We start from the raw sequence: 47,425 nt of genomic DNA, 5'->3' as shown, positions 1-47,425 counted from the left end.
CTTCTCGACATCGCAGAAGCTCGCCCGCTGCTCAATACCGACGCCTATGTCTTTGAGGGCAACGACATCGTGTATTGCACGATCGCGTGTCAGTCCGCTCATTATGAGCGGGTCGCCTACCATGACGTGAAGGCCGAAACTCTGGTCGAGCGTGCTCAGGAACGTTGGCCCGATGCTGTTGAGGTAAAGTGCAAGGGTTGGCCTTATCTGGAGCAGCAGGTGGAGATCAAGCTACCCGGTTTCAGTAATTTTGCCGGTTGGGACCACGATACCGACGAAGTTCGTATCACGGCGGGTGATGTAGCCGCGTGGGAAGCCTACCAGTCGGTCGCCAATTCCACCGTGTGCGAGCCCTGCGCCGGAACTGGTTGGAGCGAGGACGGACTGGGTTGTCCGCCCTGCAATGGTGGTGGGATCATCTACGACAGTGATGCCTCTGCCAGCTAGGCAGAGGCAAGCTGGTGCCACTCGTCGCGATTGAGGTTGTGTCCTGCGCAGACGTAGAGGAAAGCGTGGAGATAGGTCCGGCCGATTTCGCTCTTGATTTTATCCCATGCCGCCATGGCATTGTCGCGATGCTCGATCATCGACGTGCTGTCGGAGGGATAGCGGCCCACGTTAGCCGTGTTCTCATATCCCTGCATGTCGATGGTCGTGGCATAGTATCGCGGATGATAGATGATTTCGTCGTCGGTCATGATGGCTACCTTGTGATTAGCGTTGACGCTGATTGCGGCGGGTCTCCCGCAGCGAACGGGGATGATCGTTGAACGGCCGAGGCTCCCGAACCACCACGGGTTCGATGCACTTCAGTTCGTGATCATCGAGACTGTAGATCGAGAGTTTCTGTTGCTCACGCTGGCTGAGTAGTTCGAGTTCATCGATCAGCCGGATGTCAGCGTCGGGCAGGATCGTTTTGATCGCTTCCTCCACCGGCGCAACATCCTCTTCGGTGAACCCACCGGGAAGGGGAAATGCCCCACAGGCATCATCCCTGCGATACAGGACGAAGCGATCATTTCCACTCACAACGAGAATACCCGACATCTGAAATCTCCCTAATAAAAAGTGGTATAGGGATGAAGTGGCAACAGTGCAAGTAATTTGATTCCCAGCCCGTATTTCAGTTATCTGGAAAGCGATTTGAAAGGATAGATTTGATGGAGATGTTTCTGCTCTGGTGGGTCATCGCTGGGACCGCCACCACGCTGCTATACGTAATAGCACTTCCTTGGGTATATGCTCACGAAGAGCATAATTTCGTTCAGGATGCGCTGTTTTGTTACGCCGTGCCGCCTTTGTTTTTCACCGCGATTATCCTCGACATAGTCGATTATATGAGGAAGAAGTAATGCGGTTCGCTATTCTCTATCTCGTTATTGGGATCGTGACGGCGATCGCCTATTCGATTTTCGATGCGATTTTTGAAGAGGACAATCCCAGTCACGATGCGTCGCATATCGGTGTCATGGCGCTGGCTGTGATCATGTGGTTCCTCATCATCCCAAGCATGATCCACGACTTTTTGAGCGCGATACGCAAGCGTCGTAGGCGCATGCGTGATGCCGCTCCAGAAAAGCGCGTCACCGGCCTGATCTACGATCGATACGTGGAATTGTGTCAGCTTCACGACGTGAAGGTGAAGCCGCGATCGTCCGACTGGTTCGATCACTATGAACTCATCCTGATGCTCGACGAGGTTAAGAAATGAGTTGGACGACATTTTTCATATGTTGGCTCAGTGTGGGTGCAGTGCTGGCGATGATCTACGCGATGACCAACCGGATAATCGACCCCGCCACCTCTGAAGCTGATCTTTTCTGGGGGCATGTCATCATGCTCTTCCTCCCTCCGATTGGGTTCTTAGTTCTTCTGAACTTGACCGCCACGTATGTCGTGTCGAACAAAACCAAGGACCGAGCCCATGAGCGTGCTATCGTCGATCAGCTTTATGCTCGCTATTCCAACCTGTGCGGGGAAATGAAGGTCGAGCCGTGGAAACGGGATGGCAAATGGCCCGACCACTGGGACCTCGTCCTCCGCCTGCAATCCGCCGAAAACAAGAAAGCCCAGATCAATGGATGATTGGTTCACCCCCACGAGTAGTGTAGTTGGCCTCGACCGCGTCGGCGAGAGTGGCGACCGCATTCGCATCATAACGAAATTCGCCGAAAACTTTGTCTATCGAAACGGGCGTGGTGAGCAGTTCGTTGAAATCGACCTCAGTGCAAATGACGTCGAGGTGATGCGCAACAAATTCCCTGCAATGGCGAGGCTCATCAAGGTCCCGTCAAAGGAAGATGTCAGCGAGCTTATCCTAAACTTGGGGGCCGCCGTCAGCCGCTATGCCATGTTCGAAGAAATGCCGCCGGTCATGCCGCAAGCCGAACATGAGCGCAGTCTCCACCGGCTGGAAAAGAATGCACTCGATGCACGAGAATCCATTGTGGCTGCATTCGATGCCCTCCGCGCAGAGAACGACGCTTTGCGTGCTCAAATTCAGGCCAGCCTGCGCGGTACCCCGATCGGTGCTATCGACCGCCATGGAAACCAAATCTGTATCGGCGACCGCCTCCGGTTCGATGAACGGGAATGGGGAGGCCCACATGAGTTCACGATCGAACTCAAGGATGGGGAACTCCAATTTAGTGGTGGGGGTAAGAATGATTTCGAGGATTGGTGCGAGATCATCGAACCGGCTAGCTTGACGCCTACTCTTAAGGAGCCTGATCTATGACGTCAGGTGATATGGTGACCTTTCGTAGGTCTAATGAGTATCAATATAGATTACATCGAAATAAGCATCGCGAGGATGAGTTCCACATCGCAATTAGTGATGGCGAAACTATGGTTGAAATGACGCAGAAAACAGCGGACCGGGGCTTGATTTTTGCCCTATTTGGCGGCCGTTGTTTCAAAGGTACGGCTGAGCCCCGTATCGATCGTTGGGAAGCAGATCGATACGACAACCGCTTTCTAATTGAAACGGATAACCGGCCTGATTAGACAGTCCCCGAAAGGGCGCTAAGCGTGGCAGAACCACCCTGCACAAACCACGAAGCCAAATCCGAACGCTGGTGTGTGACGTTCAAAATTGCGTCGCATACCAGCAGTTTGTCTTCAGCCGTTTCGCACGATCCCATCAACATGGCGTAGCGGACCAGCTTGTCGATCCCATAATCGCTGATACGCCAGCCGTCGGGCCAGTCGATAGCCCAACTGACGAATGCCTCGACCTCATCAGGTTCGAACCACTCCTCCAACACGTCTTCCGGCGGCATCGTATCATGGCCGGAAATCTCGTTGTTGATCAGTAGCTGAACGATATTTTGATAAAAGGTCTCTGCGATACGGTCCAAGCCCTTCTCGTTGCGCACGAAGCCGTCGCGCGCATGCGCTTTCCAGATCGCAGACAAAGGCGCTGCTGGAACTACCGGCCAAGGGCAGGGCTTCCCCTGACGATACAACGAAACCAGATCGCCCAACCGTTCCTCCTTGCGCTCGTAAAAGCTATATGAGTCATCGCCGTGGGGTTGCTGCACCAAGATCGATGACGCAGTGTGCTCAGATAGAGCCGGAGTGGAAATGATGTCAGAGTATCGCATGTGATATTTATCGACGATGGGTCAACGCTGGATGATGATCGACGTCACATAATCGGTCGCAACCGATATGGCGTTCTCGATATCGGATAGCATCGCGATATAGGTTCGGCCATCCCGGTTGATCAACTGGGCCGGTCCATCGCCCGTCTCAAAGCCCTTATACATCAGGACGATGCGGTCTTTGGTGAACTCAGGACGCGTGAACACACGTATCGAGACGCATGATGGCCCCAGACGGAATACCCCAGCGAAATCCCAAAGGCCTACACGCTCGATTTCATCATCGGTTTTCAGTTTGAAACCGTGATGCGCACGGAGATACGGGATGTTGTCCGGATGGAGGAATATGTTGTTGGCCGGGCCACGGCGTGATCGTGTCGAGACGAGATTGGCCGATTGGGTGATGAGAACGTGAAGCGGAGTTGTTCCATCTCCGCATAAAGTGGACGTTGCCGATCGTGGTATAAATGTTTGCGATGTTTGCTTGAGCGCGAGTTCAAGGACCATCGTCTCGGCTTCCTCGATTGACGAAATTTCCTTCGTGGGAACGGCGTCAACGCCCACTAGACGCGCTCTGGGTGCAGGCGGAGGAGGGGCCACGATGTAACGGCTTGAGTAATAATTCGATATGTCCGTAGGACTGACCGGTTCCGAAGGTTCGCGCCGCAAGGTGAGGTTCTGATACGGCTCCGGTAGCTTTGGATTTGATACCGGGATCGTCCTAACAACTCGAAATTCTTTCGCGTCGCCATCAGCAATGGCGGAAAATATTGGTGAAAACATGCCAGCGATAATAGGCTCTCACATGGCACGATTGCTATATTTATCGAATAAATAGGCGATGCGGAATTTCATCAATCTCATGGAAAGCGTGACGCCCACTCTATACCACGGCTCCCGGAAAAATTTCCCCATTGGCTTTGTCCTCAAGCCTCAGAGCGATGGTTATGTGACCGGGTCCGGGGCAGGGGAGGAGGAATTCGAACGGGAGGCTCATTTCCTGTGCGAGGAGATAATCGAACGCCATCGCCCGGCTGGTGCACCCAATCGCCGTAACAGCGTCTTCATGGTCGCGACGCCATCCGAGATCGATTATGCGGGTGGCTACGATGACTACGTCTATGCAGTGATACCAGAAGGCCCGGTATGGAAGGCCAACCTCCACTGGTATTCCCAGCTTTATCTCGAATGCTTCGACGAACCCGACGAGACCACGGTGGAAAAGCTCGCGCAGGCCTATTGGAACGCCGAGTCATCAGGTGATCAAACGCTGTTCGAATATCTCTGCGCCAGCGCGACCGTGACAGAAAAGGTGATCTGGTGATGCGACATTGGATGAACCTTCTGGAGCAGGCGTTCGGAACCACCCAAACGCTATTTCACGGTACCGATCTCGACAGCCTGTTGGGGATTTGGAAAAGCGGCGTAATCGACCCTGATCATGAGGGTAGAGAATATGCAGGACCAGTAGGCGTCAGCATGACGCGGTCGTTCAAAGTGGCCAAAGAATTTGCTGAACAGCGCACGCGGGATAATTTCCTCGAACAGGTGATCGAATGGTTCGATCTCGACGATATCGCAAACCTGACCGGATGCGTGTTCGAGTTCGATCGCAGTCATATCACCAATGAGATAGTCGCCTTTGACGATTTCTCTGACCACGAGGATGACGCCCTCGGGGGAGAGGGGAGAGAGGAGGAAGAGCGGGCGATCGGAAAAATGACACTCGCGGGTTTGGTTGCCATATATTGTGACCGGCAGAACCTCATCTACCTGAAAGATCAGATCAACCAGCGCCTCGATAACGATGACGTCGCCCAGTTCGCACGGGACTATTTTCCCGTGATCGACAGTATCCTCGCCAGCGGTTTGGTTCGACCGATCGGTGGGTAAATAAGGTATGAGAAACTGGATTGATCTATTTGAAAACGAAATCACCCGCCCCATCAATGACGCAGAGCGGGCCGATCGCTTGCGCAAATGGTTCACAGGCTCAAAGGTCGTAGACGAGAAAGGCGACCCGTTGGTTTGCTATCACGGCACGGAAGCAAGTTTCAGCGTGTTTGATAAACGCGATCTGGGATATCATTTCGGAACGAAAAACGCTGCACGGGATCGCCTTACGCAACGGGGCGTAAGTGGCGGGATCATGGAAGTATATCTGCGGATCACCAACCCGCTTCATATGTACGACCACCCAGACTGGACGCCGGAATGGTTGTTCGATTCAATTGATCCATCCAGTGTAACTTGCCGAGAGCCATTCCTCACACAGGATGAATACGAGGCATTCTGTGATCAATACATAGAAAATGCCACAGTCGATGATTTTCGCAATCTCTACATCGCACACGGCTATGATGGCATCACGTATGAAAACGCCGAAGAAGATGCAGGGTCGACTTCATGGATAGTATTCTATCCAAACCAGATCAAAAGCGTTCATGCGCGCGAGTTTGGGCCTTCGAATGACATCTTCGAGAGCGCCAACGAGCCCACGCTCGAATTCAACGCCAGCGAAGACGCATGGGAATTCCACGGTTTCGATGTCCACGCTCTCCTGTTGGGCGATCCAGCAGAGACGCTGGGTGTGACCGAAATAAGTTCGATGACGATGGGGCAGGGGAACGCTGAGCGCGCCCTACAGTGGCTCAAAACCCAGACCCCACGCTTGGGTGCCTATGATCCCGGACAGCCCGGAGAAACCTCCTACGCGTTCTGGGAGCGCATGGTAGAAAAGGGACTGGTGGATTGGATGGTCGACGAGGACGGTGATCTGATTTACGAACGCCCCTGATCAAAAGGGATAAATCGTGTGAGTGAAATTTCGATCGATCTGGAAAAACTGAAGGCCGATATGACTGCGGCCGTCAGCCAAACCTCCGGCCGGGAATTTTCTCTCCGCGTTACTAACGGCCGTAATGCGTCCTTCTACCGCAATTTCATCGACGGTAAGGACAAGAGGATCAGCGCCGATGTTTTCATGGGAGTGGTTACTGCGCTGGGGCGCGATCCCATCGATTACGTGATCGGGATGAAACCTGTTGAGACATCCTTCAATTCCACCGTGCTGACCTCGACATTCGCTCTGCTGCTAGATTCAATCGGCGTCGACCCATACGAGAACGATCGGGCACAAACGCTCGCATCGAAATTCCCGGAAGTCCTGAAAACGATGATGGCTATGCGGGATGGTTGATGGTTGCGATAAATAGGGCATGAGACAATGGATTTCCCTTTTCGAAGCCGCCCAGCTTTCTCCCAACATCGTAGAGGATGACGGGGACGTCCCTCACGCGCTGTGGGCAACGTTCGATGAAGAAGGCGAAGCCCATATACGCTATTGGGCCACCGACAATGGCTATATCGCAATCCAGACGATGCACAGCAGCCCTACCGTAAGAGGGCGTGATATGTTGATTTGGTTGGACCGCAAGTATGGTCGGCCGATCGCTGTGGTGGAAGCCATTCCCGAAGCGTTGGGTTTCTGGGAACGCATGCAGAAAGAAGGCTTGGTCTACAGCGTCGATGGAGCCGATGGACAAGCGTCCGACCTTGAACGCCGCAGTATCCCAATCGATCAAGAGCCGAATGATCAAGGCGAAGAGGAAGCCGATGACCGTCCAGAGGGCGGTTGGTATTTCACTCTGGAGCAGATCATCGGTGATCATGATCTCGATCGAGCGAAGGCAGAGATGGTCGCAAAGACATTCCCACATGCATATCGTGTCGGGGATAGTTTCTCGGTCGACTATGACTATGTGGATGAGTTCGTCGACGCGGTAGATATGGCCTAACGCCTCCGTTTATGCGATCTCTACGTCAGACCATTAACGAGGATCGAATGACACGGACCGTAGCTGAAACGAAACTAGCGATATTCCAACAGGCCAATCCGGGCGTCAAAGCATGGATTGCATACGATCAGCAGATGGGCTGGCAATTATTTGCGGAGTGATTTTTCTAATTGACTTCTAAAAATAGCGTTCTGTATAAATAAAAGCATGAAGAGCCCGCCACGGGTTCAGGGAGTAAGAAACGTGTTCAAGACTGTCGCCATGATCATCGCAGGAAACGCCGCTGGCGTTATCGCTGCTATGTCTGCGGCATTCGTGGCCGCGCGTCCTCTGCCACTGCTGCCGACCTTGCCCCTGCTTAGGGGCTGGGCGCGTTGTGCTGCGGAGGACGTTCCGGGAGGATAATACCACCCGACTCTTCTAAGGGATTACACAACCCGCCCGGCGCAAGCTTGGCGGGTTTTTCTTTGTCCGCAGTTCCGAAGACCTCAGCAATCCGGCAACCCACTGGTGCCAACAGCAGAGTGATCGAACCAAGGCAATGTCCGCAAATGTCCGCAAATGTCCGAATATGACCGGATTTGGCCGGATACGAGGACAAGACTACCAGAAAACGGCGGAAAACCGGCGTTTTCGAGATTGAAATAATGGCCGGATTTGGCCGGATAATGTCCGCAAATGTCCGAATAGGACAAGAGCGGCGGTTTATGATTGAGGGAAAGGGTTCGTCTACAGCGAACTCATTTCCGATTTGGTAAACCGGGCTATTTGACATCGTTGGTGAAGTTGAAAGTGAATGGCGGGGCCTGCGGGTCCCGCCGAGTTCACGGTTCTGTCGGGATGTGGACCAATTGGATAGGTCGTCTCATCTGGAGTGAGGACATCGTCGGGGTTCGAGTCCCCGCGTCCCGACAGAGCCGTGAGCAGTTCACGGTTACGTCGCGCATTAGAGGAGTCAGGTCGTCCTCGCCTGTCTGGGAGACAGGAGATTTCACTGGTTCGAATCCAGTATGCGCGACCTAGCCGTGAGCATTGTCCGGAGGTGGAGGAGTCAGGTCGTCCTCGCTCGTTTCGGTAACGAGAGATTTTCGTGGGTTCGAATCCCACCCTCCGGACCAATTATTTCTTCTCGTCTGTGATGGATAGAGAAGGATTGAGCCATTCGGCATAGAGACGTTTCATCTCATAGCGATGCGCCTTGCCTTTCTGCGGGGTCCAATCCTCGGGAAGGAACGTCACGATGTTACGGGTCTTTCGGTCATAGACCGCTATGACCGTGCGTGGCTCATGTTCGGGGTCAACGATCGAGAGATCGATCGAATAGACCACGAAACGTTTCCCTTGACGTTCAAGGACAGTTCCTTTTCCATTGCGGAATGCCTCGGCAAGACGAATGGCAAAGGCCGGTGACAATGCGAGATTGTAGCGCTGACGCGCTCTGTTCTTCGCATGAATTTTTTGACTATAGGAACGGGAGAATGCGTAACGATTAGTGGCCATGCTTGACTTTATCTGGATGGTCGATCTAATGTCTATTTCATAAGCTGATCTGGGATCAGCCTTATCTTGAAGTTGTGCGGTTCGTGGCGGAATTGGTATACGCGCAGGAGGAAAGCTCCTGTGGTGGAAACACATTGCAGGTTCGAGCCCTGCCGAACGCACCCTTTCATTAACCTCAAAACACACGGGCGTGTGGCGAAACTGGAAGAAACGCACGGAATTTAGGATTCCGCACGGATTAACGATCACACTGTCGGTTCGATCCCGACCACGCCCACCACTTTCTTTAATTGTTTCCGGATCGCATTGTCGCTTACGCCTAGTTCACGGGAAAGTTGCAGAAAGTTCTTTGTCTTCAATTCCTCAATGAGGTCAACGGCATCCCAATCTATTTTGCGGGAGGCTTTGCTGGCGCACTCATAGGAGCAATACTTTGCAGTCTTATTTTTAGGGGAACCACAACCCAAGCAACTACCTTCTATCCGCTTACGTTTACTTTTCGATGTTTGATCGTTGGACGAGCGCGTTTTTGAATGTTGCTTTGATACGCACGCTCTTGAGCCACATGTGACCTGTCGGTTAGTCTTTACGGGTTCATCACACTGTGTGCACTTATTTCGCGGTTTGCGACGGTTTTTACCTGAAAAAGTTTCGGTCTGGGCATGACAATTTGGACAAAGTATACGTAGATTGAAGATTCTATTATCATGGTGGTTGCCATTGATGTGGTCCAAGCAAATTGGGGTTGGTCGTCCCATCCACTCAGTCACCCCGCATATCTCACATTGATGGACTTTGATTCCTTCTTTAATCAATCTTATTTTTAGATCGTGGCTTCCGATAACAAAGCAGTTTTCGGTAAGGTAGTCTTGAATATCACGTCTTATGCGCGGAGTTCTTTTGGCAACCTGTTTGGCGTTCATGTGATCTATTGAAAGACCAAGGCGCTTAATCCTGACGTGGATCATGTTGTACGATCCACCTGCCATTTTCCATCCGCCCGATATTATGACTTCGCGAATGGAATTTGAGTTCTTAACAAGCTCAGAAAATTCATCATCGGTGAATTTTCCGGTGTTGCGATAGCGATTAAGATGGCAATTTGGAAAGCGTGCACGAACATCGGCTTGGACCGCTTTACATGCTGAGCTATTTCTAGGATTGATTCCGAGATTTTTATAAAGTTCGGTCCAAGTCTTGGAATGGTTGATTTGCTCATCTGTAGGGAATATCATCCAGTATTTATTCTGGTGATATGAGTGTTTACTTTTTTCGCTAAAAACTAACTGAAGATCAGTATGCAAGTTTTCGCTTAGGTCCGCTGCCTGCTAGCAGCACCAAATCAAATTGAGATTTACAGGCTCCACAACGGCCGTGTCCGGTAAGCTTTTAAGAGCCCTTCATAATGGTGTGACACCGGGAGAGACTGGACATTACTGCTTTAATGATGCCAGCGTGACGAAACTGGCAGCACGCACCGCGATCAGAATGCGGCGATCGAAAGATCATGGAGGTTCAAGTCCTCTCGCTGGCACCATTAAAGCAGATCAGTCATGCATCTATGGCGAAATTGGCAGCACGCGCGAGCATGAGAGGCTCGTGGGATAACTCCCGTCCCGGTTCGAGTCCGGGTAGATGCACCATATTTTTGTGCCCCAGTGACCCTATGGCAAACTGGAACAGTCGGCCGCCTCAAGAGCGGTGGTTTTTATGGGTTCGACTCCCATCTGGGGCACCAAAAATATCGACTTAATTTTAAGCTATTGAGTTAAATGCGGTATAACTTTTTAAGAAGCGCATGATGTCAGAAGAAAACGTAGAACTTGCTGACTGACCGGATCGGTGATCACTGGCGTTCCATCACTTCGTTGCATTGTGTTGTCGGCCCGCAGGTCGAGCATGAAGCGGCCGAGTAGGTGTTCCTCGATCAGATCGAGGGCAATTTTCAGATCGGGATATTGGGTGAGCAGAGCGCGGAGTTCGCCATATGTATCGAGCGACACTTCATCGCCGCGTTTCATAGCGAAATAGGGCGACAGGTGTGAGAGGGTGCCGTCTCGGTGCTCCAGTTTCTCCATTCGGATTGCTGAGAACGCATCGTTGATTTCCATGGGTTGTCCCCGAAATCTGGGCCAGTGCGGATTGGGAAATCGTTTCGTCAGCTTGACGAACTCGGCGTATCCGGCGTCATCGACCTCGAAGGTTTTCAGGACATAATCCACGCCTTCTTTTGCGAAGATGGTAGCGTAGCTTCCTTCGTCGATGGGATGCCATCCTCCGCGCGCCAGTCGGGTGGTGATCTCCAGCATGTCGTTGGGTCGGCTTGCTTCATTCAGGTTGAAGAGGTCATGGATGCGCATGGGATATTTAGTCCATGTGCCTTTGTATAAATTGACCGCTGGTGGTCCGTCCAGATAGTCGGTCTCCAATTCGATGGAGCGATATGATGGACGTGAAATTATACGACGATGGTCTGTGCAAAGTGGTGTTGCGGGAAACGTCTGATGCGGCGGCTGTGGCGCGCATCGATGAGATCAACGACTATTTGGCTGCTGTGGCCGAGTCCTATCCTGTTGGCGAAACATGGGTCTCTCCTCATTTTATTCTCGGCAGACAGGCAGTTTATTCCGCGTTGATGCTACAGAGCGATGCTGTGGCATTCTTCAAGCATTTCGATCTCATTGACACTTCATTGACGCCCGCTGAGAAGAAATTCAGCGATCGTTTCGCACACCGTTTCACCAGTTCGTGGGGTCATCCGTTCACGGAAGAGGAAATCCGCGAGAATGAGCGCATGTGGGCAGAGGAAGCGTCGCCTCCCAAGGAACCTGTGCGCATGGGTCTGCGGGAGCAGTTGGCAGAAGCGATCGATCCCTATGCTTTCCGTCCAGATGCGTTTCTTCCTGAGGCTGAGCCTACGCATATGCGCCGTGCGATTGCCTACCAGATGGCAGATCGCGTTGCTGCGGTGCTGGCCGATAGCGCCGGGCGCACGCCCACTTATGGTCAGTGGCAAATGGAGCACATCATGCTCCTCGATCTCATCAATGCCATCCATCGCGATGGTGGGGAGAAGACGCAGACGGTCGGGCTCGCACTGGCTTATCAGCACGCTATGATGAAGGTTCGCGAACGGAAACTTTGATTTCTCGTTGATGATGAGCAAAGGCTGAACAAGCCCTGCTAAATAGGGTATGCGCATCATAGACATCGACCCTGCAATGGGAACAATTCTTGAAAATTCTGACTTTATCAGCTACGATGCGGTGAAGCAGAAGGAGGCTGTCATGGCGGAAGCAACACGCGCGCAAGACGTCGACGATGAGCCTGCTTCGGGTGAGCAGGCATATGAGATGCATTTGTCGAAAGTTCGTAGGAGCCTTGCAAAGGCGGGTGCGGCAGCGGATGCGAACCCCAAAGGGGGTGTGCGGCTGACCGGGATGAACCGTAAGGACACGATGAAGTTTTTTGCTTCGATCCCGGTTATTTCGGAGTAGACGTCGAATAGTAACTCGCCGGAATAAGTAAGCGCATGAGAATGCGCTTAGAAACAATAGAGCCTGTCCCTAAGGAAGTTTTCGCCGAAGGGATGACGAGTAGCATCCGTTTGACGCCGCAACATGTGGTTTCCCTGACGTTCCTCAAGGAATGTATCGAAAAGGGGGAGACCATCCCACGCCGATATTATCGTAGTAAACTTGGTCAGAATGTCGACCAGTTACTTCAAGACGATGGTTATATGCACTTCCATCTCGACAGTCCGCGATCACGCGTCGTGCTTTTTGCTGCTCAGTATGAAGAGGCCGTCGTCTTTCTCGGGGTTCGCGACCATTACGATTTCGAAAAGGTGAAGCCACCCGGCAAAGTTCTAAACCCCTTGTTCAAAACGCGCGTGTCGAGAATTGAGGCTGAGTTGACCACAAAACGGGAAGAAGAGGCATCCAAAAAGCCAGAGCCGGGCGACCAGTCACAGTCGTAAAATATTGACCCCGCAATATCGAGTTCCTCATGGTCTCTCTGACATTTGAAAGAGACCATATGAGCGACAAGAAATACATCCACGGCACTACTGAATCTGGTGACCTCTATGCTGCCACGGCCGAAAAGTGGGCGGAATATCGTCAGGCATGGTCGGATGGCGACATGGACCTCGTGATGCACTTCGAAACTGGTCAGGACCCGGATTTCTATTACGATCCGGAGGGCGAATGACATGAAAATCCAAGTGAACCTTTCCGATCTACCCGGCGGTGCTGCGGTAGGCGCGGTGATCGACACCGATGACATGCTGGTCGTGCGCGAGCATATCCTTCACCTTGAAGGGAGGCTCCTCCGGGTAGAGTTTCGTAAGCGTGACGGTGGCCAGCCGCGCTATGCCTATATCCACGATATGAGCATCGACGAATATGCCACCATGGCGTGCGGCTAGGAGTGAAGCTGCGTGAAGCGTGATATGAATGAAGTGATGATGTGGGTCTGCGGGATTTTGTTCGCAGTCTGCATCATCCTTGATGCCGTGTTGTCGGCGGTAGCACCTTGCTCCGACGATCAGAGCAGGTGCTCACAAGAGAAGGTCGTGCGGGAGGTTTTGCGCGAAGAGGGTGTGATCAAGTAGCGGGCTTGATCCAACATATTGGGCTCCCCACATTGGCGTCTAACGTCATGACAAGGGAGGTTTTATGTTGAATGATGACCTGAATGCCAAGCGCGAAGCTTTTCTGGCGAAGTCGAGCCAAGACCGTCTTGCGGCACTCAATTTCCTGAATTCCGTGGTCGCTGAGCTTAAGACCAAGCACGGCGTGGTGGCGAAGATTTTGACCGAGCCGAACTATCGACCGAATGCGCTGGTTGATTTCTACGCTGAGCTTCAGTTCGAAGATCACGGTCTCGGCAGCCGGATCAACTTCCGTGATGATGCCGAGGGCAGGGGGCTGGCCGTCAATCTTACGGGCAGCGCAAAGTGGACCCTCATCACTGGAGTGGATGCGTTCGTCGAAATTCTTCGCGATCATCTTGACGGCCTCTACGACTAATATTGACGTCGAGCCGTGGAGGGGTTAGTTGCTCCCTCACGGCTACGGCCGCTGCGGATTGGGTGGTAAGCCGTTGATCAGCCTACTGGTCAGAACACCACCTCTGATTTTCCGGTAGAACCGGATATGCTATTCTTCGGTCGTGTGGCGGAATCGGAAGACGCTACTGACCCAAATTGGTTGCTTGTGGGTGAACCCATAGGTGCGTCCTTGTGACGTGGAATAATTCCGTGCGGGTTCGAGTCCCGTCACGGCCGAAGAACTCGCAATTATTGATTTCCATGATCGGTATTCCGTAGAAATCACAACATGAGCTACAAGACCTACCGGCAGAAACTGGCGACCGAACAGGAACTCAAGGCTTCGATCAGTGCTCTCACCGATGACGCAGAGGCTGCCGACCGGCTATTCAATCTGATTGTTGAATTTGTCGATGACCGCATCAGTGATGTGGTTGACCGTTTGACCGAGTGCGGTCCTTACGCAGATTAATTTGGGCGCGTGGCGAAGAGGCTGAAACGCGGGGCACTTAAAACGCTCTACTGACTAACGATCACACCGTGGGTTCGATCCCCACCGCGCCCACCATCAATCTCTATATTCGGACCAGTCCGGCGATGAACTTGTTCACGTCGGCGTGCATCCACTCCTCGCCTTCATTCCAGAATTTGAGAAGAGCCTGCTGGTTGATCCGGACCCATTCGATAACCTGTGGCGCATATTCGCGGACGGTTTTGGCGGGGAGGCTATTCGCCACTACCTGAGGATCGTCCGCGATCGCGACTGAAAAGCTGGGCTGGTTTCGGCCGGTTTTGACGAAGAATTTCACGCGCGGTCCGTGTGATGCCATCGCGGTCGATATGAAAATCACGCCTTTGATACCGGTCTGGTCGGGCGCAAGGTTGGCCATTTCAAAAATGACATCCCCATGCTGAGCGATCTCTTCCTCAAGAGTGAGATCACGACGCCAAGTGAGGGTGTCATCAAGAATTTCATGGATACGCATATGGCGTATTTATCATTCAACTGAAACGCGAGGAAGTCATTTCTCGCCTTCGTCCCAATCCCGAATGGCACATGGTGCCGGTTTAACCCCACCGACTTGCACCTTACTGACCCAGTAACGGGTCCAGCACACGCTTCACAGCTTCCCAACCTTCTGGCCTGAACTGCCATGGCAGATTGTGCTCATAGTCAATCCGCAGGTGGTGCCAGCTATCCGGCGTCATACCGCTTGCCCGGATGAGGATACGTAGGACCGTATCGGGGATAGGGCGCGCTCCCTGTGACCGCGTCTCCTCTGAGGCGATGAACATGAGCAGGGTGTCGGGGCTGATCACGATTTTCCCCTGAGCGTTCAACACCTTCATCCGATCAGCCTCGCGATAGTTCAGGCTATCGATCCACTTCTTCACCGTGCGCTCAGGCGTGGTCATCGTGGGGCTCACCGTGTCGACCGGGCCACCGATCAGCTTAGCCAACTTCGTCGCATATTCGCGGCGATAGAGATTGGGATCAGAGGCGATATGGATCATCTGGACGAACAGACCGATGTGCTGGAAAATCTGGTCGATCTTGGTTTCGTAACCTGCGTTGCCGATCGGCCGGAACTCGACATATCCCCGGTTGATCAGCGTGAGGAAATTGATCGCGAAGCTCTTCTCATTGAGGTTCTCGATGAACGTGCGGGCGATCGCGCTGGCGTCCTCGATCGAGCGAGGAAGGCCCTGAGCGTTCAGCTTGGGCAGCAGTTCATCAGTGTAACCGTTGCCCTCATCGCGCCAATGCTTGGTGATCCATTTCTCACCCGAAAAAAGCAGCAGCTTGAGCGGATCGATTTTATTTGCCGCATCGGGCATCCCGATGTTGATGTGAAGGCCGGTCGTGCGGTTGGTATAAATGCCGGTTCCATAGTGCTCTGGGAACCACTCCAGCCACTGGCGGAGTGTCATGGCGAACTCATCGTAGGAATGGAACACTGGGGAAATGAGTTCGAAGGCGAGATCGTTTAGCTCACCATGAACGCTGCCATCGGATTCGAGGTGCCAGTTCGAGTAATCCTTATTCTCGATCGGCTGTTCTTCCTCATATGAGTAACGAATGCGCGGTATATCCAACCCCTCTTGAATGTCTTCGACAAAGAAATCGACGGCCTGACTCCATGGGAGACGCCGTTTGATCTCGCCATCGGACAGGACATATTCATAGCCGCCATCCGCGCGAACCAGTTCCCACCACGCGGCTGCGCCGATATCATCGATCCAATCCCGAACCGATCCATCCTCATGGCCATCTTTCTGCCATTCCTGATATTCAGTATTGAAAATCTCGTGATCGACGTCGAATGCATCGGGGATGTTTTCATCGTCTAAGTCCCACCAGTCCACCTCTTCAGTGAACGTGCTGCTCCTCGCGATGATCTCGGACTCGAATCCGAAGGTCATGCCGGTCATATCGTTGGTGCGCCCGTAGGGCATGGAGGCTTCGATGATCTGATGATAACGCATGCAATATTTATTCGATCTGGAGGTTCGGTACCATATTGTCAGGTCATAAAAAGTAGTATAAAGAGGTAGGGAATTTGATAGAGGAAACTGTCATGAAGGTCGAGAACGTGCGGATCGAGGGCACCACTGGTGCGAATATGAAGCCGCGCAGTGGCGAGGCAGTCTTTTCCGATGGAAAGCGCTACGACTGGATGTTTTTGCCCGAGGGCGACGTCCGCTTCTTCTTCTACCGGTCGACCCACGATGGCACCGCACGATCGCTGGTTTCGTTCGCCAGCAAGGCACGCGCCAAGGCTCTGAAAGAGCATCTGGGTATTTCCTGATCGGAATAGTTGACGCCTAATAAAAAGTGGTATAGAGACTTTTTAACCACGGAGAAAATAATGACGACCGAAGATATCGAACAAGCGCAGGAAGCACGCGAAACGCTCAAGGATGTGCTTCCGCGCGAATTCGCCAGTTACGTCGATACCCCCGCATATCGCTTGCGCGACGTCGAGGTTGTTGCTCGCCATGATGTGTATGAGGGCGGAAAGCGGTGGCCCGGCACGCATCGCAATGTCGTGTTCTGGTATGAGCTTGCCAATGGCAATGCAGTGGGCTGGAACGAAAATGTGGCGGTCGGCTGGAGCTTTCCGGTTCTGTCGAAGGCTGCGCTGGCGAAAAGTAAGGCTGCGTAAACCTCCCTCCAATTTATGGGTATTCGCGTTATGTCCGACGGTGCCAACCGCATGATCAGTGACCGTAAGGCGGCGTTCTACGCCAGCATGAAGAACCATCAGATCGCCGGTGCGGGGATTTCGTGGTTCTCGATGCTGGTCACTCTGGAGTCGTCGGATAACAGGCATATCGCCTATCCGGTCGTGGGCGTCATCCGCTTCGTCGAACAGAAGACCGATCTCGGTGTCAGGACCGCTGTTTTTCACGCTCTGCGCGACGATGGCAGCCAAGGCACAGATGCCCGGCGTGGGTAGCCTGCACAGTCAGTGGGAAGATTGGTCACATCAGGGCGAGGTGTTCGTGCGGATCACGAAGCCTCTCCCATGCGTGGTTCAGGTGCTTCAAGCCACCTGAGGTCGGATTTCAGGCTCTCTGCCTTCTTCAACCGCACTCGCCCATGCCGCGCCATCATGGGTCAGATCATCATTGTGCTCAATGGTCTTGAAGTCCCGCTTGGCCATCGTGATGAGGGCGAAGGCGAGATGACGGCGGCGCGCTTCCGGCACCGTATAGACGTTGGCGATCACGCCATGCTCGCCATCACGGCTCATGATCTGGAGAACGCTCAGGGGTTTCCCATTCTCGCTGAACACATAGCGGGTCGATCCATAGGCGCTGACCAGCCTCGATATGCCATTGGGCTTGATTTCGCCTTTCTCCTGCCCGATCGCCGCGCTTTTCCCGGCAGGGGCGAGGAGATCGATAAGGGCAGCGTCGTTGGCCGCTCCAGTGGTAGGGAGATATTTCTCCGAGACGATGTTGATAAAGTTGCGCATTAGTCGCTCACCTGATTGCTATTGGCCTTACTGTCATCGAACTTGGCGAAGACACTGCGAACCTGATTGGGCCGGAACAGGATCGTGACATTATGCGACACCTTTGCCGCGCCGGGATTATACCCGTCGACATGGACAATGGAATCATACCCCAGTTCCTCCAACCATTCGTTGGCGAAGGTCTTGAACTGGAACACCTCCGTTTCGCCGCCGATCAGGCTGCTCTCTGCTTTCCAGTCATGATATTCGGAGGTGTTCGTCCACATGGCCTTGTAGATATCGCGCCCATAAGCTCCACCGATACGGCCGCTTTCGAGACCCTTTTTATGGATTGCTTCTTCCTCTTCGCGGCGCTGGCGAACAAAGCCAAGCTGACGAGTGATCTGCTTGATTTCCAGATCGATTGAATGGCGGACATCTTCCAGATATTCGGGGTCGTCCTCACCTTCTTCATAATCATCCGGGTCAACGTCAGAGATGCTGTCGGCAGTGGATAGTTCCTCCAACTTCCACTCCAGTTCCTGCTCTTCATCCGGTTCGTAGTTATCATCGTCGTCATCATCGTCTAGGCGATGTCCCATATCCTGCATAAGCTCGCGCCACAGAGGGAGGTGGTTGATCCCTTCTCCAAAACAATGAAAGAGGATGCGCTTCACCTCAGCGTTGGGATAAAGTTTATCGAGATCGAAGGGGTGTTGAGAGCGTATGAAGACCGGATAGACCGTGGGCTGGGCATCGTCGGTATCGTTACCCCACGAGGCTCCGGGGCGGCTATAGCCGCTTGCTGCAACGGGATCAGCACTGACATAGACTCCCTTGCCATAGGCAAGGCGTTCATCTGGGGTTCGCGACGGGTCGAATTCGGCGATCTCGCCTGCGGGCGTGCCATGATACCATACCCGGCTGGTGTCGAAACCCATCTGGGCAGCGCGTGCGGCGCGCTCTGGATCAATGGGGGCTTCCATCAGGCTCTCGGCATAATGATGGCTTCGGACGATGTCGATGAAGTTGCGCATCTCATATTTATGCCAAAGGCGATCGGAGATAAATATACCATGCGTCTCCATCATCTTCTCGAAGCCACCATCAATTCAGACCTGCTTGGTGAACTCGCCGATTACATCATCAGAAAATTACCCACTGTGCGTTCTGGAACGTCCGCGACTGTTTCATTCTCATGGGATGATGATGAGCGCTTTGTCGAAATGGGCAAACGCTTCCCGGAGAAATATCGCGATGCTTTTCGTTTCCTGAAGGACATGAAGATCGTCGTGGACAACGAGACGATCACTAGCGCAGCAGGTGCCTTCAGCGCACAGAACCGCAACATGACCTCTGCGATCTATCTCTTCCTGAAGACCATAACGGGTAGTGATGAGGGCGATTATACCAATCCACAAAATATGGCGCGCCGCCCGGATGGCAGCATTCGGAGCGTCAAGTCGACATTGGTTCACGAACTCCGCCATTATTTGCAGCGCACGACATTCTCGAAATATTATTTCAACCGCGACGACAGTGACTATCACACCGACCCGATGGAAATCGATGCCGCGTGGTTCCATCATATCGAAGAGCACAATCCGACTGATTTTGATTCCGCGAAGGAATATGCCGATGAAGTGATGAAGCGCTTCGCCGCTTACAAAAGGCTCACCCCGGAGCAGGTTCGGCATTATTATCGCAAGGCGGCGACATATTGGCTTGAACGCATGTCTGGCCCGGTCACGCCTATGGGCGACCCGAAGAGCCGCGCAGCCGAACGTAAAGCCGCAATGTTCAATGCAGCGGCCAACCTCATCAACGGCGACGCGAGCAACATGAGAGACGCGGTGCCGGGCTACTCTATGGACGCAGTGAGTTTCTACATCCCGGATAATTGGAGGCCGGTCCTGCGCAAGGCAATTTCAGGCGGAAAGCCACTCACGCACGGAAACGAGAGTATCGCCTATCTCCTGATGGCACTGGGCAACTCCGCCGATCTGTCAGTGGGCAGGAAGGCGCTTGAAACCCTGTCCGGTCATTCGTTTGACGAGACACTGTCGTCATTGCCGTTTCCGGCGGACAAATTCGATGTCGCGGCGATCGAGCGGCTCATCCGTAACCGCTTCGCCTGATTACCAGTCATCTCCCGGTGACCATTCACCGTCGTCGTCTTCATCTTCTGGCGCGTGATATGAAGTAGCATCGCCGACATAGGCCAATATGGTTTCGTCGCCGCGAGCAACGGCCGCTTCCAGCCTGTGGTTGCCGTCGATGAGGTAGCCATGGGTTGGATCGAAAATTACTGGCGGAGCACCCAGAGGGTCGCGGGCGGCATAATCAGAGACCAGATTGTCATGGATGGTGAAAATGCCGCGCTTGATTGACGCAACGGAAATTTCCTGAAGGTCATAGCGATCGAATGCGGCAATGTTAGCATAAATGTCCCCGTGAGAAAAATCCTCCGGGGTGTGATGGATGTCTTCTCTGGAAATGCGCTGGGCCAGTTCCCAACCAGCGATGACCTTAGGCCAACTTTCGGCCTGCTCCATGATGTTGATCAACTCTCTCATCCGTTATTTAGACTGGGAATATGGCTGGAAACGCCCGGTCGGCCCCACGAAAAATCTCACAAAAATTATATTGCACCCGAATCGCCAACGCCGGTAGGCAGGGATCACCGGACGGCGCGAATCGTCGGGCAGATTTGATAGCGAAGATTTTACTGGAGTTAATTCAATGGGTTGGTCGATCAACGAAATCTCGAACACCGTCGTGGTCCCGCAGGAATATGCGGAAAAGCTGTTCGCCGCCGGTCAGGATGAGCATTTCTTCGGCGACGCCGACGAAGTCCTGTGTGGCGACGGAACCCTCTACTTCGAGCCCGATGCCATGGAGCACATGGACTATCTGTGGGACGAAGATATCCTCGCGGTTCTGGCCGAAGCCAAGGTGAATGGCAAGGTCGTGTTCTCGTCCACCGAGGGCGACAATCGCGGCACTTGGTGGTCCTACACCTTCGTCGACGGCGTCTGCACGCAGGACGATGGCAAGCTCAAGGACCTCATCGCAGCCTGAGCCAAATGGGGCAGGGCCTTCCTGCCCCTCACCTGCGGGTATGGCGAAACTGGTAGCCGCGAGAGACTCAAAATCTCTTGACCGAAAGGTCGTCCCGATTCGAGTTCGGGTACCCGCACCACAGGTGCATTTGAGCGAGAAATTTGATGGACACTGCCCCGGTCCTCGAAATGACGAGGACGACCTATCCCGCGCGCTTGCATGCGCGCCTTGAGGAAGCGGTCGAGTATCTTGCCGCCCACCCGGAAGTGCAATCGTCGGAATGGCTATTCCGCACGGCGCAGTTCTTCATGGCTCCGTCCGTGGTCCTTATGGCGGCCGATGATGAGTTCATCGATATTCCTGTCGATATCATCGTCGATGAAGTGGCAACGCTTGTCCTTCTGTTGTTCGCTGATCATTCCGAATATGGCACGCAGTCATTCCGGTTCCTCTTCCCAAAAGATTTCGTCAGAGATCACCGGCTGGAGGGGCAGGATAGCAACACCATCTTGAGCGTATATCTTTTGGTGAATGCGCGAAATGTGATCCGCGAGATGGTGCGGTTCCATTAAATATTGCACCATATATTTCGAAGGCGGTATTATCCCAAAATGATTTCTCCACTTTTCTTTGATGTCCATGAGGACAATGCTCCGTTCAATCGCGTTTGTTTCGTTGAAGCCACGCAGGAAGAATATGATGACGCGGTTGAGGCCGCTGCGCAGGGCAGGCCGGTTCCCTACTTCACCATGAAGGCAGGCGTCCGCGTCCGCTTTGATCTGGCGGCCGAAACCGTTGAGGGCACCGATGACGTTGCCTCGGTTGAGGATGCCGAGGACAAGCTGCTGGCTCTGGTCGGCCCGACTGGTAACTATCGCTCCAATCCCGGTTCCGAAGCCGAAAACGCCGGAGCGCTGGCGATTATGATTGGTCGAGAGGCCAACACGATCGCTCGCCGCACGCGCCGTGGCGCTGGTAATGTCGTCCTGTGCCACCCTGACGTCGTGACGATGCTGGGCGGCACCTATGTCAGCGCCAAAAAGCCTGCAAAGGTTGGTCGCTGGACTGCGGCTGGTAATATCGGCGATACCTATGCCGTTTACACCAGCGATCACATGTCCAAGGATCGCGTCTATATCGCATATGTGGGTTCGGCGAGCGATCTCCCCGCCCATGTGATCCAGACCGAAGATGGTCTGAAGCTGGCCGTTCGCGGCAGCAACTCCGATGGCTACGGCGCGTCGGTTGATTTCATCAACTGCCTCAGCATCAGCTACCCGGCGGCCTGATATGGAAATGGACGACGACTGCGGATACGATTTGGCTGACGCCATGCTCGATGCATGGATGGACTTTCTCAAACGGAACCCGGCCGTCGTCCACGCTGGTATCACCGCCGAAAAATTATCGATCCCATTTGATGGGACGGCACCACACGGCCAAAACATAACGGCCGGATCGATCAGCGGTAAGGAAATTGTGGAGGCGTCCATCTGTGCGCCTAAACTCACATGCGCACAATTTGACCAGAAAGAAATTTGATGCCCGGATATGAGCACAAGTCGATCGAACCCACAGTCGGGATCAAGAAGTCACATGCGGTATTTTATGCGGTTCTCGCCGCGATCGCATGCGGTGCCGCGACCATGGGCGTTACCGCTTTCCTTTCAACAACGGTAACGCCACCGGTCTCAGTCGCGGCGGAAGCACCGGCCAATCAACAGTGCATCGCGGTAGGAACGACCGTGGTGGTAGAGGGCGTCACCTCTTCCAAGGTGTCGGAGGACCGTAAGGAAGAGCCCGATGCTTTCTCTATGCAGAGTCTCGTCAGCTACCGCCTTGAAGATGATACGGCCGTCGTCTGCCGCCACTCATATGTCGATCTCGTGGGTGTTCTGAAGCCGGGGCAGCGCATCAAAATCGGCGCGGCGGATCGAAGCATTACGCGGGTTCTGTAATGAAGCTATTCTGCTCACATAAGTTCGAATATGTGGAACGATTGGCGCTCTCGTGCGGTTTCCTCTGGTTCGATGTGCGCTATGCATATCGCTTTCGCTGCCGCGCATGCTCGAAAGAGAAATTACTGCCGATCTCGTTTCAGCAATATCACGAGGTTGAGTCACTGGTGACCACGCCGAAGCCATCGAAGGCAGATCGTCTCCGCCGTCCAGTTCGCATTCATCCGCCGTTCAATCCGCAATAACAAGCGTAGAGAGCCACATTGAAACCATATCGCGTGCAGCGTCTACCAGATGGCTGGATCGTTCGCGGACCCGGTGATGCGATCGTCTTCGGCGACGACTGGCGCTGGAACAGCCGATCAACGGCTCGTGAGGTAGCACGGGAATATAATTCTACCCACGAGGCTCAGCACTCGCCTCCGATGGCAGTTTCGAGCCGTGCGGCCAGATCAGCGAAGCATAGGGGTGTTGCCCCATAACCGGCCGCCTGCCGCGCTTGGACGCGTTCCATAGCCTCCCGGCCAATTTCTCGCAGGACCCGGTTGTTGATCAACCCCTTGTGACTGGCCCAGTGGCGAACGAATGCAGAGAATGTGATCATGTCAGTAGGCCAGTTCGCGATCGAGGGCGACCTTGGCGATCCCGGTCTGGGGCGTCCACGACACATTTCGTCCGCCTTCGATCCAGATGCTGTGAAGCTTTCCGTCCACGACGCGGACGAGCACGTTACCGCAAAGGTCGCCATCGTCACGATGATAGCGGTTGTAGATGTAGAAATCGAACAGACCACGACCGTCTTCGGTCAGATCAGCGCCTTCGCGAAACATATCGGTGTGATGCTTGGAGCGATCATAGACATCGAGATCGCTACAGTGGGGCCACTGATCCGACACCAGCGCGCGGTTGATGTTGGTGTCCCCGGTGTAGCTGAGACTGATATTGTCCCGACATTCCAGCCGCACACCAGCCACGGATTTGATCGACCGTCCGGTCGTATAATGGCCGCGAAACGCGACATCGTTGATCAGTTTCCATTCGGCGGTGGTGGGCTTGAACTTCATGTCGATCTCCATCTGATGAGACGCTTATACCACTTTTTATGAGGTGGGTCAATCCCTCATCAATATGCCGAATTGCTCCAGCCAGTCTGACAGGCCCATTTTCTCCGGCCAATCTTCCGGGTCGCGTTTCTGGTTGATCGTCCATGTGTCGACGAATTGCTCCAGATTGCGCTCGATGAAGTCAGCAAACTCGCTCACTGTCATCGCGGTGAGTTTGCCGCCCGCCATCAGATCGCAACCTTGATCGTGCGGCTGTCCACGCCGCGCTCGGTCAGCAGATTGCCGATCGCAGCCTGAAGCCGATCGGGCTTCGTCACGTCTCCATAAACATTGTAGACGCGGAATTCATTCCGCTCAGGGAAATCCTTAGCGCTGATCGTGACGGTGAAATCGTCGCCATCACTGATGCGGTAATCTGCGGTGCCAGCGACGAACGGGGTGGTGCGTGCATTCTTGCGCATGTTGTCCTCCTGAAGTGACATTTTTCTATACCACCATTTGTGAAATGACAAGCGGAAAAATGGCGGAAATGCTGAACTTTTTAATAACCTCCCATGGGATATTTGTAAAACATCCCATGGAGTATTCGATATAGAAATATTGTGTTGTGAAACGATGATAGCCTATTCTCGATCAAACAATTTGGGCTGCATGATGAGCGCACGAGTTTCACTTCTTGGATCGGGTTATGTCGAACGTATTGCCGATGATGGTGTTCTTTGGGGGACGCTCGATACGGGAGCCACCTTCGATCTGCCCGCAGAATTCCATGAGATCGGCGATGAAGTTCGCTTCTCCGCAGGGATCGACTGCGACTATGTCGTAATGGTAATTGGTTCACACCAAGCAACCATTCTCTGGTGTGACGATAATCCACCAGAAGGCATCGAAATCCTTGAGCGCGAGGTTCTGAGGAAAACGAACTGAGAAAAATAGTGCAACGGGTCGTTGCACCATTTTATAGCGATAGCGGATTTTATGGAGTTTATTTTCATGGCTGTAATTTGGGCGGGCATTCTTGCTCTTCCTTTCGCATTCTGGCTGCTGGCTTTCTGCACGCTGGTCGTGACTGGCTTGTTCATGGATCGCAACCGCGAGGGCTGGGGCACCCTGTCATTCATCGCGGGCGCTGTGGCCTGTTACTGGGTTTATTCCCACGGGGCATTCGACGTCATCGGCTGGGTCAAGGCTCACTATGTCGAGTTTCTGGTCGGCTTCGCGGTCTATCTCGTTTTCGGTGCCGCATATGGCGTACTCCGCTACGTTCTGACCGTTCACGACATCGCCGACAAGTTGAAGCGGTGGGCAGGCAATCGCAAATATGATCTCGGTGCCCTGACGAAAACGCAGGCAAGAAATTTCGCCTACGATCATGGACTTGCGCGCTATCCCATTCAGTTGGTCGACTATCGCTCGCGCATCCTCAACCACATGATGGGCTGGCCGATTTCTGCCCCGTGGTGGCTGTTGCACGATCCGGTCGCGCGCTTCTTCCGCACGGTCTATAATCGCCTTGCTGGCGTGCTTCAGTCCTATACCGATCGGGTGTTCCAGAATGTCACGATCGTCGAGGACGAACCGGCCAAGCCCAAGAGCGACAAGCGCCCCCTTCAGGCTGGCGAGTTCTGATGCGACGGTCCGACTTCATCGCTGAGGTCACCCGTGAGGTGGGGAATTTCATCAAGAGGTTCCCCACCGCATGCGGTCAGGTCATCCCGTTGCTGGAGCAATTGTCCACCGACACAGGCGATCTCAATGATCGCAAGAATATGATGGGGCATATCACGGCCAGCGCATTCGTCGTCGACAGTTGTTGCGAGCGGATTTTGGTGATCCACCATCTGGCCTATGACCGTCTCATCCCTCCGGGTGGACATGTTGATCCGGGCGAGAAACCGTGGCGGGCTGCCAAGCGCGAAGCCAAGGAAGAAACAGGATTGGCGCTGCCTTTCCTGATGTTCGATTATCCAGTCGATATCGACACTCACCCTATCGCGGCCCGCGAGGACAAGGGGGAGGGCGATCATCGTCATCACGACTTCATGTATGTGTTCGGCGCTGGTATGTCCGAAGAACTGGTCGCACAGGCTGAGGAAGTGGCTGAGGCCAAATGGATGCCTGTGGCAACTGCCTCTCAATGGGCCGATGCGCGAACCTTGCGAGTGATCGAACGCCTCGCCTTCATGTTCGATTGGGAGGACCATCATGGCTGAATATTATATCGACGAAGATGGCAAACAGGCCGTCGATCCCGCGACGATCGCGGTCGGGGATGTCCTGCACAGTGTGGATTGGAAAAGGACCGACTATTACGGCCTCGGAGACGTTACGATTCACGAATACGCTCTGTTGAGGCAGACTGTCAGCGAAGCCAAGCGAGTGTCATATTCCGAAAACTCATGGGGTGTTAATGAGCATTATTCCATCGTCTTCGACGATGGTGCGTTCATCACTCTATACAAGGGTGAGCAGTATAGGGATTTCAATGGAACATACTACCTCACGCGAGAAGAGGCACAGGAGGAAATGAACGAAAACTGTCGCCTCGAACTGGAATATGGCGAGGAGTCGTTGTTGAAGGCGCTGGCCGCAATTGAATTTCTTCGTTCCCGTGTGAAAAATCCGTCGGCGTGATTTTTTGTTCTTGACCTTCGTCTGCTCTACCACTAATTCATAAGCGTCATGCGGATGATCCATTATTGGAACCCCACCGCTGAGATGTTCGCGACGATCGCCAGAGATGGCAGCGTCTTCCTCCACCCCGAAGATGGGAAGTGGAAGGATCGCACCCGGAATTTGACCGTTGCTGATTTGAAGAAGGAATTGACCAATGCCACTACAGTTCTCTGATGGCGATTTTGTAATCGTCAGCCATCCTCTGTCCGATTACGTCCATCTTGTGGGCAGGGTGGTCGGTGTCCCGTCGAAGTCGATGTTCAACGTGTCCTATTTCAACGACCGTGAGGGCTTCAAGAAGGAGGTCAAGCTTCGGAAGAGCACGGCCGTCACCTGCGTCCTGCCGATCGGCACCGACTATTATGCAGTGGCAGCGGCGCTCATGCACGCGGCCGAAACGCACCGGAACGCGATCCGTGATGCCAACGTCGCCTATATGAAGGTCGTCCGCAATGGTGGCGATTTGTGAATAGGCCCTTGCGCGCTTCATAAAAAGTGGTATAAGGGTCGTCATCTGATGGAGACCATGTGATGACGACCCTGAGCCCGCTTTCGCCCGTTGATACCATTCTGGTCAAAATGATCGAGGCCTATCCGACGCTGCGCCATACGCGTTGGGACGCTCTCCACGATATCGCCACTCAGCCGGGCGAGTATGAGACACACTGGAATGAGGACGGAACGCTGACCGTCTATGTCGAACCGGGCTCGACCGATGATGCAGATGAAACCACCGACAAGGAACTGGTCCACCGTCGCGAAGCCTACGAGAGTGCGCCGGTCGCTTCGGCTCGTCGCGCATACAAAGAAAGCGACTTTGCTGATAGCGTGATGTGGCATCGGACAAAGAAAATGCAGGAAGCGTTCGTCCGCGACAATGCGGAAATGATCGTCCGCGCTGGTGAGAACTACCGGAACCGTATCGAGAATACCCATTCCGGAATTGGTTTCGGCACGACGATCCCGCGCGCGGGGCTGTATCTCATTCACAAAATGCCCGCCAATGCCGACCCGATGTGGGTCGAAGCCTTCACTGGTCTCCTCGAAGGAATTGTCCGGTTCAATTACGGCAAGGGTAAATTCCTCAGCATGGCGGCCGATTATGCCGCTGGCTATGAACGTGACCTCGAAGCCGCCAAGGACGAAGCCCGCAAGCTGCTGATCAAGATTAAGGGTAGCGATAAGGAGAAGGTCGCTCTGGAAAAGGCGACGTTCGCGGAAAAGCTCGCTAAGCTGATCACCGAAGCCGCCCAAAAGGGCGTCACCATCGAAGGGAATGTGGCATGATCAGCACCCTGCGCGATATCATCGAGAGCCAGTGGCTCAACCCCGACGTCGCTCATGAAGTGGCGAAGACGTCGCGGAACGTCTGGCGCAATGAAGCCCTGTTCGGCGACACCTATGTGGCATCGACCCTGACGGTGGACAAATTCGTCAAGGAAGTGTGTGCGGCCGATCCCGACCCTGCTGCCTCCCGTCAGGCACACATCGATCGCCTCATGGCATCGCGGGCTGCATTTCAGGGCTAGTAACTGGGGCTGCGTCATAGTAGCCCTGTCGTGATTTGAACTGCTGATTTGAGAGAGTGATATGAGCTATATTCACGAGAAAGTCGCCTGCAAGGGTGATTGCGGCCTGCTCTTTGACGCCGATCTCCTCAATGAAGAGGGGGAATGCCGCGACTGCAAGATAGATCGGTCCTTCATGGAAGAACTCTACGAGGTCGAGTTAGCCGAGAACTCGATGTTCGACGAGCCATTCTATTATGAAGATGATCATCACCCGCCGCTCGGTTACGGATATTGAACAATCAGTCACGGCCGGGTAGTATCAGGGCCTATTTTATAAAGGCTATTTCATGAGTGTATCGGACTTTTCCGCTGATGTGCGCAGGCGCGTCAGCCGCATCATCATCACTGCTTTGGAAGTCGATGCGCACGGTGATGCGCTCGATCCAGAGACGGATATAATCCACGATCTAGGTGCGGACAGTCTCGACATCGTCGAAATCGTCATGGCGTTGGAAGAAGAATTCGACGTTGTGATCGATGAAATCAACATGGAGCACCTGACCGAAGTCGGTGCCATCTACGCTCATATCGATCGCGACAACCGAGCCTATGAGAAGTGGCGGCCCAATTCCACGGCTGACGTCCAACTGACCGATGATGAAAAGCTTCTTCGGCTGCGCGACCAGATGTTCGATCTCGATTTCATGCGCAAACTGGTCGCAGATGGTAAAGTGATCGGGTTGATCTGAAGTGAATTGACCGTGTTCATAAAAGGTAGTATAGGCGTCTTATAGTTTACGCTTTAGAGGCAGAAACCGATGAGCATGACCAATTGCATTGGCCGCGATCGCAACCGCAAAGAATTCAGCCACGTCGCGTATATCGATCGGTTTCCCGATAGTGATGTCGCGGTCGTCAAAATCTATCCGCGCGTTGGTCGCTACGAGATCGACTTCAGCAAGCGGCTCGCCTGCTACGAGACACTTAATCGCGGCGCAGCGGAGTCGGCGCGCAAGGAATTGCGCAGGCTGGAGAAGGCAAAGTCCACTGAAGGAAAGGAAAACGCATGAGCCGTGTCTACAAGGAACCGTTCCTGTTCGAGGCTGCTGGTCTGGCGATCGAGGGGCAGCTTCTCGTGACCTATTCGATCACACCGGCGTTCGCCGGATCGAGGATCGATCCTCCCCACGATGCAGGAATCGAGTTCGAGGGGTTCGAACTCCTGCTCGAAGACGGCACGAAGCGTCCTCTGCCGGATTGGATCGAGGAAATGCTTCAGGACAGCGACGACCTCAAGAACAGTCTGTTCGAGGATGAGGCTGACTATCGCGAGGCGGTATTGGAAGCGCGGGCTGAAGCGATGCGCGAGGAGCGCATGCTGGAAAAGTTCTTCGGTTAGTGATCCGACGGCCGACAGGTCCACCACCATACTTCATCGCGACGTTTAGACCAGTCGCCGGGCCACCCCGGCGGCTGTTCCCATTTCTGGCGCAGGCGCGCGATCTCGGCAAGTAATTGCGCAATGTCTTTCCGACTATCCATCGGCTATTTAGAAATTAATATTGAGTGGTGTTTGTCCGATTGGATAATATCTCGGACATGTATGAAAACCTTTACCTGAAGACCCGGACCGCAATGGTCGCGGTCAATGAAATTACCGCATGGATTCCCAATCCTGCGCCGCGATCTTCCACTATGGAAGTCGTGACGACCGATGGCACCCACTATCTGGTCGAGGATCGCACCAAGCTCCGTTTTGTGACGCTCGGTGAATTCGTGGATGCGCTCAGCGCCGACATTAACGCACCCATCCCGAAGTCAATCTGACCATGCCGTCGACCTTTCAGATCGCGTCGATGATTGGTGATCCCTGTGCGGTTTCGCATCTGCCTGATGGCCGTTTGGTTCGGGCGGTTCCCCGGCCGTTCTATCATGGCCTATGGGGACGCCTGAAGGGCGCGTGGAAAGTGATCTGCGGCAAAGCCTTCCCGGTGATCTGGCCGTTGGCTGGTGAGCTTGAGGAGGCTCTGGGGAGCCCAAAGCCGGTGGATCGCCCGCGTCGAGCAGAGGTTGGCGACGAAGTGCGCTTTCACATGCCGGTAAACGACGAGGGAATGATGATCGATCGCGGTGTGCTCGCCCGGAGCGATGGTCTCTATCGCTACATCACAGTTTATCTGCTGACGCAGGAAGAGCCGATCGAAATTGAACGTTATGAAAATGAGGTAACCGTAATATGAATATCAACGAATGGTTCACCGGCGGTGAGCCCAAGGAAATCGATCTCGGCTTCATCAAGGTGAGCTTCACGCCCACCCCGGAGAAGCTTACTGGCCTGCCCACGGGTTTTGCCGAAGCGCAAGCGGCATTCAAGGAGAGCCTCGAAACTTTCAAGGAACAGGCGGCTCAGCGCCAGAAGGAAGCCGTTGCGGCGTCCTATCAGTTTCTCAAGGATGGTCTCGAAATCTTCAAGAAGGCCGCTGAAGACAAGGGTATCGAACTTTGATCCCACACCGGTCGCGAGGCAACTCGCGGCCGGTTTGCTTTTGGTCGCGGGATGGACCAGAGGCATAAATAGGCCATGGCACGCGCAATCAAACAAGAAAGCCCTCTCACGATAGAGGAGTTGACCGCATATTACCGCGAGATAAACCAGACGTATCTGGGAGGTGAACTCCCCAATGATATGAAAATAACGTTCACTGGCAAGAGGGACACGGGTGGGATATGCCACGCAAGGGTGAATCAACCCAATGCTAAGCGCCGCTGGGGTAAATGGGTGGATGCGTTCACCATTCCGGGCTCGGTTTGGATCGAGATCAGTTTGACGCAGAAACGTTCGGCTGAAAATATGAAAGCGATTTTGCTTCATGAGATGATTCATGCCGTGATGTATCTGCGAAACGAATTCGAAGATGGCCAGCAGCACGGTCCTATTTTTGAACGTATGAGAAAATCATGGTCAGCCATGATGGGTGTGGAAATTCCCACGGTGGATAATTTTGGCGGTGAACGAGCGGCCACCGATACCCCAATTGCTGTAATTGTTCAGCATTTTCGCGGCAAATTTGGTTACGCGCTTCTTACTATCAAAGCGGCCGAAGCTGCTATGCCGGAAATTCTACGGAGATGGGCGTCCTCCAACGTCGAAGTATTCTCCATATCGGACCCTGATTGGAAGCTGAGGGTCCTGAAGCAACCGGTAAGTCGCAAGCTTAACATTGGTCATCAGTTTTACCAGCCCCGGACGGACGCTGAGCAATGGTACGCCGACTTGAAAAAACATGGAACTCTGATGGGGAGGGCTGACTGATGCGTATAACCAATTTTGTTACCGAGGCGATCATCAATCCTCCCACAAACCTGCGTCACTTCGTCACCAGTCGTCTGGGCCGCCTGCGAGCAGCACAGAGCGCGATCGTTGCGGCCGGGCAATCGATGTCCACAACCGAGGAGGGAGAGCGTCTCCTCGACCAGATGGGCAACTATATGGGGCTATCGTTCTACGACTACGCCTACTGGCTCGAACGCTACAGCCGGGCAGGGGGCAGTGATCGCCTCGGTAACATGATCCATTCCGTGGAGAGTTACGCCCAGTATGGCCCGACGTTCCTGCATTATGTCCTGTCCGCAGCCGAAGAGTTCCGGGACATGCCGTTGGGAGCGGACGATCTCGCTCGTTTCGCAGAGTTTGATCAGAGGATGATCGATTATGGTTTCGAGACCGCTGCGGACGAGAACAGTGAGAGCCGCGCCTGCCGGGCAAGGTTTGCCGCCATCAATTCGGGGATGCACTCGCTACGTGATTTTTATGCAATCGCGCAGGAATTGGAACTGAAGCTTGCCCCGATCGCATCACGCGCGGCAGCCGCCATGGGCGGGGAAAACTGGCGACCGGAGCATGATGAGGTTGAAACCCTCTACCATGCCACCGCCTATACCAGCGAGATCGTTGAGCATGGCTTCCTGCCTACGAAACCGTCTGAGAGGCGCGGGCTGGGCCTGTATGGCACACAAGCTGGTATTTCGATGACCCATAGTCTGAACATCGCGATGCAAATTAGTCGTTGCTTGAAGGAACTCTGCCTCATCGCGCATGGTCAGCTTGGCCGGAAACAAATCATGTCGTGGATCGAGCAAGAGGGCCTCGTCGACGATGTGACCCGCGCTGCTGGTGGGCAGAGCATCATGGCAACGCCGGACTCGATCGAGTGGACCGCTACGCTCTACAATCACTATCTCTGGTTCACCAAAATCAGACAGAACCCGGTGTTCACGCACATCGAAAGAGTGGTGAATGATCTCAAGACACGATCAGTCGCCGACATTGGTGTACTTGCCTGTCAGGTTCGTCTCGATGGTACAGAGGAATATAAGGCGGGGGAGTCAGAGTTTATCGTGAGGCCCGATCAGGTGGAGGCCATCCGCCGCACCGCGCATTAATTTCCGTATGCATAGAAAAAACGATTGCATCCTATATTTTCTATGCATATAGAAAATCCCAAGAGCGTAATGGCTAATGGGAATGGTGATGGAAGCGATTGATCAGCGGGGTCGCCCACGTAAGGTGCGAGGGGAGAAATCGGTGCGGTTCTGCATCACTCTGACGCCAAAGGCCGTCGCCATTCTCGATGAGCGTGGCAACGGCCGGTCGCAGGAAATCGAACGTTTGATTATCGCAAGCGGTTAGGCGGGAACCGGCTCCTGCTTTTCCGTGAGGGACTTGCTTGCCGGAATGAGCTTGTCCTGCTTGTTGAGCCACCAGATCGCGAGTTCCATGCGGGTCTTGAGGCCAGACTGACGGCGAAGACGGCTCACGCACACACGAAATTCGTCAGGGGTGATGCTTCCCGGCGCGCGTTCGTTGATCTGCTTGGCTGCATATTCATCGGTCCATCCGGCCGAGATCATATCGAGAGCCAGACTGTCGGATGCATCGAACTCTTCGCGCTTGGACACCGGAATACGGACGGGTCGGAAAAACCGGAGCAGCGCGATGCGGTTGTGGATACCCAGTTTTATGAAAGCGTCGCGAAGATAGAGCTTCACCGTTTCGTGACTGAGGCCGATCTTCGCCGCGATCTCTCGGTTCTGTAAGCCGTTTGCGGCGTGATAGCAGCACTCTTGCTCTCGTGGGATGAGAGCATCGCCCAGTTTTGGGCGAGGAATCTTGTAGGTGGTGCTGGTCATGGCGATGAAAATCCTATACGCGTGGTAATGGCTGATTTTGGTTCTACCACCTATGATGAGATTGGTAAAGGGGAAAAGTTCCCCCTCTACTATCATGCATCATTTGCTGGTCGGTCGTCGCATTGGAACATAGCTAGTCCCGCTACGGTTACGATCCCATACCATCCATGAGCAGTCCATGGTGGGAGCACCCTTGTTCATGAAATCAGGCCTCCACGTCAGTGGATAGACTACCGAAGGTGGACAGTCAGTGAACAAAGCATAGCGGCTCGCTGCATGCCAATAGGTCGATTTCAGAAGGAGTGCGAGATAAGGCGCTTCGCAATCACCAAGTGCGCGCTCGATAAACTTTTGCGCGAGATTGAATGGCGGGTTGGTGATGATGGGAAGGCCAGTATGGAGGGGATCGCCTGCGAGGAAATCTACGCCGCTCAGGTCAACATCACCAAAGCCGCGATACACCAGATCGGTGCCTATGACAGGAAACCCATATTGGTCGATGACCGCGCACATCGCACCGTCGCCACAGGCGGGTTCCCAAATTGCCGGGAAATCATGCTTGCGGATATGTTCGGCTTCATGCTCCAGTAAGCCGATCGTGCATTCGCGCGGAGTTGGATAATAATCATTTGCTTCGCGGCCGTTCTTGGGATTTCCCCCGGCCATCGCTGCACCAATCTTCGTCTTCATCAAAATGGGGTCTCTAAAATGAGACCAATGCTAGAATGATCGAATTGGTGATCTCAATATTTAAGGATCGGTTTTGCTGCCCCAATTTCTGTGAGCCAATTTGTGGCACGGGCGACATAGCGCCACACCATTTAGTAATTCGTGATCCAATATTTCATCACGAGTAAGCATCCATTTAGCGCAATTGACGTTGTCATCGGCGCACGGGCAAAATGGTAGAGCATTTTTGATAAGTTTTACGATAGGAATGATATGGTGTGCATCGACCGCTGTATTGCCGCATTGCTGGCATATGCGCCGATCTCGCTCTAATACCCGCGTGAACCACTGATGTCTGGCTTGCAACGCCCTCTTCACTATCTTGGTGACGCTGTTATTTCCTCCTTTCCACGCGGTCGCTTGTGCTCCCATTCTGCCGGTCCGCTGGGCGGACATAGTTGCTCGCTGCTCCAGAGACCACTTCTTGCCATATTGAGGGTTATTTTCGCCTGAGTTGTCTGGTCTGGCTTTAATAGATGCATAATACGCTTCGCTAGATTTGATTGCGCGGGAGTGGCGTTCCTTGATCTCTGGTTCAGCCCAATATGCTTTATTGTTTTGAGGGCGGTTTTCCGCTCTAATTTTATGACTACATGCTTTGCAGTAAATTCCGCGTCCCGCCTTTTGCGCAGCAACCAAATTACGTTTAGTGCGAAAGAACTCGACGTCGCATGCTTCGCAATTCAATAAAAGTTTATCACCCGCTTTTGCGTTGACTATATCATCAATGGTCACTAGAATTTCTCGTATTTGATATAGCTATTTAGGAATTACGATGAGCGCTTTCGATGAATTTGGTAATCGTATAAAGGAGTATGAACGCAGGGAAACCGGTGACGCGTTTCTGCCCATGATCCCCATCTATGCTCGTATCGATGGCCGGGGCTTCTCGAAGTTCACCAAGGGGATGAACCGCCCCTACGACCAGCGTATGTCCGATGCCATGGTCCGGACGACCAAAATGCTGGTCGAACACACCCATGCGAAGATCGGATATACCCAGAGCGACGAAATCTCGCTTGTCTGGTTCACCGATGACTATGACAGTGACGTGTTCTTCGCTGGCAAAAAGCAGAAGATGGTGAGCGTGCTGGCGGCGATGGCCACGGCCTATTTCACCCGCGCCGTCATGGAGAGCGAATACGAGTTCGCCAAATTCGCCGATCGCATGCCGCACTTCGACGCGCGGGTGTTCCAGCTTCCCACGCTGGAGGAAGCGGCCAATGCCGTTCTGTGGCGCGAGCGTGATGCAACCAAGAACGCCATTTCGATGGCTGCGCGGGCATATTATTCCCATCGCGAACTGCACGGTAAGAATGGCGGCGAAATGCAGGAAATGCTCTTCCAGAAGGGCGTTAATTTCAACGACTATCCTGCATTCTTCAAGCGTGGCACGTTCGTTCGCCGCGTGACCGAAGAGCGGACGCTCAGCGAAGCCGAACGCCAGCGCATCCCGGAAAATCGACGACCGCCGGAAGGCCAGACTTTCACGCGCACGTCGGTGCAGTCGATCGACATGCCTCCCTTCAACAAGGTGGCGAACCGTGCGGACGTGATTTTCTCCGCAGCCAGTCCACAATCTTATCCACAGGTTGTCCACATCGATGATGCCCTGAGCCAGAGGAGCGCATGATGGCGCAGTATGAAGTGCAGATAACCGAGAGCCGCGATCTCCTGTTCATTGTCGAAGCCGATGATGAGCATGAGGCGCGGGAGATCGCGATGGACATGGATGCGAGCGAGGCGACCCGTGAGCAGTTCCGTGAGCGGCAGCATGACTGGGTGGAGGCTTTGTGAAGATCGTCCCCACCCGTCAGGACATCGACGTCACGATGAAGGTCTACATCCCCGCTGATTTCCCTCAGTTCCACGACCCGGAGATCGGCGAGGATATAGAGAAATATGATGCTCTCCTTCTGGAGAGGGTCAACGCGCAGATGCCCGGTGCGATCGATGTCCTCGACCTCGATGATGACGCCGAGGGTGATTATGCCATCATCCTGTTCCGCCGCAAATTCCGTATCGGTAGTGGCTGGACGTTCCGCGTCGCATCCGATCAGAGCTAGGCATTGTCTCTCAGATCGAAAGCGACGCTAGGGCAAGCCCATTCGGTGTATGAATGGACCTATATGCTCGACGACGGGGTGATCCGGACGCTCGATCATTGGCGAGGTGTTGTCGAGGCTATTTGGCGCAGATATCGTTCGACAACACCCCCGCAAGTAAAAGATGGACGGGGTCATCCTTTCGCGAGAGCGAGCAGGCATATCATACATCTTCCGCGAGACGCCCGCAGCGTGGGGTTGGTGTTGCATGAAGTGGCGCACGCGCTCACGATCTCCGAAGACGGTTATGCGTTTGTGTCGCCAGATTGCGCGGGGCACGGTCCCGGCTACGCCAAAGTGTTCGCACAGTTGTTGGTCGAGTGGGGGACATTAGACGAAAAATCGGTGTGGGCCGCTGCTAAAAATTGTGGAGTGGTAATCGCAGATTGAAATAGCTTTGGGGATAGTGTCCGCGTTACGAATGAGGCGAACTTAAGAAAGCCTTATTTGAGATGGTTTCCATTCGACAGACCGATACCCATGTTTTCTTCTGGGGTAGCTACCTCAGCAATTTCTATCAGATTCCTGCTGACATACGCCATTCCACTCCGCTGTTCCGCGCGGCCCTCTGGGAAGGCGGTCCACTCGTAGACTTCAACAGCAGCGAGCAATATCTCATGGCCAGCAAAGCCATGTTGTTCGGAAACGTGTTCGGCTTCTATGACGAACGCGGTATCTACAACCCGAGCATCCTTGAGCAGATCATGGCGTCGTCCTCTCCCAAGGAGCAGAAGGCGTTGGGTCGGCGCGTCACCGGGTTCGATCCGAAGCTTTGGGATTTTCATGCACGGCGCATCATGTTTCGCGCGCTGTGGGCCAAGTTCACGCAGAACACCGATCTGACCTACAAGCTCCTCGAAACCGAAGGACGTATCCTCGTCGAGGGTTCCCCGCTGGACAGTATCTGGGGCGTCGGCCTGTCGTGGGACGACCTTGCCATTGATGATCCGCAGAATTGGCGCGGAACCAACTGGCTGGGAGAAGTGCTCATGCAGGTTCGCGAACTTCTGATCCTGCGGTGGGAGGATCGTGCCGACGTGAACTCCTTCATCATGCCTGACGCGATCGCGGCCTGATCTCGCCATGTCACCGCTGCTGATCGTCCAGAACAACTATGTCGAGCACCTCACTGGTCCTCTGGCGATCGCGGCGCGTGCGCGGGGGATCGAGGTGTTCGACGTCTCATTCCACTCCGGTATCGATATTGCGTTTCCTGACGTTGGGGAGCGGCCTGTTCTCATTTATGGTTCGGTCGGTTTCATCCGCTTCTGCAAGGAGCGGTTTCCCCAATGGATATTTTGGGAGGAGGATCGCATGTTGGCGTCGCGATGGGACCGCGAGCTTGGTCATTACATGCTGAACCATGACGGCCAAGAATTGACCGTAGAGCAGTTCTCAGCGCTCTATGACATCCAAATGCACGTCCGCCCCCTTGAGATGGACAAATGGCTCACAGGAGGTCTTTACCGGCCTCCTGAGGTGATTACTCGCACCAACTCACTTGATCGGAAAATATGGGTCGCAAAGCCAAAGGATATTTTGGCTGAAATTCGCATCTGGTGGATTGATCGCAAGGCAGTCGCGCAGAGCATGTATCGTTGCAATGGAGAGCACCGGCGCACAGCAGATCACGAATATGTGGTTGAGGCTGTAGAATATGCCCAGACGATCGCATCGCACTTCATGCCGATGCACCATTGCGTGATGGACGTGTGTCTGACGCTCAAGGGGTGGTATGTCGTGGAGTTCAATCCACTTCATTCGTCGGGTTGGTATGCGGCCGATCCCGGACTGGTGATGGATCGTTATTTCGAAGCCGTTATGCCCCGGTGATCCGCTCTACCATCTCGCCCTTCCAGTTGTCGTCCACGGGCTTCCATATTTCCGGACCAAGGATGATATCCCCCTCGAACGGCTTCACGCCACGGGGGATATCTCCATAGGTGATGGTGATATGGGGTTTGTATTCGGAGAATTTGTTGGTCGCACCCAGATCGAGAAATTGCTGCCAACGATCGCCCAGATCGGCGCTCTCGATCTTTAGGACGCATGCACCACCTTGGAAATTCTGCATCGATCGATGGCCACCCGAGATGACCAAATTTTCCAGATCGGGCTGTGTTGATGCCCAATCGAACTTCGTTTTCGAATAGCAGATGGTGACGTGATAGTCGGTGGGGGCGAGGGTGGTTTTGAACCCGCTGCGATAGGCCCAGTTGAGCAGTTCGGGGAAGTTTACAACCTTGCGGCTGACGTAGAGCGTCTTTAGCGCGGTTGAATCTGCGAACAACTCATTCAGGAACATCAAGTGGCACCAATAAAATGCGGAGGGGACTATCCCGATCCGCCTTTATTTAGGCGCGGCGACGCTGCTTTGAGACAGCTTTACAGACGCAAATCCCGAATGCTGAAGTCCAGAGGTTGCAACCGCTCATCGTCCATGAGGAGAAGCAAGGTTGCTGCCTGATAAGCTACGCTCCCGTAGCCAATCACATTATTGTTCACCGGCTCGATGAACGAATAAACCATACCCTTGTGGACCAGTTTGGGCGTGTATCCGAGTTTGTCCAAATCTTCAGGCGTCAGGTATCGATCGGACATTTTATTATCTCAAAGGGTAGAATTTGTGTTATGCTCAGGCATGAATATAATCATGCGATCGCGCAAACGTCTTGGGTTTTCGGATAAGCAGTTCGATGCCCTTATGTCAGCACTGACTGCGGCGGACCGCCCCTATCATGGGTTGGGTCACATCGGCTATATGTTGAGGTTGTTCGAGCGATTTGTTCTTCCCCGGTTGGACGCGTCGGATGCCAAAATCGTCGAACTGGCGATTTGGTTTCATGATTATATCTACGATACGAGGAAAAAAGACAATGAACTCCAGAGCGCAAATGCCGCATTGGAGATGCTCGATCTTACGGCGGAAGAAGGCGATCGCCTTCACGCCATGATCATGGCCACTCTGCACGTCGATATCGCTGGCCTCGATTACGCCACTAGACTGCTGGTCGGTCTCGACCTTGCTATTCTGGCGGCCTCATGGGGGCGTTATTGCTGGTATGTCAGAGGTGTGATGACCGAATACGACTGGGTTCCGGCTGAAATCCGGTTTGGTCCCGAGGGTCGCCCGAAGATACTGAAGCATTTTATCGGGCAGGATGACCTGCTGGCTGATCTGTCAGAACTGATTACGGGCTCCCCGACGGCGATGCGGGATAAGGCGCGGGCCAATATGACCCGCGAGCTTATTCAGATGGCGGCGTGACGGTCCATACGCCGTCGATGAGTTCAGCCGTTAGCGTGTTGTCATCGGTCTGAATTGCGGCCGAAAATAGCGGATGGATGCGCTGCGTCTGTCCCGGAACATAGTCGCGCGGTTCTTCGGGATGCTCGTGTTTCATAGCAGCTTGAGAGCCTTGGTGACGAGATCGATGCGCGCGCTGTCGGCCGGGCCGATGACGCAGCAGGTGAGGGTGGGTTCGCCACCAAACTCAGTGAGACCAGCATCGGTCACAGGGAAGACCGGCAGCTTGAGAGCACTAGCCTCTCCGATGATGTCTTCCAGTTCCGCAAGGCTCTCCACGCGAACGCCGACCTTCTTGCTTCCGCCCATGATCCAACGGACCTCGGCCTTGCTGAAGGCGGCTTTCCAACCGCAAATCGCCACACGAAGTCGTTCCCAGAACGACAGACTTTCCAGTCGGCTCGTGAAGAAATAATTCGATCCATGACAGGCCTGAACGGCACCTTTGCCATATCGCATTTTCAAATCGTGCCGCAGGACAATGACCTGCTTCACTTCTCTATCAATTTCCATGCGGGCTATATACTGCCCTGCCGGGCAGGCGTCCAATAAAAAACCCCCGGATTTCTCCGGGGGTCTTATGATCAGCGGTTGGTCGATCAGGCCGGTTCGGCAACCTTCGCCTTGCGTCCACCACGCGGCTTGGGAGCCTCTTCGGTGCTGGCGGCAGGCGGGGCTGCTTCGGTCTTGGCGGCGGCAGCGTTTCGGCGGTTCTGACCGAGGCCGATCTTCTTGGCGAGGTCGGCGCGGGACTGCGCATAGCTGGGCGCGACCATCGGATAGTCCTTCGCCAGACCCCACTTGGCCCGATATTCGGCGGGGGTCATGTTGTAGTGGGTCATCAGGTGACGCTTCAGCATCTTCAGCTTCTTACCGTCTTCGAGACAGATGATGTAATCTGCTGTGACCGACTTGCGGATCGGAACCGCCGGGTCCTGCTTCACCGGTGCTTCGACCACTTCGGAAACCGGAGCGGCGGCCGGAGCAGCGGTCGGCATGTCGACACCGAACATACCAGCAAGGTGCTGACTCATGTCGGTCATGAAGCCGGTCGCGAGATTGTAGGGCATACCACCCGACAACGCTGCCGTCGTCAGTGCGACCGCATCGCGAAGGATGTCATCCTTCGAATGCGAGGACGTTGCGGGCAGTTCAGTGTTCGTTTCGGGAGTTTCCATCGACCCATTCTCCTGTGTGGATGTGAAGTGATGTCGTCGAGCATAGAAAGTTTTATTGATCCGTCAATTCCTTATCTTTGATTTAGTCGAACAACACCGACGGTGGCCAAAGATGAGATCGCGCCGAGGGCGATAAACGCCCATATTTTCTGGATATTTCGGCGATGGTAACTTTCTGTTAATTGGTGATTACGTGTTCGTCCCGACGGTGTTTTTGCCGTCGGAATGCATAATCCGCCACAAGAAATTTCGTTCCCGACGAATCGAAACGCCCCCAATAGAATCAGATGAAGAGTCTCCAATGACCGGGTCCATACTCGCCATCGATCGATTTCTCCCACTGTGAACCGGTCCAGCGAAGTTGAGTTCCAGATGACTGATTGAGCACATAAGCGCCCGTCGATCGGGCGGCCTCGAATACGACCGACCATGATCCATTGTTGAACTGGATGATGTCATTGCTTTTGGCGTTGAGTGCCCCCCATGCTGCGGTCGAACCTATGTCCTCATAGACGAGATAGCGCTGTCCATTTGCTGCATCGGGAAGGCCATTACCCGGCGACGTCGAAAGGGGCTTTACGATGCCGTTTATAGGGTCGATCGTATTTGACGGCAGGGTTTCCGGATCGATCTGCCAGATCAGCTTGTTCGGACTGTCACCCTGTTGGAGAACGCCGATGATGTCGTGCTTGTCATCGGAGAGGTCTTTACGAAGTCGCAGTTGCGTAATCGCAGGCTTCAGTTTTTCGTTATGGGCGGCGAAATAATCAACCCATGGATATACAGCCCCGTCGGGAGTGGTCTCGTTGCCTTTGTTGCTCAGGAGCGTGATGACGCCTCGCTGGATTGCAACGCGGTGGTCATTGTAGGTCACGACCTCGCGGAGGTAATCACCACCACCAAAACCGCTATCGTCGCCCATACTGACCGTGGTGTTGACCTGATGGATCAGCGTCTGGCGAGTTACCTTCGCCGGTGGGTTGAGCCAGAAGGGCATTTCAAACGTCAGTGTGGCGACGTCGATGTCATCGTCACTCCCGATATTGACCGAGCGCGAACTCCACGCGATGTCCGTCATCACCATCATGGTGAGGGCTGCCCAGTCGACGGCATGATCAGAATTCTGAATGTCGAACGGCGTCGACGTCACCACCAGAATTTGCTCAAGCAACTGATGCTTCTGCTCAAGGTTGGACGTCCAGATGTCGACCTGCACCGTCATGGTGAAAGGGCGGGGGATCATGCGCTCGATCGTATAGGTCTGGCCGCGCTCACCTGTGTATTTCCCATCGGCATCGACTGCGCGTTCCGCAACATGAAGCGAACTGACATGGATGGAACCATTGGCCTGAGACGCATTCTTGGCCAACCCGGTCTGCGCAACCGTGATCATGGGGACGGTCTGTATCGTGTTTTCACTTCCATTCCGGATCAGGTGGGCGACCATTCGATTTTGTGACGCCATTTTGCACGGCGCAATCAGTGTCTCGGGTTTGCCGTTGATCGTGCGGCCGGTGCGATACTGGAAACCGGAAAAAGCCTTCACGATCTGCGCGAGGAAGCGCTTCATCTGATTGTCGGCGAAGAAGTCGTAGGTCTGCATCTGCTATTTATCGAGACCGGCTGACAGGCGAATAATGGCAGCCTGAATAAGTAATCCCGAAGGATATTCGGGAGGATTATTCAGATGATTTTGACAGACGCCATTCTGGCGAAGGCATTTCCCAAGATGCCGAAGGAGCGCCGTGAGATGGTCGTAAAGGCGATCGCTCCAGCGGTGAAGAAGTATGAACTCAATACTGTGAACCGCTTGGCTGCATTCGTCGCGCAGACGGCGCATGAGAGCGCTCAGTTCAGCGCCAGCAGCGAAAACCTCAACTACAGCGCGAGCGGTTTGCTCAAGGTGTTTAAGAAATACTTCCCCACGCAGGCTCTTGCGGACAAATATGCGCGCAAGCCCGAGGCGATCGCAAATCGCGTCTACGCCAACCGCATGGGGAACGGTGACGAGGCCTCCGGCGATGGCTGGCGCTTCCGTGGTAAAGGTTGGCTCCAGATCACCGGCAAGAACAATGTGGCGGCATTCGCCAAGAGCCTCGGCATCACACTTGATGAAGCCATCGCCTACCTGTCTACGCCGGAAGGCGGATTCATGGGCGCTGGCTGGTTCTGGGAAGTGAACAAGCTCAACGCACTCGCCGATGGCGATCAGATAACCAATATCTCTCGCCGAATTAACGGAGGCGATAATGGCCTAAGTGAACGCAAAGAATATTATGTCGCTATGAAAAAAGCGCTCAAGGGCTGAATTTGCACTTTTCGAAATGCCATCGTTTAGCGTTTCTAATATCGGTGGTTTTTTCACAGTATGGGCACGAAATGTGCTCAACAGAAAGTGCATTGGTTCGAAGTTTTTGACGGGTGGTTTCAGTAACCACCCGTCCACGCATCTTTTCGAGCGCTTCGTTCGAATGAGTTTTGCCTTTAAACGGATTATTTTCTGACATCCGTTTTGAATGCTCGATCCTCTGCTTATTAGCCACAACTTCGCCCATTTTTTCTGCCCATGGGCGGGCCTGAGAAATGCTAATTTTTTCGCGTGTTTCGGAAGAGTGCGTCCTCCCGAAAAAATGATTATCTTCTCCTAAAAATTTTCGTCCGTAGAATGGGTTCTTATCTCCACTCATGGCTTCCGAGTGCTCTGGTCGTTTCTTTCCAAACATATGATGCTTATCGCCCGAATTGACGGCAAAATTTTTACCGGCAATTCCAGCATTTAACCAACGCTCATCTTCGAGAACGTTCATTCGTCGAAGGACACCATGCTCCCATTCGACGGCGTCATGACGATCTAGAAATGTTCTACGAATCTGGATGATATCGGGTTCACCAAACTCCAATCGGAACCGTTCTACGTTTTTGGAAGAGGTAAAGTAGCTAACCCAAAGATTGGCGGGATTGGCCGTCTTTGACGACGAGCCATATTCCACGCCATAATACCATTTATTATACGACGACCAACCAATGAGATATGTGTAAGGGATGTAATCAAGCATCCCATATTTATCATAATCCCGCTGACGGTGGAACTAATGGTTTGTCTGATGAAGCGCGCTCTGCGCTGATCAGCGTGCTTGTTCGGCGATCTGCCAGTTAGGGATCGTGATGGTCAATAGCTGGTCGATCGTCTGGATATAATTGGCACAGACGGTCTGAAGCTGCTCGATCGCGAGCATGGCCATGACGACCGTCTGCTGCCCCGCCACAAGGGTGGTGACACGATTGCTCGCCATATTGGCGTGAGAGACGTTTTCCATGGTCTCGACCACAACCTGCAAGGCCATGATGTCCATACGAAGGTCTTCCGCATCGGGCGCGATTTCGGCGTGGAGCGCGCTCAACTCGGGGATCATCCGGTTGAGTTCGTCACGGACCTGCTGAACCTTTGCCTGATAATATGCTGGCGGCTCAGGGCGCGTGAAACGATCGAGGAAGCCGGGCTTGCGGTTAGCCGCTTCACCGGTCCGCTCGATCCAGCCCGGCGCATCAATCGCCGACACCTTTGACGCCAGAGCAGCCTGCTTGGTCGTCACACCACGAAGCGCAACGAGGTTGCGTTCGCCCCAGTTGATATACTGGTCAGTAGGGGTGGCGAGGAGGTCATCGAACCGAGGCTTCAGCCGAAATTTGAAGCGCTCCATGGTGGCGTCAATGTCAAAAGCGCGAGCCAGCATACCGTCGACCTTACCGCCACTGCGCTGATTACCGACATTGAGTTCACGGGGAGGGCCATTACGGGACGGGGTTGCCGGGGTGGGAACCGTGATCCCCTTTGGCGTCCTACCACCCCCTGCGCTTGACGGAGACGGGGAAACCGGCGCAGGGGGTGTCTCGATCTGCAAGGGGCGCGGGGTGCGCCCGGTTGCGACCGGAGGGGACGATGGCGCGCTATCCGAATTGGAACCGCCGATGTTCAGAGGTTTAGGTGTGCGCGCCATGGTATTCCGTCACTGGTGGTCGTAGTAAATCTTGACGATATCGTCGATCTCGGTCTTTTCGAAGCCGACGCCTTGGCTATGCCATTGCCATTCGCCATTTTCGTCGCGATAGATATCGCCGAACTGGATGGCGGTGAAGCGGGAATAGTCGTCGGTCAGGTTGAACCGGAACAGTTCCTTGGTCGGGATGCCATCTTCGTCCATCTTGCATACGCGGATCATCGCGTTGCGGACCTGCCCGAAATTCTGCTTCTTACCGATCGCCTTGTAGATCGTGACGATGATCGACATGATCTCGACGTCAGGGTGAAGGCGATCGAGGTAGAAGCGAATCTGCTCGTTGTCGTCGTCACCCGAGGTTTCGCCGCCGGTGGTATCGTCGCCGGAATGGGCGATCGCGCCGTCGCTGCTGGTAAGCTGGTCGAAGTAGACGAAATGACCACGCGATACGAGCTTGGGGTTATTCTGCCGATTGTAGGCACAGGCGAACACGCTTGCGTCGCAGTCGAAGGTCACACCGTTAGCTACCTTGGGTTCATCCCAGCGCAGGCCGATGTAGAAATTGGTGTCGCCGTCACTGCCTTTGGTGAGGTTGAACTTCTCGCCCTTGGACAGGTTGAACGGAATATCATTGGAATTCATGTTGTTCCCCGGAGAAATAGAGGGCCGCCGGGGCGGCCCTCATAGTGGTTACAGATAGGCGGCGACGACCGTGTTGAGGTCGGCGTTCTCGAAACCCTGACCGACGGCGTTGAAGGCCCAGTCGCCGTCGTCGCGCTTGTAAATCTGGCCCGGCAGCATCGCGGTGTAGCGCGAATAGTCTTCCGACAGATTGAACGACATCAGTTCTTCGGTCGGCGTGCCCTGTGCGTCCATCTTGCAGACGCGAACCTTGCACTTCTTCACCTGCCCGAAATTCTGGCCCTTGCTGACAGCATTGTAGAGCGTGATGATGATGGGCAGTTCGACGATGTTCGCCGGGAGCTTGTCGAGGTAGAAGCGGATCACTTCGTCATCGCCATCACCCGCGCCGGTCAGGTTGTCACCCGAATGCACAACCGCGCCGTAGGAGTCAGTGAGGCGACCGAAATAGATCGCGTGGTTCTTGTCGACGAGCTTGGGGTCTTCGTTGCTGTCGAGGGCGCAGAGGAACACCGCGCTGTCGCAGTCCCACGTCGCGCTGCCTTCCTTCGGGGTGTCCCACTGGAGACCGACATAGAAAGCGGTGTCGCCGTCGCTGCCCTTGGTCAGGTTGAAGCGTTCGCCCTTGGTGAGATCGAGTGCCATGATGATAGCCTTTCTTCGTTGCAGATAGGTGGTTGGGGAGGGGAGCCCGGCCCCGAAGGGCCGGGATTTGATTATTCGGCCGGAGCGGGGGCCAGCGCGTCCCGCTTGTTAGCGAGGACGGAGTGACCCAGAGCGACAGCGAGGATCGCAGCGCCCAGCAGGCCGGTAACCCATTCCGGAAGATGCAGGCCGCAGGCCGATGCCAGCATGATCACCGCGAGCGAAATGATCGCATAGAAGGCACCATGTTCGAGGTAGCGATATTCACCCATGACACCGGCGTCGACCATGTGGATGGTGAACGAGCGGACGAAAAATGCACCGACACCCAGACCCAGAGCGATGATCGGCAGATAGTTGGACAGAGCGAACGCACCGATGACACCATCGAACGAGAAACTGGCGTCGAGAATTTCCAGATACAGGAAGCCCGCGATACCGGCCTTGATCACCGCACCAGCAGCATCGTCGCCCTCTTCTTCACCGCCAAGCAGCGTGCCGAGACCATGAGCGATGATGAACGCCACGATACCCCACAGACCAGCTTCGAAGAATGCGGCCTGCGATGCCGCCTCGACATGACCACGGGTCAGGAACAGGATGGCGATCGTGACGGCGGCCGAGATACCTTCGATCTGACCAAAGCGCGTCAGCTTGGTTTCAGCCCATTCGAGCCAGTAGACGTGCTTTTCCTCGAAGAAAAAGCCGAGGCCGACCATCATCAGGAACGCGGCACCGAAACCGGCGATCTGCGGATGGGCGGCAGTCAGAACAGCCGAATATTCGGCCGGGCGATTGAGCGCCATATCGATGACATGCAGCGGTCCCTGACCGGCGATGACCGACACGATGGCGATCGGGAACACGATGCGCATGCCGAATACGGCAATCCAGATGCCCCACGTCAGGAAGATGTTACGCCACTTGGCGTCCCAGTTCTGGAGAATGCGGGCATTGACGACGGCGTTGTCGAGCGAAAGGCTGGTTTCGAGAACCGCCAGAACAGCGACGATCAGAGCGCCGGAAATACCGCCGAAAAAGAACCCGGCCGCGACGGCGACGAAAAACGATGCGATCGAAACCGTGTAGTAACTCCACGGCGAACGCGTGGACGAAGTGGTAGACATATTGATGCCCCTCAAATTGAGCTATGAAATGGAGGGACCACCGCTAGGCGGTCCCGGTTCTGGTTGTCGATATTATTGTCAGCCGTTGGCGCGCGCGGGCTGCTCGAACCGCTTCACCCAGTCGACGAGTTCGTCGCAGATGATCTGGTCGTAGACTTCCTTGTCCGACATGCCGAAATCGCGCAGATAGACGTCGCCGACGTTGGGATACTTGTCGGCCAGCTTCTTGATGGTCGGGAAACCGGCGTCGCCGATGCCGACGAAATGCCAGTAGACATTGTACTTCTGCGCATCGCGCAGCACGCGGTCGATCTG

The 47,425-nt window shown here is 54.2% G+C and carries 81 protein-coding genes, 11 tRNA genes and 1 pseudogene (2 of these 93 cut by a window edge); 63 read left to right on the top strand and 30 right to left on the bottom strand.

Going from position 1 to position 47,425, the window contains the following annotated elements; all coding sequences use genetic code 11:
- On the top strand, positions 1-447 hold the 3' portion of the coding sequence (locus tag AC0KVN_RS04640; protein WP_483655956.1) for a hypothetical protein. 447 nt of this gene lie to the left of the window's left edge; only the last 447 of its 894 coding nucleotides appear in the window; the start codon falls outside the window, past its left edge; it ends in the stop codon at positions 445-447.
- Here the strand turns inward: AC0KVN_RS04640 and AC0KVN_RS04635 are convergent.
- Together AC0KVN_RS04635 and AC0KVN_RS04630 are read right to left on the bottom strand one after the other, a co-directional pair.
- Positions 444-698, bottom strand: a complete 255-nt coding sequence (locus AC0KVN_RS04635) for a hypothetical protein (protein WP_483655955.1) — start codon at positions 696-698, stop codon at positions 444-446. The genes AC0KVN_RS04640 and AC0KVN_RS04635 overlap by 4 nt on opposite strands.
- Before the next feature lie 16 nt (positions 699-714).
- Complete coding sequence (locus tag AC0KVN_RS04630; protein ID WP_483655954.1) at positions 715-1,047, bottom strand: hypothetical protein; 333 nt, start codon at positions 1,045-1,047, stop codon at positions 715-717.
- 113 nt (positions 1,048-1,160) lie between these two features.
- Here AC0KVN_RS04630 and AC0KVN_RS04625 point away from each other — a divergent pair, with 113 nt between their 5' ends.
- The 5 genes from AC0KVN_RS04625 to AC0KVN_RS04605 are packed head-to-tail and all read left to right on the top strand — an operon-like array spanning position 1,161 to position 3,006.
- Positions 1,161-1,352, top strand: a complete 192-nt coding sequence (locus AC0KVN_RS04625; RefSeq protein WP_483655953.1) for a hypothetical protein — start codon at positions 1,161-1,163, stop codon at positions 1,350-1,352.
- Entirely contained in the window at positions 1,352-1,711 is a 360-nt protein-coding gene (locus AC0KVN_RS04620; protein WP_483655952.1) for a hypothetical protein, read from the top strand. Before AC0KVN_RS04625 ends, AC0KVN_RS04620 begins: the two co-directional genes overlap by 1 nt.
- Positions 1,712-1,752: 41 nt before the next feature.
- Entirely contained in the window at positions 1,753-2,085 is a 333-nt protein-coding gene (locus AC0KVN_RS04615; protein ID WP_483655951.1) for a hypothetical protein, read from the top strand.
- Complete coding sequence (locus tag AC0KVN_RS04610) at positions 2,078-2,737, top strand: hypothetical protein (RefSeq protein WP_483655950.1); 660 nt, start codon at positions 2,078-2,080, stop codon at positions 2,735-2,737. The genes AC0KVN_RS04615 and AC0KVN_RS04610 overlap by 8 nt, the downstream gene beginning before the upstream one ends.
- Positions 2,734-3,006, top strand: coding sequence for a hypothetical protein (locus AC0KVN_RS04605; protein WP_483655949.1), 273 nt, complete (start codon positions 2,734-2,736; stop codon positions 3,004-3,006). The genes AC0KVN_RS04610 and AC0KVN_RS04605 overlap by 4 nt, the downstream gene beginning before the upstream one ends.
- Here AC0KVN_RS04605 and AC0KVN_RS04600 read toward each other — a convergent pair.
- Together AC0KVN_RS04600 and AC0KVN_RS04595 are read right to left on the bottom strand one after the other, a co-directional pair.
- Entirely contained in the window at positions 3,003-3,485 is a 483-nt protein-coding gene (locus AC0KVN_RS04600) for a hypothetical protein (protein WP_483655948.1), read from the bottom strand. The two genes, AC0KVN_RS04605 and AC0KVN_RS04600, sit on opposite strands and share 4 nt — an antisense overlap.
- A 141-nt stretch (positions 3,486-3,626) precedes the next feature.
- Positions 3,627-4,112 carry a hypothetical protein gene (locus AC0KVN_RS04595; protein WP_483655947.1) on the bottom strand — a complete coding sequence of 162 codons (486 nt, stop codon included), beginning with the start codon at positions 4,110-4,112 and terminating at the stop codon, positions 3,627-3,629.
- 334 nt (positions 4,113-4,446) lie between these two features.
- On the opposite strand from AC0KVN_RS04595, the gene AC0KVN_RS04590 reads away from it, so the two are divergent.
- The 8 genes from AC0KVN_RS04590 to AC0KVN_RS04555 all read left to right on the top strand — a co-directional run bounded on the left by AC0KVN_RS04590 (position 4,447) and on the right by AC0KVN_RS04555 (position 8,520).
- Positions 4,447-4,929 (top strand): hypothetical protein, encoded by a 483-nt coding sequence (locus AC0KVN_RS04590; RefSeq protein ID WP_483655946.1) that lies wholly within the window; start codon positions 4,447-4,449, stop codon positions 4,927-4,929.
- A gap of 11 nt (positions 4,930-4,940) precedes the next feature.
- Positions 4,941-5,498: a hypothetical protein gene (locus tag AC0KVN_RS04585; protein ID WP_483655945.1), complete on the top strand. Its 558-nt coding sequence runs from the start codon at positions 4,941-4,943 to the stop codon at positions 5,496-5,498.
- A 7-nt stretch (positions 5,499-5,505) separates the two neighbouring features.
- Positions 5,506-6,402, top strand: coding sequence for an ADP-ribosyltransferase-containing protein (locus tag AC0KVN_RS04580; protein WP_483655944.1), 897 nt, complete (start codon positions 5,506-5,508; stop codon positions 6,400-6,402).
- Positions 6,403-6,420: 18 nt separating this feature from the next.
- Positions 6,421-6,804: a hypothetical protein gene (locus AC0KVN_RS04575; protein WP_483655943.1), complete on the top strand. Its 384-nt coding sequence runs from the start codon at positions 6,421-6,423 to the stop codon at positions 6,802-6,804.
- A 19-nt stretch (positions 6,805-6,823) separates the two neighbouring features.
- Entirely contained in the window at positions 6,824-7,402 is a 579-nt protein-coding gene (locus tag AC0KVN_RS04570) for a hypothetical protein (RefSeq protein ID WP_483655942.1), read from the top strand.
- An 836-nt stretch (positions 7,403-8,238) separates the two neighbouring features.
- A tRNA-Pro gene (locus AC0KVN_RS04565) sits at positions 8,239-8,314 on the top strand.
- A gap of 28 nt (positions 8,315-8,342) precedes the next feature.
- Positions 8,343-8,420: transfer RNA gene (locus tag AC0KVN_RS04560), tRNA-Pro, on the top strand.
- Between the two features lie 18 nt (positions 8,421-8,438).
- Positions 8,439-8,520, top strand: a tRNA-Pro gene (locus AC0KVN_RS04555).
- 1 nt (position 8,521) lies between these two features.
- Here AC0KVN_RS04555 and AC0KVN_RS04550 read toward each other — a convergent pair.
- Positions 8,522-8,902: a hypothetical protein gene (locus AC0KVN_RS04550; RefSeq protein ID WP_483655941.1), complete on the bottom strand. Its 381-nt coding sequence runs from the start codon at positions 8,900-8,902 to the stop codon at positions 8,522-8,524.
- Between the two features lie 76 nt (positions 8,903-8,978).
- Here AC0KVN_RS04550 and AC0KVN_RS04545 point away from each other — a divergent pair.
- Positions 8,979-9,063, top strand: a tRNA-Phe gene (locus tag AC0KVN_RS04545).
- 25 nt (positions 9,064-9,088) lie between these two features.
- A tRNA-Leu gene (locus AC0KVN_RS04540) sits at positions 9,089-9,182 on the top strand.
- Here AC0KVN_RS04540 and AC0KVN_RS04535 read toward each other — a convergent pair.
- Complete coding sequence (locus AC0KVN_RS04535) at positions 9,148-10,206, bottom strand: HNH endonuclease signature motif containing protein (protein ID WP_483655940.1); 1,059 nt, start codon at positions 10,204-10,206, stop codon at positions 9,148-9,150. The two genes, AC0KVN_RS04540 and AC0KVN_RS04535, sit on opposite strands and share 35 nt — an antisense overlap.
- Positions 10,207-10,351: 145 nt before the next feature.
- Here AC0KVN_RS04535 and AC0KVN_RS04530 point away from each other — a divergent pair.
- The 3 genes from AC0KVN_RS04530 to AC0KVN_RS04520 all read left to right on the top strand — a co-directional run bounded on the left by AC0KVN_RS04530 (position 10,352) and on the right by AC0KVN_RS04520 (position 10,640).
- Positions 10,352-10,439 (top strand) — tRNA-Leu (locus AC0KVN_RS04530).
- 18 nt (positions 10,440-10,457) lie between these two features.
- Positions 10,458-10,545 (top strand) — tRNA-Leu (locus AC0KVN_RS04525).
- 9 nt (positions 10,546-10,554) lie between these two features.
- Positions 10,555-10,640: transfer RNA gene (locus tag AC0KVN_RS04520), tRNA-Leu, on the top strand.
- A 49-nt stretch (positions 10,641-10,689) separates the two neighbouring features.
- Here the strand turns inward: AC0KVN_RS04520 and AC0KVN_RS04515 are convergent.
- A complete protein-coding gene (locus AC0KVN_RS04515; protein WP_483655939.1) occupies positions 10,690-11,262 on the bottom strand; it encodes a hypothetical protein in 573 nt (190 codons plus the stop codon).
- 83 nt (positions 11,263-11,345) lie between these two features.
- On the opposite strand from AC0KVN_RS04515, the gene AC0KVN_RS04510 reads away from it, so the two are divergent.
- From AC0KVN_RS04510 to AC0KVN_RS04470, 9 genes are all read left to right on the top strand, one after another.
- Positions 11,346-12,047 carry a hypothetical protein gene (locus AC0KVN_RS04510; RefSeq protein WP_483655938.1) on the top strand — a complete coding sequence of 234 codons (702 nt, stop codon included), beginning with the start codon at positions 11,346-11,348 and terminating at the stop codon, positions 12,045-12,047.
- A gap of 49 nt (positions 12,048-12,096) precedes the next feature.
- The gene (locus AC0KVN_RS04505; RefSeq protein ID WP_483655937.1) at positions 12,097-12,399 is read left to right on the top strand and encodes a hypothetical protein; all 303 of its coding nucleotides are present in this window, start codon (positions 12,097-12,099) and stop codon (positions 12,397-12,399) included.
- 41 nt (positions 12,400-12,440) lie between these two features.
- On the top strand, positions 12,441-12,881 hold the full coding sequence (locus AC0KVN_RS04500; protein WP_483655936.1) for a hypothetical protein: 441 nt from the start codon (positions 12,441-12,443) through the stop codon (positions 12,879-12,881).
- Between the two features lie 59 nt (positions 12,882-12,940).
- Complete coding sequence (locus tag AC0KVN_RS04495) at positions 12,941-13,114, top strand: hypothetical protein (RefSeq protein WP_483655935.1); 174 nt, start codon at positions 12,941-12,943, stop codon at positions 13,112-13,114.
- Position 13,115: 1 nt separating this feature from the next.
- A complete protein-coding gene (locus AC0KVN_RS04490) occupies positions 13,116-13,331 on the top strand; it encodes a hypothetical protein (RefSeq protein ID WP_483655934.1) in 216 nt (71 codons plus the stop codon).
- Positions 13,332-13,581: 250 nt separating this feature from the next.
- The gene (locus AC0KVN_RS04485) at positions 13,582-13,935 is read left to right on the top strand and encodes a hypothetical protein (RefSeq protein WP_483655933.1); all 354 of its coding nucleotides are present in this window, start codon (positions 13,582-13,584) and stop codon (positions 13,933-13,935) included.
- Between the two features lie 138 nt (positions 13,936-14,073).
- Positions 14,074-14,192: transfer RNA gene (locus AC0KVN_RS04480), tRNA-OTHER, on the top strand.
- A gap of 52 nt (positions 14,193-14,244) precedes the next feature.
- Positions 14,245-14,427: a hypothetical protein gene (locus AC0KVN_RS04475; protein WP_483655932.1), complete on the top strand. Its 183-nt coding sequence runs from the start codon at positions 14,245-14,247 to the stop codon at positions 14,425-14,427.
- Between the two features lie 3 nt (positions 14,428-14,430).
- Positions 14,431-14,523: transfer RNA gene (locus tag AC0KVN_RS04470), tRNA-Leu, on the top strand.
- A 7-nt stretch (positions 14,524-14,530) separates the two neighbouring features.
- Here AC0KVN_RS04470 and AC0KVN_RS04465 read toward each other — a convergent pair.
- Complete coding sequence (locus AC0KVN_RS04465) at positions 14,531-14,941, bottom strand: hypothetical protein (protein WP_483655931.1); 411 nt, start codon at positions 14,939-14,941, stop codon at positions 14,531-14,533.
- A 103-nt stretch (positions 14,942-15,044) separates the two neighbouring features.
- The gene (locus tag AC0KVN_RS04460; protein ID WP_483655930.1) at positions 15,045-16,442 is read right to left on the bottom strand and encodes an amidoligase family protein; all 1,398 of its coding nucleotides are present in this window, start codon (positions 16,440-16,442) and stop codon (positions 15,045-15,047) included.
- Positions 16,443-16,534: 92 nt separating this feature from the next.
- Between AC0KVN_RS04460 and AC0KVN_RS04455 the strand changes: the two genes are divergently transcribed.
- From AC0KVN_RS04455 to AC0KVN_RS04445, 3 genes are read left to right on the top strand one after another with little or no spacing between them, the layout of a single operon-like run.
- Positions 16,535-16,765 (top strand): hypothetical protein, encoded by a 231-nt coding sequence (locus AC0KVN_RS04455; protein ID WP_483655929.1) that lies wholly within the window; start codon positions 16,535-16,537, stop codon positions 16,763-16,765.
- Between the two features lie 60 nt (positions 16,766-16,825).
- Positions 16,826-17,122, top strand: a complete 297-nt coding sequence (locus tag AC0KVN_RS04450) for a hypothetical protein (RefSeq protein WP_483655928.1) — start codon at positions 16,826-16,828, stop codon at positions 17,120-17,122.
- A gap of 30 nt (positions 17,123-17,152) precedes the next feature.
- Positions 17,153-17,416, top strand: coding sequence for a hypothetical protein (locus AC0KVN_RS04445; RefSeq protein WP_483655927.1), 264 nt, complete (start codon positions 17,153-17,155; stop codon positions 17,414-17,416).
- Between the two features lie 87 nt (positions 17,417-17,503).
- Here the strand turns inward: AC0KVN_RS04445 and AC0KVN_RS04440 are convergent, their stop codons facing one another.
- Both AC0KVN_RS04440 and AC0KVN_RS04435 read right to left on the bottom strand, forming a co-directional pair.
- Positions 17,504-17,938, bottom strand: a complete 435-nt coding sequence (locus AC0KVN_RS04440) for a GNAT family N-acetyltransferase (protein WP_483655926.1) — start codon at positions 17,936-17,938, stop codon at positions 17,504-17,506.
- The gene (locus AC0KVN_RS04435) at positions 17,938-18,954 is read right to left on the bottom strand and encodes an ADP-ribosyltransferase-containing protein (RefSeq protein ID WP_483655925.1); all 1,017 of its coding nucleotides are present in this window, start codon (positions 18,952-18,954) and stop codon (positions 17,938-17,940) included. Before AC0KVN_RS04435 ends, AC0KVN_RS04440 begins: the two co-directional genes overlap by 1 nt.
- Between AC0KVN_RS04435 and AC0KVN_RS04430 the strand changes: the two genes are divergently transcribed.
- A complete protein-coding gene (locus tag AC0KVN_RS04430) occupies positions 18,919-20,055 on the top strand; it encodes a hypothetical protein (RefSeq protein WP_483655924.1) in 1,137 nt (378 codons plus the stop codon). The genes AC0KVN_RS04435 and AC0KVN_RS04430 overlap by 36 nt on opposite strands.
- On the opposite strand, the gene AC0KVN_RS04425 is transcribed toward AC0KVN_RS04430, so the two are convergent.
- A complete protein-coding gene (locus AC0KVN_RS04425) occupies positions 20,056-20,484 on the bottom strand; it encodes a hypothetical protein (protein WP_483655923.1) in 429 nt (142 codons plus the stop codon).
- Between the two features lie 175 nt (positions 20,485-20,659).
- Here AC0KVN_RS04425 and AC0KVN_RS04420 point away from each other — a divergent pair, with 175 nt between their 5' ends.
- The 6 genes from AC0KVN_RS04420 to AC0KVN_RS04395 all read left to right on the top strand — a co-directional run bounded on the left by AC0KVN_RS04420 (position 20,660) and on the right by AC0KVN_RS04395 (position 22,938).
- Complete coding sequence (locus AC0KVN_RS04420; RefSeq protein ID WP_483655922.1) at positions 20,660-20,998, top strand: hypothetical protein; 339 nt, start codon at positions 20,660-20,662, stop codon at positions 20,996-20,998.
- A gap of 34 nt (positions 20,999-21,032) precedes the next feature.
- Positions 21,033-21,119, top strand: a tRNA-Leu gene (locus AC0KVN_RS04415).
- 25 nt (positions 21,120-21,144) lie between these two features.
- Complete coding sequence (locus tag AC0KVN_RS04410) at positions 21,145-21,552, top strand: hypothetical protein (RefSeq protein ID WP_483655921.1); 408 nt, start codon at positions 21,145-21,147, stop codon at positions 21,550-21,552.
- Between the two features lie 3 nt (positions 21,553-21,555).
- Complete coding sequence (locus AC0KVN_RS04405; RefSeq protein WP_483655920.1) at positions 21,556-22,269, top strand: hypothetical protein; 714 nt, start codon at positions 21,556-21,558, stop codon at positions 22,267-22,269.
- Position 22,270: 1 nt separating this feature from the next.
- Positions 22,271-22,522, top strand: a complete 252-nt coding sequence (locus tag AC0KVN_RS04400) for a hypothetical protein (protein WP_483655919.1) — start codon at positions 22,271-22,273, stop codon at positions 22,520-22,522.
- Complete coding sequence (locus tag AC0KVN_RS04395; protein WP_483655918.1) at positions 22,522-22,938, top strand: hypothetical protein; 417 nt, start codon at positions 22,522-22,524, stop codon at positions 22,936-22,938. The genes AC0KVN_RS04400 and AC0KVN_RS04395 overlap by 1 nt, the downstream gene beginning before the upstream one ends.
- 605 nt (positions 22,939-23,543) lie before the next feature.
- Here the strand turns inward: AC0KVN_RS04395 and AC0KVN_RS04390 are convergent.
- From AC0KVN_RS04390 to AC0KVN_RS04380, 3 genes are read right to left on the bottom strand one after another with little or no spacing between them, the layout of a single operon-like run.
- Positions 23,544-24,002 (bottom strand): hypothetical protein, encoded by a 459-nt coding sequence (locus AC0KVN_RS04390; protein ID WP_483655917.1) that lies wholly within the window; start codon positions 24,000-24,002, stop codon positions 23,544-23,546.
- Positions 24,003-24,050: 48 nt separating this feature from the next.
- Positions 24,051-24,230: a hypothetical protein gene (locus AC0KVN_RS04385; RefSeq protein WP_483655916.1), complete on the bottom strand. Its 180-nt coding sequence runs from the start codon at positions 24,228-24,230 to the stop codon at positions 24,051-24,053.
- Positions 24,230-24,463, bottom strand: coding sequence for a hypothetical protein (locus AC0KVN_RS04380; RefSeq protein ID WP_483655915.1), 234 nt, complete (start codon positions 24,461-24,463; stop codon positions 24,230-24,232). The genes AC0KVN_RS04385 and AC0KVN_RS04380 overlap by 1 nt, the downstream gene beginning before the upstream one ends.
- Before the next feature lie 190 nt (positions 24,464-24,653).
- Between AC0KVN_RS04380 and AC0KVN_RS04375 the strand changes: the two genes are divergently transcribed.
- The 18 genes and pseudogenes from AC0KVN_RS04375 (at position 24,654) to AC0KVN_RS04290 (ending at position 32,879) form a co-directional block, all read left to right on the top strand.
- The gene (locus AC0KVN_RS04375; RefSeq protein WP_483655914.1) at positions 24,654-24,929 is read left to right on the top strand and encodes a hypothetical protein; all 276 of its coding nucleotides are present in this window, start codon (positions 24,654-24,656) and stop codon (positions 24,927-24,929) included.
- A gap of 66 nt (positions 24,930-24,995) precedes the next feature.
- A complete protein-coding gene (locus AC0KVN_RS04370) occupies positions 24,996-25,631 on the top strand; it encodes a hypothetical protein (RefSeq protein ID WP_483655913.1) in 636 nt (211 codons plus the stop codon).
- Complete coding sequence (locus AC0KVN_RS04365; protein WP_483655912.1) at positions 25,631-26,215, top strand: NUDIX hydrolase; 585 nt, start codon at positions 25,631-25,633, stop codon at positions 26,213-26,215. Before AC0KVN_RS04370 ends, AC0KVN_RS04365 begins: the two co-directional genes overlap by 1 nt.
- The gene (locus AC0KVN_RS04360) at positions 26,208-26,636 is read left to right on the top strand and encodes a hypothetical protein (protein ID WP_483655911.1); all 429 of its coding nucleotides are present in this window, start codon (positions 26,208-26,210) and stop codon (positions 26,634-26,636) included. Before AC0KVN_RS04365 ends, AC0KVN_RS04360 begins: the two co-directional genes overlap by 8 nt.
- A gap of 54 nt (positions 26,637-26,690) precedes the next feature.
- Positions 26,691-26,852 (top strand): hypothetical protein, encoded by a 162-nt coding sequence (locus AC0KVN_RS04355; protein ID WP_483655910.1) that lies wholly within the window; start codon positions 26,691-26,693, stop codon positions 26,850-26,852.
- On the top strand, positions 26,833-27,147 hold the full coding sequence (locus AC0KVN_RS04350) for a hypothetical protein (RefSeq protein WP_483655909.1): 315 nt from the start codon (positions 26,833-26,835) through the stop codon (positions 27,145-27,147). Before AC0KVN_RS04355 ends, AC0KVN_RS04350 begins: the two co-directional genes overlap by 20 nt.
- Positions 27,148-27,209: 62 nt before the next feature.
- Positions 27,210-27,965 carry a hypothetical protein gene (locus AC0KVN_RS04345; RefSeq protein WP_483655908.1) on the top strand — a complete coding sequence of 252 codons (756 nt, stop codon included), beginning with the start codon at positions 27,210-27,212 and terminating at the stop codon, positions 27,963-27,965.
- Entirely contained in the window at positions 27,962-28,207 is a 246-nt protein-coding gene (locus AC0KVN_RS04340) for a hypothetical protein (RefSeq protein ID WP_483655907.1), read from the top strand. Before AC0KVN_RS04345 ends, AC0KVN_RS04340 begins: the two co-directional genes overlap by 4 nt.
- 61 nt (positions 28,208-28,268) lie before the next feature.
- On the top strand, positions 28,269-28,484 hold the full coding sequence (locus tag AC0KVN_RS04335) for a hypothetical protein (protein WP_483655906.1): 216 nt from the start codon (positions 28,269-28,271) through the stop codon (positions 28,482-28,484).
- 52 nt (positions 28,485-28,536) lie between these two features.
- Positions 28,537-28,726 (top strand): annotated as a pseudogene (locus AC0KVN_RS04330) (phosphopantetheine-binding protein); the annotation flags it as partial.
- A gap of 281 nt (positions 28,727-29,007) precedes the next feature.
- Positions 29,008-29,259 (top strand): hypothetical protein, encoded by a 252-nt coding sequence (locus tag AC0KVN_RS04325; RefSeq protein WP_483655905.1) that lies wholly within the window; start codon positions 29,008-29,010, stop codon positions 29,257-29,259.
- Entirely contained in the window at positions 29,256-29,588 is a 333-nt protein-coding gene (locus AC0KVN_RS04320) for a hypothetical protein (RefSeq protein WP_483655904.1), read from the top strand. Before AC0KVN_RS04325 ends, AC0KVN_RS04320 begins: the two co-directional genes overlap by 4 nt.
- Positions 29,589-29,788: 200 nt before the next feature.
- The gene (locus AC0KVN_RS04315) at positions 29,789-30,016 is read left to right on the top strand and encodes a hypothetical protein (RefSeq protein ID WP_483655903.1); all 228 of its coding nucleotides are present in this window, start codon (positions 29,789-29,791) and stop codon (positions 30,014-30,016) included.
- A gap of 2 nt (positions 30,017-30,018) precedes the next feature.
- On the top strand, positions 30,019-30,429 hold the full coding sequence (locus AC0KVN_RS04310; RefSeq protein WP_483655902.1) for a hypothetical protein: 411 nt from the start codon (positions 30,019-30,021) through the stop codon (positions 30,427-30,429).
- Positions 30,426-30,695, top strand: coding sequence for a hypothetical protein (locus AC0KVN_RS04305; RefSeq protein WP_483655901.1), 270 nt, complete (start codon positions 30,426-30,428; stop codon positions 30,693-30,695). The genes AC0KVN_RS04310 and AC0KVN_RS04305 overlap by 4 nt, the downstream gene beginning before the upstream one ends.
- Positions 30,696-30,770: 75 nt before the next feature.
- Complete coding sequence (locus AC0KVN_RS04300; protein ID WP_483655900.1) at positions 30,771-31,502, top strand: SprT-like domain-containing protein; 732 nt, start codon at positions 30,771-30,773, stop codon at positions 31,500-31,502.
- Positions 31,502-32,632 (top strand): hypothetical protein, encoded by a 1,131-nt coding sequence (locus AC0KVN_RS04295; protein ID WP_483655899.1) that lies wholly within the window; start codon positions 31,502-31,504, stop codon positions 32,630-32,632. Before AC0KVN_RS04300 ends, AC0KVN_RS04295 begins: the two co-directional genes overlap by 1 nt.
- 88 nt (positions 32,633-32,720) lie before the next feature.
- Positions 32,721-32,879: a hypothetical protein gene (locus AC0KVN_RS04290; protein WP_483655898.1), complete on the top strand. Its 159-nt coding sequence runs from the start codon at positions 32,721-32,723 to the stop codon at positions 32,877-32,879.
- Here the strand turns inward: AC0KVN_RS04290 and AC0KVN_RS04285 are convergent.
- The 3 genes from AC0KVN_RS04285 to AC0KVN_RS04275 all read right to left on the bottom strand — a co-directional run bounded on the left by AC0KVN_RS04285 (position 32,876) and on the right by AC0KVN_RS04275 (position 34,843).
- Positions 32,876-33,379 carry a response regulator transcription factor gene (locus AC0KVN_RS04285; protein ID WP_483655897.1) on the bottom strand — a complete coding sequence of 168 codons (504 nt, stop codon included), beginning with the start codon at positions 33,377-33,379 and terminating at the stop codon, positions 32,876-32,878. The genes AC0KVN_RS04290 and AC0KVN_RS04285 overlap by 4 nt on opposite strands.
- Positions 33,380-33,478: 99 nt before the next feature.
- Positions 33,479-34,069: a hypothetical protein gene (locus tag AC0KVN_RS04280; protein ID WP_483655896.1), complete on the bottom strand. Its 591-nt coding sequence runs from the start codon at positions 34,067-34,069 to the stop codon at positions 33,479-33,481.
- A gap of 60 nt (positions 34,070-34,129) precedes the next feature.
- Positions 34,130-34,843 (bottom strand): hypothetical protein, encoded by a 714-nt coding sequence (locus tag AC0KVN_RS04275; protein WP_483655895.1) that lies wholly within the window; start codon positions 34,841-34,843, stop codon positions 34,130-34,132.
- Positions 34,844-34,883: 40 nt separating this feature from the next.
- Between AC0KVN_RS04275 and AC0KVN_RS04270 the strand changes: the two genes are divergently transcribed.
- From AC0KVN_RS04270 to AC0KVN_RS04250, 5 genes are all read left to right on the top strand, one after another.
- On the top strand, positions 34,884-35,741 hold the full coding sequence (locus AC0KVN_RS04270; RefSeq protein ID WP_483655894.1) for a tRNA(His) guanylyltransferase Thg1 family protein: 858 nt from the start codon (positions 34,884-34,886) through the stop codon (positions 35,739-35,741).
- Positions 35,738-35,905, top strand: coding sequence for a hypothetical protein (locus tag AC0KVN_RS04265; protein WP_483655893.1), 168 nt, complete (start codon positions 35,738-35,740; stop codon positions 35,903-35,905). The genes AC0KVN_RS04270 and AC0KVN_RS04265 overlap by 4 nt, the downstream gene beginning before the upstream one ends.
- Positions 35,902-36,174, top strand: a complete 273-nt coding sequence (locus AC0KVN_RS04260; RefSeq protein WP_483655892.1) for a hypothetical protein — start codon at positions 35,902-35,904, stop codon at positions 36,172-36,174. The genes AC0KVN_RS04265 and AC0KVN_RS04260 overlap by 4 nt, the downstream gene beginning before the upstream one ends.
- A gap of 491 nt (positions 36,175-36,665) precedes the next feature.
- Positions 36,666-37,289 carry an NADAR family protein gene (locus tag AC0KVN_RS04255; protein WP_483655891.1) on the top strand — a complete coding sequence of 208 codons (624 nt, stop codon included), beginning with the start codon at positions 36,666-36,668 and terminating at the stop codon, positions 37,287-37,289.
- A 7-nt stretch (positions 37,290-37,296) separates the two neighbouring features.
- Positions 37,297-38,046: an ATP-grasp domain-containing protein gene (locus tag AC0KVN_RS04250; protein WP_483655890.1), complete on the top strand. Its 750-nt coding sequence runs from the start codon at positions 37,297-37,299 to the stop codon at positions 38,044-38,046.
- Here AC0KVN_RS04250 and AC0KVN_RS04245 read toward each other — a convergent pair.
- Positions 38,033-38,518 carry a hypothetical protein gene (locus AC0KVN_RS04245; RefSeq protein WP_483655889.1) on the bottom strand — a complete coding sequence of 162 codons (486 nt, stop codon included), beginning with the start codon at positions 38,516-38,518 and terminating at the stop codon, positions 38,033-38,035. The genes AC0KVN_RS04250 and AC0KVN_RS04245 overlap by 14 nt on opposite strands.
- A gap of 80 nt (positions 38,519-38,598) precedes the next feature.
- Entirely contained in the window at positions 38,599-38,814 is a 216-nt protein-coding gene (locus AC0KVN_RS04240) for a hypothetical protein (protein WP_483655888.1), read from the bottom strand.
- 52 nt (positions 38,815-38,866) lie between these two features.
- Here AC0KVN_RS04240 and AC0KVN_RS04235 point away from each other — a divergent pair, with 52 nt between their 5' ends.
- The gene (locus AC0KVN_RS04235) at positions 38,867-39,481 is read left to right on the top strand and encodes an HD domain-containing protein (protein ID WP_483655887.1); all 615 of its coding nucleotides are present in this window, start codon (positions 38,867-38,869) and stop codon (positions 39,479-39,481) included.
- Here AC0KVN_RS04235 and AC0KVN_RS04230 read toward each other — a convergent pair.
- From AC0KVN_RS04230 to AC0KVN_RS04215, 4 genes are all read right to left on the bottom strand, one after another.
- A complete protein-coding gene (locus AC0KVN_RS04230; protein WP_483655886.1) occupies positions 39,462-39,617 on the bottom strand; it encodes a hypothetical protein in 156 nt (51 codons plus the stop codon). The two genes, AC0KVN_RS04235 and AC0KVN_RS04230, sit on opposite strands and share 20 nt — an antisense overlap.
- Positions 39,614-40,033 carry a peptidyl-tRNA hydrolase gene (locus AC0KVN_RS04225; RefSeq protein WP_483655885.1) on the bottom strand — a complete coding sequence of 140 codons (420 nt, stop codon included), beginning with the start codon at positions 40,031-40,033 and terminating at the stop codon, positions 39,614-39,616. The genes AC0KVN_RS04230 and AC0KVN_RS04225 overlap by 4 nt, the downstream gene beginning before the upstream one ends.
- Before the next feature lie 86 nt (positions 40,034-40,119).
- Positions 40,120-40,590 carry a Ros/MucR family transcriptional regulator gene (locus AC0KVN_RS04220; RefSeq protein ID WP_483655972.1) on the bottom strand — a complete coding sequence of 157 codons (471 nt, stop codon included), beginning with the start codon at positions 40,588-40,590 and terminating at the stop codon, positions 40,120-40,122.
- A 391-nt stretch (positions 40,591-40,981) separates the two neighbouring features.
- A complete protein-coding gene (locus tag AC0KVN_RS04215) occupies positions 40,982-42,301 on the bottom strand; it encodes a tail sheath stabilizer and completion protein (RefSeq protein WP_483655884.1) in 1,320 nt (439 codons plus the stop codon).
- 84 nt (positions 42,302-42,385) lie between these two features.
- Between AC0KVN_RS04215 and AC0KVN_RS04210 the strand changes: the two genes are divergently transcribed.
- Positions 42,386-43,006, top strand: a complete 621-nt coding sequence (locus AC0KVN_RS04210; protein WP_483655883.1) for a glycoside hydrolase family 19 protein — start codon at positions 42,386-42,388, stop codon at positions 43,004-43,006.
- Here AC0KVN_RS04210 and AC0KVN_RS04205 read toward each other — a convergent pair.
- The 6 genes from AC0KVN_RS04205 to AC0KVN_RS04180 form a co-directional block, all read right to left on the bottom strand.
- Positions 42,996-43,754 carry an NUMOD3 domain-containing DNA-binding protein gene (locus tag AC0KVN_RS04205; RefSeq protein WP_483655882.1) on the bottom strand — a complete coding sequence of 253 codons (759 nt, stop codon included), beginning with the start codon at positions 43,752-43,754 and terminating at the stop codon, positions 42,996-42,998. The two genes, AC0KVN_RS04210 and AC0KVN_RS04205, sit on opposite strands and share 11 nt — an antisense overlap.
- Positions 43,755-43,823: 69 nt before the next feature.
- A complete protein-coding gene (locus AC0KVN_RS04200) occupies positions 43,824-44,399 on the bottom strand; it encodes a hypothetical protein (protein ID WP_483655881.1) in 576 nt (191 codons plus the stop codon).
- Positions 44,400-44,705: 306 nt separating this feature from the next.
- Positions 44,706-45,338 carry a TerD family protein gene (locus AC0KVN_RS04195; RefSeq protein WP_483655880.1) on the bottom strand — a complete coding sequence of 211 codons (633 nt, stop codon included), beginning with the start codon at positions 45,336-45,338 and terminating at the stop codon, positions 44,706-44,708.
- Between the two features lie 48 nt (positions 45,339-45,386).
- Positions 45,387-45,983: a TerD family protein gene (locus tag AC0KVN_RS04190; RefSeq protein WP_483655879.1), complete on the bottom strand. Its 597-nt coding sequence runs from the start codon at positions 45,981-45,983 to the stop codon at positions 45,387-45,389.
- Positions 45,984-46,054: 71 nt separating this feature from the next.
- A complete protein-coding gene (locus tag AC0KVN_RS04185) occupies positions 46,055-47,110 on the bottom strand; it encodes a DUF475 domain-containing protein (RefSeq protein WP_483655878.1) in 1,056 nt (351 codons plus the stop codon).
- A 78-nt stretch (positions 47,111-47,188) separates the two neighbouring features.
- On the bottom strand, positions 47,189-47,425 hold the 3' portion of the coding sequence (locus tag AC0KVN_RS04180) for a VWA domain-containing protein (RefSeq protein ID WP_483655877.1). 522 nt of this gene lie beyond the right edge of the window; 237 of the gene's 759 nt are visible here — the last part of the coding sequence; its start codon lies off the right edge, out of view; it ends in the stop codon at positions 47,189-47,191.

Source organism: Sphingobium sp. SG1, assembly GCF_057063145.1.
This window is presented reverse-complemented; position numbering and strand designations above follow the sequence as displayed.

Bases quoted from the DNA above. Each gene is read 5' to 3' on its own strand.
- AC0KVN_RS04635 (WP_483655955.1), bottom strand. From the start codon at position 698: ATGACCGACGACGAAATCATCTATCATCCGCGATACTATGCCACGACC.
- AC0KVN_RS04630 (WP_483655954.1), bottom strand. From the start codon at position 1,047: ATGTCGGGTATTCTCGTTGTGAGTGGAAATGATCGCTTCGTCCTGTAT.
- AC0KVN_RS04625 (WP_483655953.1), top strand. From the start codon at position 1,161: ATGGAGATGTTTCTGCTCTGGTGGGTCATCGCTGGGACCGCCACCACG.
- AC0KVN_RS04620 (WP_483655952.1), top strand. From the start codon at position 1,352: ATGCGGTTCGCTATTCTCTATCTCGTTATTGGGATCGTGACGGCGATC.
- AC0KVN_RS04610 (WP_483655950.1), top strand. From the start codon at position 2,078: ATGGATGATTGGTTCACCCCCACGAGTAGTGTAGTTGGCCTCGACCGC.
- AC0KVN_RS04605 (WP_483655949.1), top strand. From the start codon at position 2,734: ATGACGTCAGGTGATATGGTGACCTTTCGTAGGTCTAATGAGTATCAA.
- AC0KVN_RS04595 (WP_483655947.1), bottom strand. From the start codon at position 4,112: ATGGTCCTTGAACTCGCGCTCAAGCAAACATCGCAAACATTTATACCA.
- AC0KVN_RS04590 (WP_483655946.1), top strand. From the start codon at position 4,447: ATGCGGAATTTCATCAATCTCATGGAAAGCGTGACGCCCACTCTATAC.
- AC0KVN_RS04585 (WP_483655945.1), top strand. From the start codon at position 4,941: ATGAACCTTCTGGAGCAGGCGTTCGGAACCACCCAAACGCTATTTCAC.
- AC0KVN_RS04580 (WP_483655944.1), top strand. From the start codon at position 5,506: ATGAGAAACTGGATTGATCTATTTGAAAACGAAATCACCCGCCCCATC.
- AC0KVN_RS04570 (WP_483655942.1), top strand. From the start codon at position 6,824: ATGAGACAATGGATTTCCCTTTTCGAAGCCGCCCAGCTTTCTCCCAAC.
- AC0KVN_RS04550 (WP_483655941.1), bottom strand. From the start codon at position 8,902: ATGGCCACTAATCGTTACGCATTCTCCCGTTCCTATAGTCAAAAAATT.
- AC0KVN_RS04515 (WP_483655939.1), bottom strand. From the start codon at position 11,262: ATGCGCATCCATGACCTCTTCAACCTGAATGAAGCAAGCCGACCCAAC.
- AC0KVN_RS04510 (WP_483655938.1), top strand. From the start codon at position 11,346: ATGATGGACGTGAAATTATACGACGATGGTCTGTGCAAAGTGGTGTTG.
- AC0KVN_RS04505 (WP_483655937.1), top strand. From the start codon at position 12,097: ATGCGCATCATAGACATCGACCCTGCAATGGGAACAATTCTTGAAAAT.
- AC0KVN_RS04500 (WP_483655936.1), top strand. From the start codon at position 12,441: ATGCGCTTAGAAACAATAGAGCCTGTCCCTAAGGAAGTTTTCGCCGAA.
- AC0KVN_RS04495 (WP_483655935.1), top strand. From the start codon at position 12,941: ATGAGCGACAAGAAATACATCCACGGCACTACTGAATCTGGTGACCTC.
- AC0KVN_RS04490 (WP_483655934.1), top strand. From the start codon at position 13,116: ATGAAAATCCAAGTGAACCTTTCCGATCTACCCGGCGGTGCTGCGGTA.
- AC0KVN_RS04485 (WP_483655933.1), top strand. From the start codon at position 13,582: ATGTTGAATGATGACCTGAATGCCAAGCGCGAAGCTTTTCTGGCGAAG.
- AC0KVN_RS04475 (WP_483655932.1), top strand. From the start codon at position 14,245: ATGAGCTACAAGACCTACCGGCAGAAACTGGCGACCGAACAGGAACTC.
- AC0KVN_RS04465 (WP_483655931.1), bottom strand. From the start codon at position 14,941: ATGCGTATCCATGAAATTCTTGATGACACCCTCACTTGGCGTCGTGAT.
- AC0KVN_RS04460 (WP_483655930.1), bottom strand. From the start codon at position 16,442: ATGCGTTATCATCAGATCATCGAAGCCTCCATGCCCTACGGGCGCACC.
- AC0KVN_RS04455 (WP_483655929.1), top strand. From the start codon at position 16,535: ATGAAGGTCGAGAACGTGCGGATCGAGGGCACCACTGGTGCGAATATG.
- AC0KVN_RS04450 (WP_483655928.1), top strand. From the start codon at position 16,826: ATGACGACCGAAGATATCGAACAAGCGCAGGAAGCACGCGAAACGCTC.
- AC0KVN_RS04445 (WP_483655927.1), top strand. From the start codon at position 17,153: ATGTCCGACGGTGCCAACCGCATGATCAGTGACCGTAAGGCGGCGTTC.
- AC0KVN_RS04440 (WP_483655926.1), bottom strand. From the start codon at position 17,938: ATGCGCAACTTTATCAACATCGTCTCGGAGAAATATCTCCCTACCACT.
- AC0KVN_RS04430 (WP_483655924.1), top strand. From the start codon at position 18,919: ATGATGGCTTCGGACGATGTCGATGAAGTTGCGCATCTCATATTTATG.
- AC0KVN_RS04435 (WP_483655925.1), bottom strand. From the start codon at position 18,954: ATGCGCAACTTCATCGACATCGTCCGAAGCCATCATTATGCCGAGAGC.
- AC0KVN_RS04420 (WP_483655922.1), top strand. From the start codon at position 20,660: ATGGGTTGGTCGATCAACGAAATCTCGAACACCGTCGTGGTCCCGCAG.
- AC0KVN_RS04410 (WP_483655921.1), top strand. From the start codon at position 21,145: ATGGACACTGCCCCGGTCCTCGAAATGACGAGGACGACCTATCCCGCG.
- AC0KVN_RS04400 (WP_483655919.1), top strand. From the start codon at position 22,271: ATGGAAATGGACGACGACTGCGGATACGATTTGGCTGACGCCATGCTC.
- AC0KVN_RS04395 (WP_483655918.1), top strand. From the start codon at position 22,522: ATGCCCGGATATGAGCACAAGTCGATCGAACCCACAGTCGGGATCAAG.
- AC0KVN_RS04390 (WP_483655917.1), bottom strand. From the start codon at position 24,002: ATGAAGTTCAAGCCCACCACCGCCGAATGGAAACTGATCAACGATGTC.
- AC0KVN_RS04385 (WP_483655916.1), bottom strand. From the start codon at position 24,230: ATGGCGGGCGGCAAACTCACCGCGATGACAGTGAGCGAGTTTGCTGAC.
- AC0KVN_RS04380 (WP_483655915.1), bottom strand. From the start codon at position 24,463: ATGCGCAAGAATGCACGCACCACCCCGTTCGTCGCTGGCACCGCAGAT.
- AC0KVN_RS04375 (WP_483655914.1), top strand. From the start codon at position 24,654: ATGATGAGCGCACGAGTTTCACTTCTTGGATCGGGTTATGTCGAACGT.
- AC0KVN_RS04370 (WP_483655913.1), top strand. From the start codon at position 24,996: ATGGCTGTAATTTGGGCGGGCATTCTTGCTCTTCCTTTCGCATTCTGG.
- AC0KVN_RS04365 (WP_483655912.1), top strand. From the start codon at position 25,631: ATGCGACGGTCCGACTTCATCGCTGAGGTCACCCGTGAGGTGGGGAAT.
- AC0KVN_RS04360 (WP_483655911.1), top strand. From the start codon at position 26,208: ATGGCTGAATATTATATCGACGAAGATGGCAAACAGGCCGTCGATCCC.
- AC0KVN_RS04355 (WP_483655910.1), top strand. From the start codon at position 26,691: ATGATCCATTATTGGAACCCCACCGCTGAGATGTTCGCGACGATCGCC.
- AC0KVN_RS04350 (WP_483655909.1), top strand. From the start codon at position 26,833: ATGCCACTACAGTTCTCTGATGGCGATTTTGTAATCGTCAGCCATCCT.
- AC0KVN_RS04345 (WP_483655908.1), top strand. From the start codon at position 27,210: ATGACGACCCTGAGCCCGCTTTCGCCCGTTGATACCATTCTGGTCAAA.
- AC0KVN_RS04340 (WP_483655907.1), top strand. From the start codon at position 27,962: ATGATCAGCACCCTGCGCGATATCATCGAGAGCCAGTGGCTCAACCCC.
- AC0KVN_RS04335 (WP_483655906.1), top strand. From the start codon at position 28,269: ATGAGCTATATTCACGAGAAAGTCGCCTGCAAGGGTGATTGCGGCCTG.
- AC0KVN_RS04325 (WP_483655905.1), top strand. From the start codon at position 29,008: ATGAGCATGACCAATTGCATTGGCCGCGATCGCAACCGCAAAGAATTC.
- AC0KVN_RS04320 (WP_483655904.1), top strand. From the start codon at position 29,256: ATGAGCCGTGTCTACAAGGAACCGTTCCTGTTCGAGGCTGCTGGTCTG.
- AC0KVN_RS04315 (WP_483655903.1), top strand. From the start codon at position 29,789: ATGTATGAAAACCTTTACCTGAAGACCCGGACCGCAATGGTCGCGGTC.
- AC0KVN_RS04310 (WP_483655902.1), top strand. From the start codon at position 30,019: ATGCCGTCGACCTTTCAGATCGCGTCGATGATTGGTGATCCCTGTGCG.
- AC0KVN_RS04305 (WP_483655901.1), top strand. From the start codon at position 30,426: ATGAATATCAACGAATGGTTCACCGGCGGTGAGCCCAAGGAAATCGAT.
- AC0KVN_RS04300 (WP_483655900.1), top strand. From the start codon at position 30,771: ATGGCACGCGCAATCAAACAAGAAAGCCCTCTCACGATAGAGGAGTTG.
- AC0KVN_RS04295 (WP_483655899.1), top strand. From the start codon at position 31,502: ATGCGTATAACCAATTTTGTTACCGAGGCGATCATCAATCCTCCCACA.
- AC0KVN_RS04290 (WP_483655898.1), top strand. From the start codon at position 32,721: ATGGAAGCGATTGATCAGCGGGGTCGCCCACGTAAGGTGCGAGGGGAG.
- AC0KVN_RS04285 (WP_483655897.1), bottom strand. From the start codon at position 33,379: ATGACCAGCACCACCTACAAGATTCCTCGCCCAAAACTGGGCGATGCT.
- AC0KVN_RS04280 (WP_483655896.1), bottom strand. From the start codon at position 34,069: ATGAAGACGAAGATTGGTGCAGCGATGGCCGGGGGAAATCCCAAGAAC.
- AC0KVN_RS04270 (WP_483655894.1), top strand. From the start codon at position 34,884: ATGAGCGCTTTCGATGAATTTGGTAATCGTATAAAGGAGTATGAACGC.
- AC0KVN_RS04265 (WP_483655893.1), top strand. From the start codon at position 35,738: ATGATGGCGCAGTATGAAGTGCAGATAACCGAGAGCCGCGATCTCCTG.
- AC0KVN_RS04255 (WP_483655891.1), top strand. From the start codon at position 36,666: ATGGTTTCCATTCGACAGACCGATACCCATGTTTTCTTCTGGGGTAGC.
- AC0KVN_RS04250 (WP_483655890.1), top strand. From the start codon at position 37,297: ATGTCACCGCTGCTGATCGTCCAGAACAACTATGTCGAGCACCTCACT.
- AC0KVN_RS04245 (WP_483655889.1), bottom strand. From the start codon at position 38,518: ATGTTCCTGAATGAGTTGTTCGCAGATTCAACCGCGCTAAAGACGCTC.
- AC0KVN_RS04240 (WP_483655888.1), bottom strand. From the start codon at position 38,814: ATGTCCGATCGATACCTGACGCCTGAAGATTTGGACAAACTCGGATAC.
- AC0KVN_RS04235 (WP_483655887.1), top strand. From the start codon at position 38,867: ATGCGATCGCGCAAACGTCTTGGGTTTTCGGATAAGCAGTTCGATGCC.
- AC0KVN_RS04230 (WP_483655886.1), bottom strand. From the start codon at position 39,617: ATGAAACACGAGCATCCCGAAGAACCGCGCGACTATGTTCCGGGACAG.
- AC0KVN_RS04225 (WP_483655885.1), bottom strand. From the start codon at position 40,033: ATGGAAATTGATAGAGAAGTGAAGCAGGTCATTGTCCTGCGGCACGAT.
- AC0KVN_RS04220 (WP_483655972.1), bottom strand. From the start codon at position 40,590: ATGCCCTACAATCTCGCGACCGGCTTCATGACCGACATGAGTCAGCAC.
- AC0KVN_RS04215 (WP_483655884.1), bottom strand. From the start codon at position 42,301: ATGCAGACCTACGACTTCTTCGCCGACAATCAGATGAAGCGCTTCCTC.
- AC0KVN_RS04210 (WP_483655883.1), top strand. From the start codon at position 42,386: ATGATTTTGACAGACGCCATTCTGGCGAAGGCATTTCCCAAGATGCCG.
- AC0KVN_RS04205 (WP_483655882.1), bottom strand. From the start codon at position 43,754: ATGCTTGATTACATCCCTTACACATATCTCATTGGTTGGTCGTCGTAT.
- AC0KVN_RS04200 (WP_483655881.1), bottom strand. From the start codon at position 44,399: ATGGAGCGCTTCAAATTTCGGCTGAAGCCTCGGTTCGATGACCTCCTC.
- AC0KVN_RS04195 (WP_483655880.1), bottom strand. From the start codon at position 45,338: ATGAATTCCAATGATATTCCGTTCAACCTGTCCAAGGGCGAGAAGTTC.
- AC0KVN_RS04190 (WP_483655879.1), bottom strand. From the start codon at position 45,983: ATGGCACTCGATCTCACCAAGGGCGAACGCTTCAACCTGACCAAGGGC.
- AC0KVN_RS04185 (WP_483655878.1), bottom strand. From the start codon at position 47,110: ATGTCTACCACTTCGTCCACGCGTTCGCCGTGGAGTTACTACACGGTT.